We start from the raw sequence: 57671 nt of genomic DNA on the forward strand, positions 1-57671 counted from the left end.
GCATCCACCTCGGAACTCCGTTCATCCACCTTTGAACCGGATGCATCCACCTCGGAACTCCGTTCATCCACCTTTGAACCGGATGCATCCACCTCGGAACTCCGTTCATCCACCTTTGAACCGGATGCATCCACCTCTGATACTCAAAATCCCCACTCCTTACTCCCCGCGTCTTCTTCATTTCCTAGTGCAGACGCGATGAATCGCGTCTCTACAAAGTCCTTAATTACTCAACTACGCGAAAACGAACAATGTAACCTGCGGACGGTGTTAATTTTTGATCAATTTGAGGAATTTTTCTTTGTTTACACCGAACCTGCACAACGGAAGCAATTCTTTGAGTTTCTGGGAAAGTGTCTGAATGTTCTATCGGTAAAAGTTATCTTATCGCTGCGGGTAGATTACATCCATTACTTGCTGGAGTGCAATGATTTGCCCAGCCTGAAGATTATTGGCAATGACATTCTCAGTAATAATGTGCTTTACAAGTTGGGGAATTTCTCACCTGCTGATGCGAAGTCAATTATTCAGCGTTTAACTGAAAATACTAGTTTTCACTTAGAGGATGTTTTAGTTGAACAACTGGTGCAAGATTTAGCCGGAGAATTGGGTGAAGTTCGTCCCATTGAGTTGCAGGTTGTGGGGGCGCAACTGCAAACGGAGAATATTACAACTCTGGCAGAATATCGGCAACGTGGTACTAAAGACGAATTGGTTAAGCGTTATTTGAATGAAGTTGTTAATGATTGCGGTGAAGAAAATCACCAAGCAGCAGACATATTACTGTATTTGCTGACGGATGACAAAGGAACTCGCCCGTTAAAAACTCGCGCTGAGTTGGAACGCGATTTGATCCCGTACTTGTCGGAGATCCCCCCAACCCCCCTTAAAAAGGGGGGCTTAGTTTCTTTAACCCCCTTTTTAAGGGGGTCGCCGCAGGCGGGGGGATCAGAAGCTAGGGCGGAACAAGCTTCTGAAATCAGTAAATTAGATTTAGTGTTAGAAATTGTTGTCCAATCTGGCTTAGTAGTTTTGCTACCAGAGAACCCGGCTGACCGTTATCAACTGGTACATGACTACATCGCCGCCTTTATTCGCCAGCAACAGGAACCGAAGTTAAAGCAGGTAATGGCGGAACTGGAAAAAGAACGAAAAGAAAGAAAACTGAGTGAAGCAAAACTGAATAGCTTTCTCAAACGCGCCCTTTTTGGTTCTAAAACCGCAGGTTTAGGATTTGCTGTTTTAGCAGCCGCAACATTCCAGTGGGCAGTAGAGGCAAATGTTAATCAAATTAGCGCCATCAATAATTCTTCAGAAGCCTTTGCTGTCTCTGAAAAATATCCAGATGCTTTAATAGCAGCCTTAAAAGCAGTTAGCAAACTCAAGCATACACTTTGGGCACAGCACAGAAGCGATACCCGAATGCAAACTGTAGCAACTTTACAGCAAGCGGTTTATTTAAAGCCCAACGAGAAGAAAGAAAATCGTGCGATCGAGGTGAATACTTTAGAAGGTCATAGCAAAGAGGTCAATAGCGTCGCCTACAGCCCCAATGGACAACAGTTAGCTTCTGCAAGTGATGACAAGACAATAATTTTATGGGATTTGGATTTCGATAATTTATTGCTCAGTGGTTGCAAGTTGCTAAATAATTACTTCATTGGCCATCCAGAAGTATTAGAAGAGTTGCAATCATGCCAAACTCCATCCCGTAAGGCGCAAGGGGCGACAACGTTAGTCATCCAAGGTGAGAAGTTAGCGCGAAATCATGATATTAAGGGCGCTGTGGAAAAGTTTGGCAAAGCACAGCAGTGGGATAATAAATTAAAGTTTGATTCCCAGGCAAAAGCGAAAGAGTTGGCGCAAGGCAAGGTTGAATCGCAATAGAACTCACGTTAACCTTGGTTGATCAAGTCTGGAAAAGATGACAGGTATAAGTTTGAAGAGAGTAGACTTCTTGCATAAATCAGAAATAAGAACCCCACCCCGCCAAAGCTACGCTTTGTCTCCCCTCCCCGCAAGCGAGGAGGGGACTTTTGCAAGAGGTCTAGTCAACTTGATGAAAATTTGAACAAATATCGTATTTTAGTTCGGGTTCCCTAAAATTAAGTACCCAGAAACCTATTAAAACGAGATAATAATAAACTCACACCACCCTTAGCTGTTGTCCCATCAACCATTACAGAAGTTGTTCTGACTTGGTTTAGGTAATTCACTTCACAGTCACAGGGTCGAATTTTGCAAGTAGTTCTGAACCAAATCATGAAAACATCTACTGAATTGCTAACTCGTCTGGACTATTACTACCAGCAAATCAAGACAATTATTCTGACTCGGCAAAATCCGATTACTGGTTTACTACCTGCGAGTACAGCGATTACAGCCCACGGCGATTATACTGATGCCTGGGTGCGAGACAACGTTTACAGCATTTTGGCAGTTTGGGGTTTAGGACTTGCATACCGCAAGATTGACGACGATGAGGGACGCACTTATGAACTAGAACACAGTGTCATCAAACTGATGCGCGGGTTGTTGTTTGCAATGATGCGACAGGCTCATAAAGTAGAGACATTTAAACATACTCAGTCGCTACTAGATGGACTGCACGCCAAATATAATACCGCGACGGGCGACATTGTTGTGGGTGATGACGAATGGGGACATTTGCAACTTGATGCCACATCTATATTTTTACTGATGTTGGGGCAAATGACGGCTGGCGGATTGCAAATAATTTATACGATTGATGAAGTGAATTTCGTCCAAAACTTAGTTTACTATATTGGACGAGCTTACCGTACCCCAGATTACGGCATTTGGGAACGCGGTAATAAAATTAATCGTGGTAGTGCTGAGTTAAACGCCAGTTCCGTAGGTATGGCAAAAGCTGCTTTAGAAGCTATCAACGGACTGGATTTGTTTGGTGTGCGTGGTAGTCAAGCATCGGTGATTCATGTGCTACCAGATGAAATCGCCCGCGCTCGGATTACTTTAGAATCCTTATTACCGAGGGAATCTGGTTCCAAAGAAATTGATGCAGCGCTGTTGAGTATTATTAGTTATCCTGCCTTTGCAGTGGAAGATTTGCAGTTACGCGATCGCACTTTAAACGATATTATCAACAAACTCGCAGGTAAATACGGCTGCAAACGCTTTCTGCGTGATGGACACCAAACCGTTTTAGAAGATCATCAGCGCTTACACTACGAACCGTGGGAACTCAAGCAATTTGAGCATATTGAATGCGAATGGCCGTTATTTTTCACTTATTTAGTTCTAGATGGATTATTTCGCGGCGAACAAGAACAAGTTAAAAAATACCAAGAGCTTTTAGAAGCATTACTTATAGAACAAAATGGTTTGCGTTTATTGCCAGAACTTTATTATGTTCCAGCCGAAAACATAGAAGCAGAAAAGTTAGCACCCCAAACGCAACCACGTTTGCCCAATGAAAATATTCCTTTGGTGTGGGCGCAAAGTTTATATTTTCTTAGTGAAATGTTGAGTGAAGGGTTAGTCGCGGTTGGTGATATCGACCCTTTGGGGAGACATTTGTGTGTGGGAAAACAGCGCGAGGCATTGGTACAAATCGCTTTATTAGCAGAAGATGAAGATTTACAGACGAAACTAGAAGTTCACGGAATTGAAGCACAAACGCCTACCCAAGTAGAACCGATTCAGGTGAGAAAAGCTGGAGAATTTTCCGCTATTTATACCCAAATTGGACGTAACGATAAACTTGGTTTAACTGGGCGTCCAGTGCGGCGGCTGCGGAGTTTAACAACATCTAGAATCTTTCGGATTCGCGGCGAAACAATTGTATTTTTGCCTGCATTTTCAGATTCTCAACAGTTTTACTTAACCCTTGATTACCATTTTCTCCTGGATCAAATTAGAAGCGAACTAGCTTACATTCAAAAATATTGGAACGATTTAGGGCGTCCTACTTTGACTTTAATGTTGACGCATACCATGTTAGAAATCGGTTCGGAAGCATTATTAGAACTAATGCAAGAACTGAAAGATGGTGTTTGTAACGGTGTGCGGGTGAAATTAGGGCGGCTAAATCAGCTAATGCTGACAGCTGGAATCCAAAGAATTGATTTTCTGCCAAATGCAGAATTTTTGCGATCGCCAGTGAAAAATGCTGGGCTACGTTGCTATTACCTAGCTTATCATCCTGAGAAAAACTGGCGCTTAAGAAATACTCAAGAATTTCAGATGGAGTATGAAACCAACTTGGAATTATTACTTTCTTGTTTACGTGCATCAGAGAATATCTACGAGCAAATTGAGTTATTGCAAACTTTAACTCGCTTGCAGGGAATGGAATTTGATACGGGGTATGGTGGCCCAGGATATCCTGTCACCGTAGCTGATTTACTAGATGAAGTTTATACCAAAGCTGGAGATTTAGGCATTTGGGCAGTAGTGCGTCGGGCTGCGGGGTTACGGCAAATGGTTGATATCAGCCTATCAGATGCAGTGACGAGTATTTTGGTGCGAGGTAAGCAAATTGCTGTAGGTAAAGCTTACAGTGAGGCATCCTTGATTACCGTCCCCATGCCCCACGATGAAATTGCCGATAAAATTAATCATTTTTGTCGTGAGGATATCCGCGATCGCGTCCTTACCCAAGAGATTTTAATCTATCTTGGTATCTTAATTCACTCGGAACCGGAATTATTCCAGGGACTACTAACGCTGAGAGTCGGGTATCTCATCCTATTGATAACTAGCGAACTAGCGCAGGAATTGGATGTTACTCAAGATGAAGCATACGATCGCTTAATGCAACTTTCGCCCTTTGAAGTGAAAATGCGCTTGCGTCAGGTATTAACTCGATATACTGGCATGAGTAACCTGTTGCGCCAGCAAGAATCACTGCATGTCAAGCAAAAAGAAAGTGATATTGCTTGGGTGGTGTTACCAGTAATAGGAGAAGGAATAGAAGTCCCGCCAGACGGTTGGCCGCGGTTTCGTCAAGCCGAGGGTGCGACGGGGCGCGTACCAAAAGAATTTTTTAAGCAAGTTTGGCTATTAATGCAACATTGCAAGGGTCTAGTAATTGGCGATAAACTAGAGCGCCGCAATCGTTTAGATAGTGAGATAATGTTGTCGGAAATGACAGCTGGCGAAAGAAATTTTGCTCTGTTAGTTGAGCATTTGCTGAATAAAATCGAAGCACCAGAATATCGCCAAGTTAATATTGAAGCATTAAGAGAATTAGCTGCGATCGCTGCCAATAATCCTAAGTTGCAAATTGAAGAATATATTGTGTTGGATGTGTTGATTGGACATGCGGTGCGATTAGCATGGTTAGAACACCATCCCGATAGAGGCGATCGCTATGATGAGGATAAGGGGAGTGCGTGGCGATCGTTTTACAACACTTCTCCTAGAGATTGCGCTAGTTATATTTTGAAGGCTTTCCGGTTCTTGACGGAATTTGTGAAAGATTTTTAACGCAGAGGGGCGCAAAGGGAAACGCAGAGGAACGCAGAGGATGAGAGAGAATGAGTTGAGTGGGGTGATTATTGGTTGTGCGATGAGGGTGCATACTGCTTTGGGGCCTGGTTTGTTGGAGTCGGCTTATGAGGTGTGCTTGGATTACGAGTTGAAGGAAGCCAGATTCAATGTTGGTAAGCAAATTCCATTGCCTTTGGTTTACCAAGATGTGCAATTGGAATGTGTTTATCGATTAGATTTGATAGTCGAAAACCAAGTAATTGTAGAGATTAAATCTGTAGAATTCTTCCACCCGATTCACTCCGTTCAACTCTTAACCTATCTCAAACTCGCAAACTGCAAACTAGGTCTTCTTCTCAACTTTAACGTTCTCCACCTCAAAGAAGGTATCAAACGCGTAGCCAACAACCTCTAACTCCCCCTCCGCGTTCCTTTGCGTTTCCCTCCGCGTTCCTACCCTACGGGAAGGCGAAGCGCCTATGCGTTTAAAATCTACTTAACAGAAACAGCATCAACATCAATAGTGCTTGCAGTGGAAGTAGAAGGCTCAGTAGTATCAGCTGCTTCAGTACCCACATCACCACTCACATCACCCTTACGAGCTTTCCAGCCCTCAATTACTAGCCCAGACACCTCACTAACTAGCAGGGTCAAAAGGAAAACATCATCAATCTGTCCCACAACGGGTATAAAATCTGGGAGAACATCAATTGGGCTGACCAAATAGACCAATGTTCCTAAAATTACCCACCAACGGTACTTGGGGTTACGAAGGACATTGCGATACCAAGTGTAAAGTGATTGGATTGAAAATTTCATATTTTGAACCTCCAGTTATCTTTAATTTTGACAAATAATCCTAAAAACTTCCGGTGGGAATAACCGCCCTAGTTAGTCTGGAAGACGCTACTCGTAATCTGTCACTAAATACCTACTCTGTGATTCTGCACAAGAGTCTAGTAATTGCCTGACAACAAATAATGTTGATTATGTATTTTAGAAGGGAATCCTAGTTATATAAGTCTAAAGTTTCGCCTCTTTAGTGTAAATTTATTTGCTTTTCAAAAGGCGAAGCACTAACGCAGGATGAAACCTACCGATGAAGAAGCATGACTTTGGCATATCTAAAATCCCCCTACAGATGGTTCTGATTATTCCCTTTGTATTACAAATAATTTGGAGCGGTGGGTTTAGTAGGTTATTTGTCATTTAAAAATGGACAGAAAGCCGTCAACGACTTGGCAGAACAGTTGATGGATCGAACTAGCAATATAGTAGATCAACATTTAAATTCTTATTTATCTATTGCCCATAAAATGAATCAAATTAATGCTGATGTCATTCAGATGGGGTTATTAGATGTGCGCGTTAGGCATCGCAAAACTGTGGGAAAGTATTTCTTAAAACAAATGCAGGCTTATGACCTAACCTACATCGGCATCAGGCTGACCACAGGTGAAGGCATAGGAGGCGCCCGCTACGATGGCAAAACTGTGACGATTGATGATTGGAGTGCCAAGCCTCCGAAAAATTCCTACAACTACGCCACAGATGACCAAGGCGATCGCACTCACGTTAATCTTATTTCTGATTGGAACAACTTCAACCAAACTTGGTACACCGAACCTGTAAAAGCTGGTAAACCCATCTGGTCAAGGATTTTCACGTATAAGTTCTAGCAAATGCGATCGATGCTTTAGACGAAATAAACGCCAATCGCACCTATCAGGAGATCGAAGCAAATCCCAGCCAGATTAGCATCCGCACCTCAATGAGCAATTCGCAGTCGGTGGAAATTGCGTTGGCGAAGCTCGCCGTTCGCGAAGCGTCTCGTTGGCGCAGCCTCTCGTAGAGAAGAGAAGGCATCGCGGATAATGCCGGGGGAATGCCAGAAGAGGTGAAAAACCGCATCTTCAATCTTTTCTTCACCACCAAACCTGTAGGCAAAGGAACAGGTATGGGCATGGCAATCAGCTATCAAATTATCACCGAAAAACATGGTGGTAAATTGGAATGTTTTTCTACTCTTGGTGAAGGAAGTGAGTTTGTCATTCAATTGCCTACCCAGCAGCAAGTTTCTACAGCAGTCTAAGTCAAATACGCCATGCTTACACTGTCTTTTTAGATTTTCGAGAAATTTATATTTTAGAAGTCCCTCATTTTGGATTAATCTCTAAAATTAAAATGCTTCAGCATATTTGCTCTAGTCATGGAGGGAGGAAACTTAAACAGTGGATATTTTAGATTTATTTTATAAGGGCGGACCAGCGATGTGGCCTTTGCTGGTTCTCTCGATTCTGTCTTTGAGTGTGATTTTCGAGCGTTTGTGGTTCTGGTTGCGAATGTTGACTCAGGAAAAGCAAATAGTTGTTCGCATCCTCAATGCTGCCCAAGATAATTGGGAAGTAGCTGCGGACATTGCTAGCAGGGCAAGCCATCAGCCTGTGGGGCGTTTTCTCTACGCCCCTCTACGCTTTGCTAAAACTGATGCAGAAACCTTTCGACTAGCACTGGAGGCTACAGCAGAAGATGAATTGGCTGGAATGCGGCGGGGCGAAAAACTTTTAGAAGCCGTGATTGCCCTAGCGCCACTCCTGGGATTGTTGGGCACGGTTTTGGGTTTAATCCGCGCTTTGCGATCAATTCGGATTGGCGATTTAGGAACTGAATCTACGGCTGGGGTGACTACTGGTATTGGTGAATCACTGATTGCTACGGCAACTGGGTTAATAGTTGCCATCATTAGTTTGGCATTTTACCGCCTATTTCAAAGTTTTGTAGTTAACCAAGTCAAAGTTTTTCGGAAGGCAGGGAATGAGATGGAATTGCTCTACCGCCAGTCTCCGCCTGATTTTAGTAATAGAACATCAGCAATTGTGCCAGAAAATTTCACTCCACCCCGCAAGCCAGGAAAGACTAAGTTTTCTGAAACTCCTGAACCCCCGAATACACCTAATTAATAGTTAAGAATTCAACCCTCAAACCAGGTGTTAGAGTGAGACAATGAAAGTTAATCTACATACTCCAATTGAAGAAGTCCAAGTTCAAATCATCCCTTTAATTGATGTTGTTTTTTGTATCCTGACGTTTTTTTTGTTAGCAGCTTTGCAATTTACGCGGCAACAGGCAATAAATGTTGATTTGCCCAAAGCCAGCCCCAGTTCAGTATCTGGGATAACCTCACAAAGTGGAAGTCTGATTGTAACTATCGATGCCGTTGGCAATACTTACATAGAAAAACAGCCTGTAAAACGGGAGGATTTGCGAGAGAGGTTAAAACAGTATCTCCAACAAAATCCCAGTGCCATTGTGGTACTGAATGCTTCCCGGACAGCAACTTACAATGATGTGATTGAGACATTAGATTTGCTCCGGCAAGTCGGGGGCGATCGCGTTTCTTTGGGAATTATTCCTGGGTCATCTCAACCACCCACAGACTTACTTAACCAGCCTGCTATTCCGTCATTTCCAATCAATCCTGGTGCATCAACACTTCCAGGTATTAATCCCGAAGGGAATCTTACCCCTAATTTTCCCTTAGCACCTAATTCCGTACCCTTCCCCACGGTAACTGGTCAACCTCCAACTGGGCAAGGCATCAGTCCTGGTATTTCTAACCCACCAGCATCCCAAGCCCCTGTAGCACCCAAACAAACCCAACCTACTCTTAAAAAATGAGATCGGGAGCAGGGGAGAATTAAAATCTCCCCACTTCCCTTCAAGCTCTTTCCCAAACCTAAAGATATCTAAAATAAAATTCGGTTAGAGAAAAATTTCCTGCTAATTTATAGATAATTGGTTGAGCTTTAAAGATTTTTCCAGCGATAAACTAAAGTAATTTATCACCAATTGCCATTCACGTTTCAGGGGTTGTGGCATGAATATTGTGACGCTTTTAATTGTTTGGGTAGTAACAGCTATCAGCCTGCTGATAATTAGCAAATTACCTCTGGGAGTTGAAATTGACACTCCAGGTAAAGCTTTCCTTTCGGCTGCAGTGCTTGGTATTGTGACAGCAATAGTCAGACCGATTTTAAGCCTCGTTTTTGCAGTACCAAATTTACTCACATTGGACTTACTATCCAGTATTTTCACATTTATGATTGCCGTGGTTTGTTTTAGTATTGCTGCTTGGTTAGTAGACGGCTTTTACTTACGTTACGGGATTTGGAGTGCTGTTATCGGAGCATTTACGCTGACTATAATTAACAGCTTAATCTACAGATTATTAGGCGTATAAAGTTAGGAGTAGAGACGCGATTAATCGCGTCTGTACAAGAGTTAGGAGTTATTAGACATAGGAGTGAAAAAGAATGTAGAGACGTAGCACTGCTACGTCTCTACAAGGGTTCTGGGTAACGCATATTTAATTTCTGGAGATGTCTATTAACAATTCCTCACTCAGAACTCCTAACTCATCACTTTCATCTCCTAACTATTCGTTGGAACTTGGGGGAGCAACTGGGGTAGTTGATTGTTGTTTACGTTGCTCGCGTTTTTTGCGATCGGCTGAGAGCATATCTGCCATCACTACCAGCGCTTGCGCCATCTTATCTAGGTTAGAACGGTATAGCTCTAAATCCTTGTTGAGTTTGTCTTCAGAGAGGTGCAAGCCAGCAGCGATCGCTTTCAGCGCCTCAGTGAGTTGTTTTTCATCTTTAACTAATTCGGGATCTGACAGTTCCAATAACGAAAATACACCAATTGCAAACAAACGGTTGTATTTAAAGTTAGGATTGTTGGCGATCGCTTGCAGGTATCCTTGCAAGTCAGCATCTCGATCTAAGTGAGTAGTTTGACCTAGCCACGCAATTAAATCTTTAACTGGCAAACCTTTAGCTACAGTTTGCAATCTTTCGGCATCCTGTCGATAGCGTTGCGGATCGTTTTCTATAGCCCGACATAGGGCATTAAAAATTGATTCTTGATCTCGTTCTGGTTGATAGCCTTCCATGAAGCGGTCAAAGGTAGTGACGACACCCAAGGCATAAATCGGATTGTAGCTAAAATCGATATTTACTGATAGCAGATGCATTTCCACCATCAATTCTTCTACTACCCGACGATAAATAGTGTTGATCGGACGGGTGTGAAGATTGTAGAAAGTTCGCTTTGTATCAGAGACAGTACGGACGTTATTCACAAAGAAAAACAGAATGTTAAGGGCGACGTATCTTTATTTTCACGCTTAAAGGCTAGTTTGCCAAGTTGAGCTTTTAGCTGGCGACGGTTTCATTTACAATATAAGACAAATCAGAAGTACTTTATCAGCTGCTAGCCAGAGAGGATAAGACCTTTTCCCCTAAAAAACTAGCCAAAAATTCTCATCCTTAATGATTCGTTTATTGCACTTATGAACTTCTCGCCACAGTTAATTGCTTTAGGTGAGTACCTAGCTGGTGAATTTGATAATCGAGAACAAGCGATCGCAGAACCAGCTTGGTATGTCCACCTCCGCCTGTGGCAAAGACCAGTTAATCTGTTTACAGAAGATAGCATTACCCTGTTTGCTGAACAGGCTAACGTTATTAATCTAGATCAACCTTATCGCCAGCGAATTATCCGGTTGCGTCAGGGGAGCAACTCTGACGCAACTGTGGAAGTACAATACTATATGCCTCAAGATCCAGGTGCATTAAGAGGCGCAGGCCATAACCCTGCCCTACTCAACACACTGACACCCGAACAATTAGATTTACTACCAGGTTGCATCCTAACAGTTACCCAGGAAACACAAGCGTGCGATCGCTATAAGTTTACCGCTACCCCACTACCAGAAACTCGTTGCAGCTTTACTTATCTTGGTAATAGCGTCTATGTTTCCTTGGGATTTGAAGCAACTACGGCAGAATTTCACAGCTACGACAAAGGAATTGATCCAGCAACTTCAAAAGCAACCTGGGGAGCGATTATGGGGCCTTATCGCTACACCAAGCGAAACCAGTATTCAATAAGATAAACTGATGACTCATGAGTTTTGAATTAACTCCTCACTCCTGTACAGACGCGATTAATCGCGTCTCCCTTAACTCCTGTACAGACGCGATTAATCACGTCTTTCTTAGCTGGCGATGCTACGAGGTACACCTTCTAAAGCTTCCTCTTCCGTTTCAAAGATTTCAAAAACAGTATCCATCATCGTCACTTCAAACACGAGTTTGGCTTCTGGATGTACATTAGAGATGCGAAAACTGCCCTTGACTTTATCAGCATCACGCATTCCAGCTACCAAAGACGTAAGACCCGAACTATCAATAAAATTGACCAGAGCCAGATTTACAACTACATGGCGGCTGAGTTTTGAAATACACTCCTGTAACTTCAGGCGAAATTGCCAAGCGGTGGTAATGTCTAGACGACCTGCTGGCGTCAAGACAATAACCGTGTTTCCGTCTTGGGTTGTGTAACTTTTTTGGTCTATATGAATCACTAAAGCCCTCCCCGTGGCATTCCTTTTCAGATTAACTAGTGACAGAATTTTCTAATGCTGTCACTTGAGATTAACAAGCTATAGCTAAATTTGTCACCTTTTTCTGTTAAGTGCTTACCTTTAGTAGTTGAACTAACCAAAATAGTGCTGAGTAGCAATTTTTAATGGGGAGTGGGGAGTGGGGACAAGGGGGACAAGGGGGAATTATTGAACAAGTCTCTCCATTGTCTCCCCCCTCTTCCTTGTCTCCTTTGTCTCTTCTTCATGCCCCATGCCCGATTTTCAAGTCACTATTGAGGTGGTGTCCAATTTATCCAATCTTGGGGCTTGAGGAAGGTTTCATATAACTCGGCTTCGGGGGAATTGGGTTCTGGCTGATAGCCGTATTCCCAGCGCACTAAGGGAGGTAGGGACATGAGAATTGATTCAGTGCGTCCGTTGGTTTGTAGACCAAAAATGGTGCCTCGGTCATAAACCAAGTTAAATTCTACATACCGTCCCCGGCGGTAGAGTTGAAAATTCCGTTGGCGATCGCCATATTCTATCCCATGTCGCCGTTCTACAATTGGTACGTAGGCTGGTAAAAATGACCGACCACAGTCTTGCACAAAGGCAAACAAATCTTCCCAATTGCGGGTTGCTGGTGTTCCCACCTGGTTGCTATAAATAGCCGCTTCCCCATTGGGATTTGGCCCGCGATATAAACCACCCTCACCATCTTGGTAATCAAAAAACAGGCCACCTACACCCCGCGTCTCGTCACGATGCTTTAGGTAGAAATATTCATCACACCACCGCTTAAACACTGGGTAATACTCTGGATGGTGTTGGTCACAAGCCTGCTTTAATGTTTTGTGTAAATGTGCCGCATCTTCAGCAAAGGGGTAATAAGGTGTCAAGTCAATACCGCCACCAAACCACCACACTGGACCCGCTTCAAAGTAGCGATAATTTAGATGAACTGTCGGCACGTAAGGATTTTGAGGATGTAATACCATTGAAGTACCCGTGGCATAAAAGCCATGCCCTGCTGCTTCCGGGCGTTGGGTTAAAATTGAGGGCGGCAAATGCTCTCCCCAAACTTCGGAAAAACCTACACCTGCTTGTTCAAATATTGCACCATCACGGAGAATACGCGATCGCCCTCCACCCCCTTCTGGGCGTTCCCAACTGTCTTCAATAAACTTGCTCACACCATCCAGGTTTTCCAGCCTTTGACTAATTTCATCTTGCAACTGTTGCATAAACTGGCGGACTCTAGTCTGAGCGTCAATTCCTGGCAAAGACTTGGATGATGCTGCTACAGTTGGTGTTTGCGAGTTGGTCAACATAGATTCCCGAACCTAAATTACAATTTCCAGAAAGCCACAAATTTCTTATCTTCAAATCTGGGTGAAACACGCGCCAACAATCAAGCTCTATTTGCCCAACCCGCTTTTTTATTACTGGTTAAGCATTTATACGATTGATGGGCATCACTAGAGTTATTTTCCCTCAAATGCGTATACGCTTATATATTGACTGAGCTTTTTTTTAATTTTTAATGGGAATATTTTAGCTTGACCAGCAAGAAGCCTCTCACCTACCCGAAGGGAGGTGATGAGATGAACTGCGAGTGAGTTGACGACAGTTTTACGACCAATGCCGTTAGGCGTTCGCGGTAGCGTCTCGTAGAGAGGGAGGAAAACATGGAGGAAACGAGCAAAATATTTTGATAGAATAGATTTGGTTAACTTCACCCTATTGGTGTCTGATAAGCCTCTGTCCAGTAGCATTCCGATTATTGGCAAGCGACTCCGTTGCACAGCATAGAAGTAAGTAGGCACATCTTGATTAATACAAATCACCTCCGGGTTTGTCCTATAGTGCGAATAAGCACGCCAGTTGCTACAAGCCGGGGAACCCGCCCAACGCACTGGCTCCAGCATCTCATCCAGGACAGTAAAATTTGTAGGGTACAAGGTAAGAAATTTACAGTCTGCGGTAGGGCATTCCGTGGACTTAAAACAAAGCTCATCGCCTACGCACAGCAATAGCTGGATTGGATGAGAAGCCTACACTGTATGCTTGCATCAGTGTAGGAGTATGTCACTATAAACACTAGACTTTAGTGGTAACCTTGAAATATCAACGGTTTGACTGTCCGGCTCAAAACTTCTTTGCCATATTCCTATATTGGCTGTTGGCATCTTTGCCGAATCGAGGCTTGTTATGTTTAGGGCATTTTTGAGAAAGTTTTAATTTAGGGGTTGAGCATAGTTGCATACCATACCAGAGTTACCAGAAAGAGTCTAGCGAGGAGGATTAGGAAAATGCAAGGTTGGTTATCCAAATTCATCCACCGCAAACGTCGTCGGTTTTGCGCTTCTCTGGTGCGGACTTATCGAGAGATTAGTTCTGCTTCTGTAGATGAACTGTGGCAAAAAGTCGCTGACTTAACAGATGTTTCCTGGCATCCACTACTTAAGAGTACTAATGTGCCCTACGGATTAGTACCCAAACCAGGATTAATTTTTCAGGCTGTAACACGCTTTTCGCCGATTCCCATCCAGATTTTTGTGGAACGCGTCAATCCTAGAGAGATGCTGAGTATCCGAGTACTGGCGATTCCTGGAATCGAGGAACGGGTGACTTATCAAGTAGAGTCAACCGTTTGTGGTACTTGTCTGTCTTATTCTGTAACCCTACGGGGTTGGTTATCGCCCCTGATTTGGTCTTTATCCCGTCCTTATGCCGACCGCGTAGCACGGTCTTTAGTCGAGGCAGTAGAAAAAACGGCATTGCCAACGGTATCTGGTAAGAAAAAATCTATTAATGATAGTTGTTTTGATTTTTAGAATCCCTAAATAAAGTTAAGATTCTATTAGGTGATAATGCAATTTACTAAGTTTTGTTACGGCAGTAACAGTGAAAACACTAACCTGACCTTACTTAAGAAAGCATCCAGTTAATAGCTAAGATGTTCGCCACGAGTGTATTTCTTTATTTTCAATTTTGAATTTTGAATTTTTATGTACGATGTCCTTGATTCTCAATCTGTCTTAGAAGTATTGCGACCAGTGGAAGACCCAGAACTCCGCAAAAGTCTGGTAGAACTGAATATGATTCGCAACGTCAAAATTGACGCTGGCAAGGTTAGTTTGACTTTGGTATTGACCACTCCTGCCTGTCCTTTACGTGAATTTATCGTTGAAGACTGTAAGAAAGCTGTCAAAAAACTCCCAGGCGTTACAGATGTCAGCATAGAAGTGACGGCAGAAACACCGCAACAAAAAAGTTTACCTGATGCCTCCGGCGGGCTAAGCCAACGCACTGGCATTTCTGGCGTGAAAAATATCATTGCTGTTTCCAGTGGCAAAGGTGGCGTTGGTAAAAGTACAGTGGCGGTGAATGTAGCAGTGGCTCTAGCTCAAACTGGGGCGAAAGTCGGCCTGCTAGATGCTGATATTTATGGACCCAATGACCCGACCATGCTGGGTCTAGCTGATGCTCAAATTACTGTGCGTTCCACTGAAAAAGGTGACATCTTGGAACCTGCTTTTAATCACGGTGTCAAATTAGTTTCAATGGGCTTTTTGATTGACCGAGATCAACCAGTAATTTGGCGGGGGCCTATGCTCAATGGTGTAATTCGCCAGTTTCTCTATCAAGTTGAATGGGGAGAACTGGACTATTTGATTGTAGATATGCCACCAGGAACTGGAGATGCTCAGTTAACTTTAACCCAAGCAGTCTCGATGGCAGGGGCAGTAATTGTCACTACGCCGCAAACTGTAGCCTTGTTAGATTCTCGTAAGGGATTACGGATGTTCCAGCAGATGAATGTCCCAGTATTGGGAATCGTGGAAAATATGAGCTATTTTATACCCCCCGATCAACCAGATAAGCAGTATGACATCTTTGGTTCCGGTGGTGGCTCCAAAACAGCCACCGAATTAGGAGTGCCACTTTTGGGGTGCGTGCCGCTAGAGATTTCTACGCGAGTTGGTGGTGACAGTGGTGTGCCGATAGTTGTTGGTGAACCAGATTCGGCTTCGGCAAAAGCATTAACAGCGATCGCTCTCACCATTGCTGGTAAAGTATCAGTTGCTGCCCTGACATAAATTAATTTTCAAATCTCAAAGCTAAGTCTAAACTGGCACAATGTTGTTAAAACGATCTCTCCCCAAAATTGGCTGGAAGTCTTGGGTTAAGCCCTGGCAATCTGTAGATTGGCTACTATTTTGTTTGCCGATAGCTATCAGCATCTTTGGCGGCATGATGATCCTCAGTACGGAACTGAAGCAGCCAGTAACTGACTGGTGGTGGCACTGGATGGTAGCGGCTATCGGCGTAGTCATAGCCCTATTTTTATCTCGCACCCGTTACGAAATCTTGATGCGGTGGCACTGGGTAACATACGCACTGACGAACTTCAGCTTAATCGCTGTGATGATTGCTGGTACTAGCGCTAAAGGGGCGCAACGATGGATTAGTATCGCTGGCTTTAATGTGCAACCCTCAGAATTTGCCAAAGTCGGGATGATCATCACCTTAGCAGCTTTGCTACACAGGCGTAGTGCTTCTAGCATCGAAGGTGTTTTCCGTGTTCTGGCAATTACTGCTATACCTTGGGGATTAGTATTTTTGCAGCCAGATTTAGCAACATCACTGGTATTTGGTGCGATCGTTTTAGGAATGCTTTATTGGGCAAATGCTAACCCAGGCTGGTTAATTCTAATGATTTCTCCGGTGGTTGCCGCCATTTTGTTTAGTATATCTTGGCCTTTAGCAGAGCCGATAGTTTTATTTAAAGGATTATCTTTTGGGCCCTTAGCTTTTGGTCCATTAGGGCTAATTTGGTCAGTTGGGATGGCGATTGTGGGCTGGCGAACTCTCCCCTGGCATCGATTTGGTTTCGGCGCTATTAGTGCCTGGAGTCTGAATATCTTGGGTGGAGAATTAGGAATCTTCGCCTGGAACCATATTTTGAAAGACTATCAAAAAAATCGGTTAACTGTATTCATGGACCCCGATCACGATCCCCTCGGTGCTGGGTATCACTTAATCCAATCTCGTATTGCTATTGGTGCTGGTGAAATTTGGGGATGGGGTCTGTTCAAGGGGCCAATGACGCAACTTAATTTCGTACCGGAACAGCATACAGACTTTATTTTCTCCGCAGTGGGCGAAGAATTCGGTTTTTTTGGTTGTTTGGTAGTGCTGTTTGTCTTCTGCTTGATTTGCTTACGTCTACTGCATATTGCCCAAACAGCCAAAGATAACTTTGGTTCATTGTTGGCTATTGGCGTTTTTTCCATGATCATGTTTCAGGTGATTGTGAACGTTGGCATGACTGTTGGTTTAGCGCCTGTGGCGGGAATTCCCCTACCTTGGATGAGTTATGGGCGTTCTGCGATGCTGACTAACTTCATTTCCTTGGGAATAGTAGAATCAGTAGCAAATTTTCGACAAAGACAGAACTATTATTGATTCGTCATTGGTCATTATACAATCCTCAGTTCGTGACGCTCTGCGAACATCACCCGCTCATAATCCCTACCCTACCTTGTCTGCGACACGCGGCGCTAACGGTTGAGAGTGGCGACTTCCGCGATACCATTAAAAGTAAACAAGCGAGGCTAAAAACATGATCATGCCTGGAGCAACTGTTCGCGTCAAGAATGCCGCAGATACCTATTATCGCTACGAAGGACTCGTGCAACGGGTCAGTGATGGCAAAGTAGCCGTATTATTTGAAGGTGGTAATTGGGATAAATTAGTTACCTTCCGCCTGAGCGAATTGTCAGTCGTAGAAACCATAGCTGGACGTAAAAAAGCCAAATAATATTAGTTAGGAGTGAGAAGTTAGGAGTTAGGAGTTATGATTCCTCAACTCATCACTCATAACTCTTAACTCCTAACTCAGCCCTGTTATGCGCCTCCCCCTACCACAGTTTGCCATTAGCGATCGCCATCCCAACCACATTGCGGAGGTGATTGAGACTACTACTACTGAATTTTTAGCCCAGTGTTTGGAACCAAAAGATTTGAGCTTTCCCTCGATGCCACCCTTTGGTAGTTGGGTTTGTTCTGTAGATGAAGAATCTGGCAACCAAATTTTTGCTGTAGTCTATTATGCCACAACTATGCCCATAGATTCCGTACACCGAGCGAGAGCCTTGGGGTTGTCTTTGCAAGATTTACGCGAGGAACAACCGCAAATATTTGCGATGCTCAGAACGGAATTCCGGGCTGCGATCGTGGGATTTGAGCAGTCTTCCCAGAATCGAGGTTATAACCAAAGAATATATCAATATCTACCACCCCGCCCCCCGCAAATTCATCAAGCTGTTTATCGCTGCGAACCAGAAGCGATCATTAAATTTACTGAAGAACTAGATTTTTTGCGGACACTGCTTTGTATTAACAATGCGCCAATAGAGTCTTTGACCGCAGCTGTGATTCGAGATGTATACCAGTTACGCAAAGCTGACCGAGAATGGCTAATTAAAGCTGGACGTAACTTGAGTGTGCTACTTAAAGACGACTACGATCGCTTGCGGTTCATTTTGAGTCAAATCCATCCGTAGGCAGTTAATTCTGAGATAATTGCCTAGTTAGTGTAAATTAAGATTTCTGATTTTTCCTCAGGTGGCTTCTCCATTTATCGATCAAGAGATCGGCCCCAACGGTAATCGCAGTTTTACCATAGCCCCTTCAATTCCTACCTATGGAACTCATATCACAAGTTCTTGTTCTGGAACCAACTTCCCAAGTTCTTGGCAAAGAACCAATTGTTCCCTTTGCTATTTTGCTGGTGGTGATCTTAGTTATACCGATCATATTTGAGCGGCTAAGATTACCAGCATTAGTGGGTTTGGTTTTCTCAGGGCTAGTACTTGGTCCCTCAGGCTGGAATCTATTTCAGTCTGACTCGCCGATGATTAAGCTGCTATCAGACATTGGGTTAATTTACTTGCTGTTTGTCGCCGGGCTAGAAGTTGATCTACAACAGTTGCGCCAAAGAAAAAGTCGTGCCTTTGGGTTTGCTAGCTTGACTTTCAGTGTACCCCTGGCGATCGCAACCTTAGTAGGGCTGATTTTAAACTGTGGCTGGAATACATCAATCTTAATTGGCTCTTTATTCGCTTCCTATACCCTTTTGGCATATCCGATAATCAGCCGTTTGGGAGTCATAAACAACGAAGCTGTTAGCGTCACCATTGGCGCGACGATTTTTACAGATATTGGTGCAGTGCTGATCTTAGACGTTTGTCTAGCCGTCGATCATGCTGGAGCATTCAGCTTTGCGAAACTACTCACCTTGTCGGGTTGGTTAATTATTTACTCTGTTGCCGTTGTCACAGGCTTTGATTGGGCAGGCAAAGAATTTTTCAAACGGTCTGGAGACGACGAAGGAAACAAGTTTTTGTTTGTGTTGCTTTCTGTGTTTCTGGCGGCTGTGGGCGCTCAATTGATGGGGGTAGAAAAAATTGTTGGTGCTTTTTTAGCAGGTTTGGCGGTGAATGAAGCTGTGGGTGCAGGCCCAGTCAAAGAAAAGGTAGTATTTATTGGCAGTGTGCTATTCATTCCCATTTTCTTTGTTTACCTTGGCTTAATGATCAATCTACCCGCCTTTGTGAACAACTTGGCGACGCTGAAGTTAACGCTGTTGATGATCGTCGGTTTGATTGTCAGTAAATTGATCGCAGCTTTGTTGACAAAATTAGTTTACCGCTATAACTGGCAAGAAATGCTCACGATGTGGTCGCTATCACTTCCCCAAGTTGCGACAACCTTAGCAGCAACGTTAGTGGGATATCGGGCTGGGTTGCTGCGACTAGAAGTATTACACAGTGTGATTATCTTAATGCTTGTGACATCAACCTTGGGGCCGTTGATCACCAGTCGAATCGCTGTTGGTTTGAATTCCTCAGCAGCCGAAGATCCAACACCACCGCTATCTGACCAAAACGCACCAGAAACAGACTGTGCTTTTACTATCGTTGTACCTGTGTATAATCCTCAGACGGAACAGTATTTGATTGAGATGGCGGCGTTATTAGCGCGTCAGTCTAAAGGCAAAATTATACCCCTGGCGATCGCAACTGCTGCCGCTCACATGGATGCACCACAGTTAGAAGCGTCTCTACAACGAAGTGAGTGGTTATTAACAAAAGCCACGGCACACAGTCAAATATTCGGGGTGGCCGCAGAACCAATGCTGCGAATTGATGATGCCTTTGCTCAAGGAATTAGCAGAGCTGCTCGTGAACAAAAGGCTAATTTAATTGTTATGGGTTGGGGTAAACGGACTGGGTTACGAGCGCGTTTATTTGGGAATGTGATTGATGGTGTGCTTTGGGCATCCCATTGTCCAGTAGCAGTGACACGTCTAGTAGAATCACCGAAAAAAATTCAGCGCATCTTAGTACCAGTAGAAAATTTAACAGCACCGACATTACAGCCGATACAATTTGCCCAGATGTTGGCAGAGGCAAATCAAAGCCACATTACTGTACTGAATGTGTGCGATCGCCGCACTAGTTCCAGTAAAATTGCTTGGAGGCGATCGCATCTCTCCCTATTAGTATCTAAATTAGCTTTGGGCAATACCCCAGAAATTCAAATTATCGCTCATGAAAATGTTGCCCAAGCAATTTTGCAGGCAGCACGATTATATGATTTAGTCGTTTTACCTTTTATACGTAATCGTACCAGTCCTGGAGGGTTAGCCATTAGCGATGTCACAACCCAGTTAGCCAGACAACTCACCTGCTCCATTATCATGCTTGGAGAACCGCAACGCACTCAAACCACAAATGTAGTTATGTCGAACACGGTTAGCAGCATTATATCTGCTGTATGATTGAGTGGACTTGGATTGCGTTGGCGTAGCCCGCACTTCGGCAAGTGGCTCAGGGCATTAAAACCTCACCCTCGCTTTACCCAAGGGTAAATCTTTCCCTCTCCGTGAGTTCGGAGAGGGACAGGTTTTGCGTAGCAGAACCAGGGTGAGGTTTTTCAAGATTTTTGGGTAATTCGATGACTTGTATGTACAATAAATCGCACATCGCGTGTACTAACCATAAAAAGGCTCTATTTTATTGAAGATTTGATGAACTTGATCTGGAAGACTGACAACTTTGAGACTAAATTTGGTATTTTTCTAATTGAATTCTTAAGCAAAAAGGATAAAAATATCACAAAATTATATCCGTAGAAGAATAAGTAAGTTCAACAGCACTTTTTGATTGAGCCTTGTTCTTTTTTTTCGTTTTGTATTTTTGTCTCCAAGCTGGGTAATCTAAAAGTAAGTGCAATAGCTACTGAAAATATTTGTAAGTAACTGGGAAACTATGAGAATTTTGGTGACGGGCGGTGCTGGGTTTATTGGTTCCCATCTTATCGACCGACTAATGAGCGATGGGCATGAATTAATATGCTTGGATAATTTTTACACTGGTCATAAACGCAACGTCCTTAAATGGTTGGGTCATCCGTACTTTGAACTGATCCGCCACGATATTACCGAACCAATTCGGTTAGAAGTGGATCAAATTTATCATTTAGCTTGTCCGGCTTCTCCGGTACATTACCAGTACAACCCAGTTAAAACCGTTAAAACTAACGTGATGGGAACGCTGAATATGTTAGGACTGGCTAAACGTGTGAAAGCGAGGTTTTTCTTGGCTTCAACTAGTGAAGTATACGGAGATCCAGAAGTTCATCCGCAACCTGAAGAGTATAGGGGTAGCGTCAATCCCATTGGGATACGTTCATGCTACGACGAAGGTAAAAGAATTGCTGAAACTCTAGCATTTGATTACTACAGGCAGAATAAAGTTGATATTCGAGTTGCTCGGATCTTTAACACTTACGGGCCGAGAATGTTAGAAAACGATGGTCGGGTGGTGAGCAACTTTATAGTTCAAGCCTTGCGCGGTAATCCTTTAACTGTATACGGTGATGGTTCGCAAACTCGGAGTTTCTGCTACGTTTCCGATTTAGTGGAAGGATTCATCCGCCTCATGAATGGGGACTACATTGGCCCAGTAAACCTGGGTAATCCTAGTGAATACACGATTTTACAATTGGCACAAGCTGTGCAAAACATGATCAACCCGGATGCCCAGATTAAGTTTGAGCCACTACCTTCGGACGATCCTCGACGTCGCCAGCCTGATATTACAAAGGCAAAAACTTGGTTAAATTGGGAACCAACCATTCCTCTGCAAGAGGGGTTAAAACTGACAATAGAAGATTTTAGCGATCGCATGCAAAGCGATGTCAATAATTTAACCGCCTAAGGTGCGCCTAGCGTCGCTTTGAATTTTCATGCAGGCTCACCCGATGGGTAGCTAGTATGCTTAGTGGCTGAGTTTACTGCCAATGTGTAAGTGTTAAATTGAGAATTTCTTTTTGAAGACTAACCCAAAAAAAGCGAGGAGCTAAAAAATGCGTGTTTGCGTGATTGGTACTGGTTACGTTGGTTTAGTTACAGGTGCTTGCTTGGCTCATATTGGACATGATGTAATTTGCGTAGACACCAACGAAGAAAAAGTTAAGTTAATGAAGTCTGGCCAGTCCCCAATTTTTGAGCCGGGACTCTCAGAAATTATGCACTCTGCCATTGAAACAGAGAAAATTCATTTTACTACTGATATCGCTGCCGGAGTCGCTCACGGGGAAATTCTATTTATTGCAGTGGGAACACCACCTTTACCCACGGGTGAAAGTGATACTCGTTACGTCGAAGCTGTAGCCCGTGGGATTGGGGAAAATCTCAACGGTGGTTATAAAGTCATCGTGAATAAATCTACAGTACCCATTGGCTCAGGTGACTGGGTACGGATGCTTGTTCTAGATGGTATCGCTGAACAGCAGAAAACATTGGTACCCGCAGGTGGGGTATCGAGTGATGAGAGATTACTTCAGGTTGCAGCCGAGTTTGATGTAGTCAGCAATCCAGAGTTTTTGCGCGAAGGTTCGGCAGTTCACGACACCTTCAACCCCGATCGCATTGTACTAGGAGGCAATAGTCAAAGGGCAGTAGCCTTAATGCAACAACTATATGCCCCAATTGTGCAACGCAAGTTCGCTGAGGATCAATCTTTACCCCCTGTGCCAATTCTGGCAACAGACTTGAGTTCGGCGGAGATGATCAAATACGCCGCTAATGCCTTTTTAGCCACTAAGATAAGTTTTATTAACGAGGTTGCTAATATTTGCGATCGCGTTGGTGCTGATGTCACCCAAGTAGCCAAAGGTATCGGTCTAGATTCCCGCATTGGTAACAAGTTTTTACAAGCTGGTATTGGTTGGGGCGGTTCCTGCTTTCCCAAAGATGTCTCAGCTCTGATTCACACTGCTGATGACTATGGTTATGAAGCCCAGCTAATGAAAGCTGCTGTCAGTGTCAACGAGCGCCAGAGGTTGATTGCTTTGGAGAAACTCCAAAAAGTTCTGAAAATTCTCAAAGGCAAAACAGTCGGACTACTCGGACTAACCTTTAAGCCAGATACCGACGACTTACGCGACGCCCCAGCACTCATTCTAATTGAGCAACTAAACCGACTGGGAGCCAAAGTCAAAGCCTACGACCCGATTATTTCCCAAACAGGTATGCGTCATGGGCTTTCTGGTGTGTTAGTAGAAACCGATGCTGAAAGACTTGCTGATGGCTGCGATGCTTTAGTACTCGTCACCGAATGGCAACAGTTCAGCACTCTCGACTATGTGAAGATGGCAAAATTGATGGCTCACCCCGTTATCATCGATGGTCGTAACTTCCTCGACCCCGAAGCAATGATCCGGGCTGGATTCCAATATGTAGGCGTGGGAAGATAGATACGCGATTAATCGCGTCTGTACAGGAGTTAGGAATAATTAATAAAAATTAATTACAACCCATAATCAATAACTCCTAACTCGCTTCAAAACCTAAACATTTAAAGTACCGCCTAGATGATTCTAGGCGGTATTTAATTTGTTTAAAGCTTCACTTTACTTGGCGTTTTTACGTAAAAGCATCATATCAAGCGCTATGTGGAATACGCTCAATTTCAGCATATCCACTGAAAATAATTTTTTGACCCTGAGTTTCTAATCGGTTGAGCCTCATTTTCACTCCATCGAGGTCAAAGCGATCCAAATCGACCATATTATCTAAAATTTCTACCAGCGCCACGCTCAAGGTTTGCGAAATTTCCCGTTGCGCTTCTGGCACTTGGTCAAGTTCAATTTTCGGATCTTTGAAAGAAACTCGCCGCCGTCTTTCTATGCCTATAGTTAGAATCATGCTCAGGGGTACAAGTTCGCCATTGTTTAAATCTGCTTTTGCTACAAGATGTAAGCGATTTTCAGGTAATAGCTGTACCTGAACTTCCGTAAAGGAGACTGGTTCTCCGCCAGATAATTCTGTCAGGGATGGTACGGTGAGGTTAAGCAGGCGTTTTTTCACCAGTTCCGCACTAAAGGCTTGGTTGATGCCTGCTTCTGATAAGATTACTTGAGCGATCGCTTGAGTGGGTTGCTTGAGATTGAGTTTGCCACTTAAAACTGAGCCAAAGTCAATAGCCACCGCATCGGTTTCAAAAGACATCTCCTCTACCGCGAAATCTTTCCGAATCACCAAGCCACGACCGCTCATTTTGAAACTATCAATGCTGCCTTGCAACAGTTTGCTGGAGGGGTAGCAGCGCACAAAGACTTCTACTGACTCGCTTTGGGTAAACAGATGGCGAATCGTTTGGCTGGCGACTGTGTTGAGCATTCGCTCTCCCCAATCTGTGCCTTTAGGATCTTGTAAACCAGTAAGTCCGCCGAACATGTGGTTTTGGGTCTCTAGAAGTTCTTTGTACTTTTGTAACAAATTGTCAAGAATACAGCAAGCGATCCCCATATTAATTGTGCTGATGGGTAGGTATAGGATCGCTGATGGTTAAAACTTCAATGTATTAAATGTTACTTTTGAGCTTAAGAGTGGGAATAATTGAATTAAGTTATCGATAAGATTCTCACCAGTACTAAGTATGATACAGCTAAATATTCTAGAACTTGCCAAGCAGGGCGATACAAACGCGATTAACACTCTGGTAAGTCAGTGGTTAAATTTACCCATAATTACGCCAAAAACTAGTTTCAAGCAAAATTGTCTACAGATAATGCTGGAATCAATTGAAGTTCCAGCACAACAGTTAGTAGTCCCGGTTATTTGTGATGGATTAATTAGTTTAGGCATCCAATCTTTTAAGAGTGTCAAAATATACGGTAGAGTAACAGGTGAAGATTTTCCCGACTGGCAACAAGAAATTGAATTACAAGCATTAGTAAATTCAGATGTATTAACACCTAAAACACAGATTGATGTGGAATCTTCAATTGCCATTACTAAAAAGAAAAAAGATAATAAATTAACTGTAAAAAAATCATCTTTTTGGGATTCATTGTTTGAAGCAGTAGCAGAAACAGCCGAAGTAGTTGGAGGTGCTGCCGTTCATGCAGGGCAAGCTGTTGCAGGAGCGGCTGTAGATATTGGCGGTGCGATTGGTGGCGCAGCTTTTCAAGGAACACAAATAGCAGGGCAGGCACTAACAATTGTTGGCAATAATCCCCAATTGCAAGTAGCAATAAAATCTCTAAATAAAGATTGGTTAAACCCTTTAATTGAACAGGTTGATTTAGTTAAAGTCGAGGCTTCTGTCAGAAAGTTACAGAAAGAACATCCAAATGAACAGCCAGCAGAAATTGCTCATTATATTATGCTGGAAAAAGCCGTTTTAGCAGGAACAACAGGGTTTGCTAGTAGTGTTGTACCAGGACAAGCAGCTGCAATGTTTGTAGTGGATTGGGCTGCTACATCTGCATTATCAGTGGAGTTAGTCTATCAAATTGCTGCTGCCTATGGAATGGATTTAAACGATTCCGATCGCAGAGCAGAAGCAGTAGCAATTTTTGGTTTAGGGGTAGGAGGAAAAACAGCAATCAAAGCAGGTTTGGGTTTACTCCGAAATCTGCCAGTAGCGGGAGCCGTCATTGGTGCTAGTTCAAATGCAGTAATGATATACGCACTAGGTTATGCTGCTTGTCAGTTTTATCAAGCAAAGCAGAATCCATTAACTTTAGAAGCAACATTAGTAGATGCTCAACTAGAGAGTGTAAAATTTATCGAAGCTGCTATCTCCCAAGAAAAGATTATGGATCAGATTTTAGTTTACATTGTCTTAGCGGGTAATCCAAATAAATCTTGGAAAGATATTTTGCTAGAATTACAAATTGCTAACCTTAGTCCTGAGTCAATCGAGGCGATCGCAGCTAATATAAAATCACTACCATCTTTAAAAACTTTACTTGAGCAAATTAATAGTGATTTCGCCGTACCTCTACTGGCGCAATGTCAAAAAATTGCTGATCTAGACGGAGTAATTACGCCACAAGAAGCTAAGGTGTTAGAAACGATTAACACAAAGTTAAACCGTGATTTAGCTGCAATCAAATAATCTGAATATGGCGGTTAATATTTCTTAATCAAAGGCGATCGCCACCTCTACAAAAAAGTGCGATCGCCTCTCTGCTAATCATGAAGCTATCTGGTAAATTGTAGTTCAATATCTCAGTTCAGGAATTGGTTTGCCCTCTACTTTGGCAGCATCGAACCATGCTACCTTTGCTTGCAAGACTTCACGAAGCGCTTCTTCTTCAGTTGAACCAAATGCTGAACAATATTTCAGATCAGGAATATCAGCAATATAGCCCTCATCTTCTTCGCTATAGAAAATATTAATATGATAGTGTTTCATCCTTCATCCTCCAAAGTCGCCATCTTTATTAGCAACCAAGTATCGCCACCAAAATACGCAGCAAGTCCTCTATGTCAGCAGGAACACGATATAAATTGAGGTCTTGAGTTATTTGTTTACTTTCTCGATTCAATAAACCAAATTGCCAAATATCCCCTGTAGAAACAGCCCCCTGTAAATTTGCCTCTTGAGAATCAGTCCACGCATCAATAGCAATAAGTTCTACAGCAAGTTGGGTAAAGCCCCTTGCCAAATCAGCATTTTTAGCTTCCACAACTAAGAGTTTATGGGCTGCATGGAGATAATAGTCAAGCGAACCTTTTAACTGTTCTGTAACTATCAGAGGATATTCTATTCTAAGTTGGGCGCGGGTGTAATGAACAACATCCAATAAAATTGGGGCAATTAGTAACTCTCTGCGGGCTGCTTCACTAGTCAAACTAATATATGGCAAACTCTCCTCAATTCTAGATTTGAGATTTGCAAGTCTGTCTAATTCAATGTTGGATTTTTGTTGATTGAGAGAGGAACGTTTTAAAGAATAGCCAAATTCAGCCAGTATATCTTCTGGCTCGAATGCCATCTCAAAATAGCTTCTGAAAGTGTATGAGTTATTTGGTTGGAGGATAGGAATTTTGCTCATAGCTGCACGATTAAACCTGCATCTGCATCAGATTTTCAAAAGGATGCTGATTTTTCCATCGGTAAGCATTAAAATCTCTAAAATCTATCGACAAAATTCTTCCATGTCCCAAGTGTTCTGCTAAAACCACTAGCGAAGCATCGGCAAGATCCATTGGTAAGTTCGCATATTTTTCCATCAGTTCACAAATACGTTTACCATGATGGGGTTGCAAATCAAAAACCGTAAAGACCCCTAAAAATAAGTTATTGATAAAACTTACTTGGGCGCGATCGCCCATTGTTGTTAAGAGTAGATAGCAAGTTTCGGTAACGACAGGCCAAGTCGTAATTAGAGGTTCGTTGAGATTGGCAAGTACCATTATTGCTTGAGTGTGGTACGAGTCATTGCGATTTGCCAATGCTAACCAAAAGCCAGTATCAACGATAATCATACTTAGCTTTTAAGCCATCTCTCAAAATTGATTTGTAATTTACAGACAGCTTGGGATCTGCCTCGCCGCAACCAATAAAGCCTGTTTCGGTGAGCATCGAGAAAGGATTCTTTTGCTGCTGAAGTTGTTGGTAGTACAATTCCAGGGCAGACTTAATCACATCTGTTACAGCCTGATTAGTCTGCTGTTGAATATAAGCTAGTTTGTCAGCATACTCTTCATCTAATCGCGCATTAATTCGCATCGTTAGGTTCGCTTGTCATACGATTTGTATGACAAACCTAACATACCTCCTACCTCGTCAACAACTTCCGCCGCAAATTATCCAACGCTGCATTCGCACTCACATGACGAATTAAAGCTCGACCTCGCGCTGCACCAAACTGATACTCAAAGCTTGCCACTTCATCCTTTGGCCCAGCTAAACCAACGTAAACTAAACCCACCGGCTTAGTATCTGTCCCTCCAGTTGGGCCAGCAATTCCAGTGATACTCAATCCCCAAGTTGTTGCAAGGCGCGTTTTCACCCCAACAGCCATTTGCTCTGCAACGATCGCGCTTACCGCCCCAAATTTATCTAAATCTTCTGGGTTAACCCCCAGCAGCCCAACCTTCACCGAATTATCATAAGAAATTACTCCACCCCAAAAGTAATCAGAACTTCCAGAAATCTCGGTCAACATTTGCCCTAAACTGCCACCAGTGCAAGATTCTGCCACCGAAAGCGTTTCTTTTGATGCTCGCAATAACTGACCGACCACGGAAGCAAGGGTATTATCATTGACACCATAAAAATCTAGTCCGGCGATTTCTTTAATTTGTTTCTCAATGGGTGCAATTAGGGCTTCTGCTGCTGCTTCTGAAGTTGCTTTAGCAGAAACTCGCAATCTTACTTCCCCCTTACCTGCATAAGGGGCTACTGTGGGATTTGGCAACTTCAAATAGGAAGTAACTTTTTCCGCCAAAGCCGACTCACCAATACCCCAAAACTTTAAACTCCGGCTGTAAATAATTTCTTTACCCCAACCTTGACTTTTGAGAAATGGCACGGCTGTTTCTTCCCACATCAGGTGCATTTCACTAGGAACACCAGGAAAGGTAAAAATCGTGATTTCAGGGCGGGGTTGCCAAATAATACCGGGTGCTGTTCCACTGGGATTGGGTAGGATTTCTGCACCTTGGGGAATCAAAGCTTGCTTGCGATTACTTGGTGACATAACCCGACCACGTTGGGCGAATTTCTGGGTTATGTCTTCGATGATGTCAGAGCGTTCTACTAACGGGACTTTAAAAAAATCAGCGATCGCTTCGCAGGTAAGGTCATCTGGTGTCGGGCCGAGTCCACCAGTGAAAATGAGAATTTGCGCTCTGGAAATAGCAATTTCTATAACTTGCTTCAACCGTTCTGGATTATCCCCAACCACTGTTTGATAGTAATGGGGGATACCTAACTGCGCTAATTGTTTCGCCAAAAATTGAGCATTGCCGTTGAGGATATCTCCTAGCAGCAGTTCAGTACCAACACAAATAATTTCTGCACTCATTGGATTGGGTAAAGGGAGTGGGCGGTGGGGAGTAGGGAGTAGGGAGTGGGGAGTGGGGGGAGCAAGGGGGGAAATAACCAATGCCCAATGCCCCATGCCCCATGCCCAATTATGCTAAGGCTGGTACTGGAATTTCCAGGTGAGGATATAAGGGGAAGCGATCGCACAATGCTGCTACCCGTTGCCGACAATTTTGGGTAACTATGTCGGAATCTGGAGAAAGCAGGCGATCGCTAATAATATTTGCAATCTCGGTAAATTCTCCTACTCCTAAGCCGCGCGTGGTCATTGCCGGTGAACCTAACCTCAGTCCACTGGTAACAAATGGCGATTGTGGATCAAAGGGAACTGTATTTTTGTTAGCAGTAATATTCACAGTACTAACTAGCTGATCCGCCTGCTTACCAGTTAGACCGATAGAGCGTAAATCCACCAACATTAAGTGGTTATCAGTGCCATCAGAGACAATCTTTAAACCCCGGTTTTGCAGTTGTTCTGCCAAAGCACGAGCATTTTCAATCACTTGGGCAGAATAGGTCTTAAACTCAGGCTTCAGGGCTTCTCCAAAAGCTACTGCCTTACCCGCAATGACGTGTTCCAATGGCCCGCCTTGGTTGCCAGGAAAAACAGCTTTATCTAGCTTTTTACCTAGTTCTGCGTCGCTGGTCAAGATTAAACCACCTCTAGGACCGCGTAAAGTCTTATGTGTAGTTGTTGTTACTACATGACAATGAGGAATGGGATCAGGATGAAGACCACTAGCAACTAAACCAGCAATATGGGCAATATCGGCAAGTAAGTAAGCGCCGACTTCATCAGCAATGCTACGGAACTTTTCAAAGTCAATTATCCGAGAATAAGCGGAATAACCACAAATCAGCAGCTTAGGACGCTCCCTCAGCGCCAGCTCCCGAATTTGGTCATAGTCAAGTTGTTCTGTTTGTTGACTGACACCGTAATGGCTAACTTGAAACCACTTACCTGAAACATTTACAGGTGAACCGTGGGTGAGATGTCCCCCATGAGACAAATCCATCCCCATAATTTTATCCCCTGGTTGCAGGAGCGAGAGGAATACTGCAAAATTGGCTTGTGCGCCAGAATGGGGTTGCACATTCGCATGAGCAGCACCAAATATCTGTTTAGCGCGGTCGATCGCTATTTGCTCGATTTTGTCGATAAACTCACAACCGCCATAGTAGCGTTTACCAGGTAATCCCTCGGCATATTTATTTGTCAGTACCGAACCTTGAGCCGCCAGGACAGCAGCAGAGGTAAAGTTTTCACTAGCAATCAACTCCAAGTGATCTCGCTGACGCTGTAGTTCGTCGTTGATTAACTCTGCGATCGCCGGATCAGTGGAGGCAAGAAAGTCTGAATTAGTCCTAGTCACTTCAATTATCCTTATGGAAATTTGTACAACGGCTGATTTTGGTTGGATACAGTACCTAACAGTCCACTTTCAAGAGTCCAATGATTTTTGACTGCTCTACAGAGGCGATTAATCGTCTCCGTACTATTGAAGTTTATTTGTACCAACTTATTTATTATAAGGACGTTGCTTTTTGAAACTGCGCTAAATTGAGCGTAATTGCGTAGGCGTAGCCCGTCGGAGACATCGCTCCTCTGTGGGACAAAAAGCGCGAAAAAGCTAATTTCTGTGCGTAATCCAACGCTTGCGGAACATGACTAAGAAGTTCTACGCTGGAAAACTTAAGCAGTCAGTATTTTTGACGAATGAAAAATTGTTTGAAACTTACCTTTGACGGCGGAAAAACAGCATTAGCGATTCGAGTTGCTCAACAAGCCGAATTACCAGATGCTCTTGAGGGAATAGGGCTTGGCGGTTCGCGTTCTATTTTAGTAGTGGTGGGGGGTGCAAGTAACATCAGTGAAGCCGATTTTCTCCGCATCCAACGGTTGTTTACGGAAGTTTTAGCCCCCATCGCCGAAAGTTTGGGGGCTTATGTTGTGGATGGAGGTACGGATGCGGGAGTCATCCAATTGATGGGTAAGGCTCGTACCCAGATAGGTGCTAAGTTTGCTTTGATTGGTGTAACACCTGAAAACAAAGTGGCTTTACCTAATCAAGAAGAACCTGTTGCTGATTTGACACCCTTAGAGCCAAACCATACTCATTTTGTACTGGTTCCTGGGAATAATTGGGGCGACGAGTCTTCTTGGATATCTAGCGTTGCAACTGTGCTGGCTAATAACGCACCTTCTGTAACTATACTTTTGAACGGTGGTGAGATTACCTTTGAGGATGCCTTTTCTAGCGTTAATATTGGAAGGTCAGTTGTTGTGATTGCTGGTAGTGGTAGAACCGCAGATATACTTGCAAATGCCTTGCGGGGACAGGCTACTGATGAGCGAGCTAAAAAGTTAGCTAAATCTGGTAAATTACAATATATCGACTTAATCGATATCGAGAATGGAGTAGAAAACTTAGGCAAAATAATTAAGGATTTACTTGATAATCAGGAGTGAATAATGGCAAAAAAAGATAGTTATCATGAATTTTTAAAGGAAGATTTTAATAAGTTGTTTGAAGGTATGAAGTTAGGCGATGTCCAAAGACATTTTTTGCGATCGCGCTGGTTAGACCAAGTACTCTGGATGGAAGCCAAGGCGAATTTCTCGCGCGATCGCCATTATCTTTTGCGGATCACAACTATTGTTGGTGGTGTAATTCTGCCAGCATTGGTAAGTCTAAACATTAACTCTACTATAAAAGTTAACAATATTGAAACTAATACTAGACTCAGGGATGTGATTATTTGGTCAACTTTTGGTTTGAGTCAAATAGTTGCCATTAGTGCTGCAATTGAAGAGTTTTTTCACTATGGAGAACGTTGGCGACACTATCGCCGTACAGTCGAATCTTTGAAAAGCCAAGGGTGGCAATTCTCACAGTTAACAGGGCCTTATCGTAAGTATACAAGCCACGAGGAGGCGTTTAATCTTTTCGCAGGTCAGGTTGAAGATATTATTCAACGAGATGTGGAAATATATGCTACTCAAGTTGTACAAGAAAAGAAAGAAGAACCACAGAGTCAGGAAAACCAAATAGTGATCCCAAATACAAAGATAACCAATTTGGAAGAGAATAAATAGGAAAACTAAAATCTGGAAAACAATATATAGCATAAGTTTGGAGTAAAATTTTCTCTATTTACCTCCATTTTCAAGAGGGTTAGGAACGTGGAATGCTGGCGGGGAAAAAACGGACGAAGTGCAAAAAGTCGTTATTTGTAAGTCGCCCCACCATTTACCTCAAAACCGGAGAGAAAATCGAGGTTCTTATCGAAGAACTGGAAGATTATCTCGAACAAAACGAAGACAATATTCAGGTGCAGAAAGTTAAAAGTTGTCGCTGTCAGATTCGGGTAAAAGCAACCTAACCATAAAAAGTTAGGCTTCTTTCTTCCGTTGCTCCAAATGTTCGCGGAGTGCTATTTCCACAGAGGGATCATTTAACCCTTTTGGTGGTGGATATACCTTGGCATTTGGGTCTTGAAATCTTTGTAGGTAAATCGAAACAGCTTCGTCATCCTCCCTATGCTCAAGAATATATTGGCGAAACTCCGGGCGGGTCATTGTTGCGAAATCGGGGTTGTTCATACAAATATCCAGTATCCGTTTGGGTAAATTACGATTTCTATTTCTTGCCCTGCCAGGACAACCACATTGCGTATGCGCCTGTCAAGAGTCGCTAAATTTACCGATACATACATTTTAGTCAAATCAAAATAGACTTTTAGCTGTTCTCTCGTTGGCATATCCTAAAAGCACCCCTCACCGATTCTTTAATCAAATTACCGCGATTGGTACTTTACTCTGGATTAGAATAAGTTGCAATTCTAAGCTCGACTTTATCCAAAATTAATAACTTGGATCTCTTGTATCGGCAAAACCCTAGCTTTTTGGCAAAAACTTTTTCCATATCACTGATTTTAGGTGAAAACTAAAAAGTAAAACTACGGTCATACAAAGCTTTCAGCGTCAGCTAAAGCGTTGCCAAAAAATGGATAAAGTCGAGCTAAGAGGATGTCTGAAAACTTTTTTTGTATACACCTAACCCTTGGATATCCCCCTAAATCCCCCTTAAAAAGGGGGACTTTAAGACTCTTATTCCCCCCATTTTAAGGGGGGTTAGGGGGGATCAACAAATATTTGATATTTCTCAGATATTCTCTAAGTATTGTTGGGGTTTAGCAGTATAGTTATACTGTGGCAAAAAATCATTGAAGAAAATCTCCATCGTTTTTTTTAAACCCTCAGCAACTTTCTTACCTATTTGGTAGGTTTGATCAATGATGCTAGTAAAAACTTGAAATAATATATGAAAAATCTATCTTAAAAGGTAGATACACCGATGCTAACTCAAAAAGCTGACCCTTAAATATTTGACAAATTCTTGGATTTGGTTATTGGGAAAGGTATTAATTTTCAACACCATTTCAACTATGTAGAGCGCACCAAGCAAAAAAGTTATTAATACCAAACAATATCTGATTAGTAAGATATTATTTACAGGTGTGAAAATTGTATCTCTTGGATTCTGTTGTGACCTCTTTTCCTTGCCAAGTAAAAAAACTGTATAAAAGCGCTTTTTAATGAATGGGATAGAAAGCCTGATATCCACAGCATGACGCTTGCTAACCCGCTCTTTAAATACCTTTTGTAATTCTGTCAATTGGGCATCGGTAAAGGTAGCTGCTACTTCCGGAGGAATGCAGGCGAAAAACTGTTGTAGAAAAGTGTCATTTTTGGACGAATATTTAGTCAAACGCTTTTTAGACATATTGTTTTTATTTTATTGTCAGTGTGAATAAGCTTTAAAACATTGGACTGTGTTGATCATCCCAACACTTTTGATTACGCCAAGTTCTGTTAGTGTGTTCGCATTCAGATTTATCAAAAATCCAAGGAATAGATGTAGGAGATGTAGGGGAAGGCGAAGTCGAGATAGAAGTAAGCGAAGTAAGTGAAGACCATAAAAAAGGGAAAATAGTTAAGCTACAACTCAATAAAATGGTTAAAAATCCTGTTAAAAATATGATATTGCCTGTATTGAAAAGAGGATATTTGCCTTTTTCATATAGCAAGCGCTGTTGGGAACGACGTTCCGAACCTGCTAATAAAACTAGATAAAATCGTAGTCCGGGAATAGGGACTGAAACTCTTATATCTAAAAAATGACTCGCCCCAACTTGAGAGCCGAAACCCCTTTGTATGGCTTTTATTTGCTCATCAGTGAAAGAGTTTGCTATTTTCGGACTAATCTTAGAAAAAAGCCGTTCAAAAATAGGATCAATATGTTCTATACTTTTCATAATTATAGTTGACTATATGCGAACATTCTAAAAATAACCCAATTTTTTAGCTTCGTCTTTGATATTTCCACTGAAAAGCGATCAATTTATAAGTTTATATAAATGATTGGTTGACGGTTTAATTACTTAATTTTAGACGTTAATTGACTTGAGATATTTTGAATTGTTCCCTAGAGTTGAGTATAAAAAAAGTTTTGATAAATTTTAGGCGATCGCAATTAGTAATATCTGGCAATCCGCTTGGATGAAGTTTTAACCCAAACGGTATTGCTCAATAGAGTTCCTGACAAAAATCCGAATAAAAGCAAAAGGTCTAATCTCAGCCAACACGTAAGGGTGCAAAGATGTGCTTTGCACCTTTATCTAAAATTACGATCCAACCTTGGGTACAGTATCTCCAGGACCTGCGGTGACAATTACCAGATTTTCCGGCTTAATTAAATCCTCAATAGCCTGTTGCATCTGAGCCATAGTCACTGCTTGAATCTTCTGGGGAAAGTCTCGGATTTCTGATCGTGAAAGTCCCAAGACAGCATTATCCAAAATGATGCTTGATACATCACTGGGATTAGCTAAATCCACGGGGTAGCTATTGGTAATTGAGCGTTTTGCCGCGTTGAATTCAGCCTCAGTTACACCTTGTTCGCGTAACTGTTTGAGTAAAGCCAGAGTACTGGCGATCGCTTTTTGGGTATCAAGAGGAGCAGTCTGCATCTGAATCAAGAAGGGTCCTGGATTGATTCCGGCGGCAAAAGCACTATAGATCCCGTAGGTTAGACCTTGGCGATCGCGCACTTCCGTACCCAAGCGGCTCGATAAGGTATCACCACCCAAAATTTGATTCAGCACCAGGGCTGCATAAAAACGCGGGTCTTTCCGAGCGATGCCGTTGTAGCCGATGTAGGTAACAGCCTCTGTTTTACCAGGAATTACTTTGTTTAAACGTGTCAAAGTTTGTGGTAATGGCACGGATGCTATTTTCAGTACAGGTGGCTTACCTGTGGCTTGCCATTTGCCAAACGCCTCATTTAGCAAAGCTTTTACCTGAACTGGCTCAAAGTCTCCAACTAAGGCGATCGTTGTGCTATCTGGTCGGTAGTGTGTTTGGTAAAAGCCAAGCAAATCATCACGAGTAATGCTCTTTAAGCTCTCAAACGTGGGAAAGCTATGGAATGGATGATTTTCTGGGTAAATTGCTTGCTGAAATAGTTGTCGTCCCAGCCCTCTGGGGTCATCTTGCTGGACTTTGAGACTTGTCAACGCCCTCTGGCGACTCAGTTGTAACTGGTCGGCTGGAAAAGTGGCGTTTTCTAACACATCTGCCAGAGTTTGAATTAATATCGGCAGGTTTGCGGAAAGTCCTTGACCACTAATGCTAACTCCTTCGCGGCTAGCACCGAAGTTTAAGTCGGCTCCTCGGTCTTCTAAGGTTTTTGCCAAGTCCAAAGCATTTTTAGTCCGCGTCCCATTCATTAAGTTGTTCGCAGTCAGATTCGCTAATCCAGCTTTTTGATTGCCGTCAAATTCACTACCGGCATTAAGTTGTCCATTCAGGTTAATGGTGGGGAGATTGCGATCGCGCAAGAGCAGAACCCGCAAACCATTATTTAAGGTAAACTCTTCTGGTAGTGATTGTTTGCCCGAATCTGTAGCTGATGTCGCAGGTGGGAGATATTTGGCCAGTTCTGCTGGATCTACAGGTTTACCGGGGCTAAAATTTTCCACCGTGCGACTAGAACCAGCGTTAGAAGTTCCTGGTTTACCATCTGGTTGAGTTGGCTCAAAGAAGCCGATGGTTTGTTTAGCTGGATTTAAGTAAGTTTTTGCTACTTCCTGGACTTGATCTGGGGTGACTTTTGCGATCGCTGCCAGATACCTTTCAATAAAACGATAATCGCCGGCCACAGTTTGGTTATATCCCAGTTGGCTAGCCTGACTAGTGATGTCTTGATTACCCAAAATATACGAGGCTTGCAGTTGCGTCTTCGCTCGGTTTAATTCTTCTGTAGTAACTGGCTGCTGTTGCAATTTTGCTAAAGATTCCTGGAGCACCTGGGCAATTTTCCCCAACTCTTGACCCGGAGCCGCCGTAGCATTAATTTCATACCAACCCGGTTCGATGAGTTCGGCTGCACCGCCACTCACTGAACTAGCGAGTCCAGATTCCACCAAAGCTTGGTAAAGTCTAGAGCTACGTCCACCTGTGAGAATCGCATCCATCACATCAATTGTCGGCACATCAGGATGGTTGATATCTGTTAACGGATACACCGCTTGCAGCAGTGCCGCACTTCCAGGTTGCTTCAAAACGATCGCCGCTTTTTTAGCAACAGAGGTAGGAGCAGTTACCTGGGCGGAATTTTTAGCTACAGCCGTCTTGGCTCGTTTTGGCAACTTACCGTAAGTTTCTTTCACAACTTTGAGTACAGGTTCCGTGGCAAAATCCCCTGTAATTACCAGTGTGGCATTTTCTGGGCTGTAGTAGGTTTGGTAATAATTCCGCACCTGCTCCACCGTGAATTTCTGTACATCTGCTTTTGTGCCTCCTACAGGTAAGCCATAGGCTCTGCTAGGGAAAGCATCTCGCATCACTGCCCGACTCAGACGATACCCTGGTGAATTTTCGTACCCCTGTAACTCGGAGATCACCACCCGCTTTTCACTTCTGAGTTGCTCAGACCCAATTAAAGAGTTTTCCATGCGATCGGCTTCCAGTGTCAACAATGCTTCGAGTTTGTCTCGTTGCACTGTGCCAAAGTAAGCTGTTTCGTCATAACTAGTAAAGGCATTGAACTGGCTACCCAAAGCACTAAACAACCTGCCAAACTGCACTGGACGGTCAGTTGTACCTTTGAACATCAAATGTTCTAGCTGGTGAGAAATGCCATTCTCTCCCTTAACCTCGTTACGTGAACCAACTTTATACCAAACTTGTACGCTCACTACCGGAGCGGTATGGACTTCTTTGGTTAGCACTGTTAAGCCGTTGTCCAATACCGTTTTTTGTACCCCTTGGGTGAATGAGAGAGCAGATACAGGTGCGACTGCTGTCGGTGTTGCAGCATTGGTGAAATTGCCCGAAAAAGGCACAATACTTAGCAGAAGGCTGAGTAAAAACCCGATAAGCATATATGAGCGTAGCTTCATAAGCAATGAGAAACTCAAAATCCCTAATTCTAAAACAGAACCTAGTACCGTTTTGAAAAAGTCAAAAGACTTAACATTTCAGCTTTTTCACCATTTTCAATGGTAGCTTTATTTCTGCGGTTGAGTATTAGGGACTAATATTTTTTTTACTCAGCATTTTTCAATACAGATGTGACTTGAGGCACTATCACAAATTATTGCAAATATATTAACAATGGTTGCAATGTGTTGCAGATCACAAGCTTTTCGGAATATCTACCTCTACAATTTAGTTTGATTCCTATTGTTAATCCCATCATAGCCAAGCATCTCTGCCAAACTAGTAATGACTTTTTGAGATATGCAAACAAGAAACTTAATTGGATCATTCACACTAGGTATATTGTTAACAACAATACCTGTATTATCAGCTAATGCCTTAGAAGTAGTACCGAACTTGTACCAGTTTCAAGGGAAGAATGTCAGCATTACTTACTCAACGACAAGCTTTATTGGCAAGCCCCTTTTAACCTATAAAGATCAGCAACAGACATTAAACTTTACAGGTAATGAGCAGATCCGTAGTGTAGAAACAGAAATTGGTACACTAGTGACTGTGACTATCCGTAAGACAGTAGATACTGGTAACACTTTGTTTACCTTGGTATTACCCCGTGTAAATCTTGGAAACAGCAACTCAGCCCCAGTTGAAACTAAGGGAATCACAACAACAAACCGCTTTTCTGTGATTCCTCAATTCAACCAGGGGCAAAGACAAACTTATACAATAATCCCTTTAACTGGTACAGCTCAATCTGTCGCATTTTAACTACACAAGAAGGATAAGGATTTAAACTTCTTGCTTAGATGCAGGAAAGCGGTAAAAGTAAAGGTAAATAACTGTTTACCTTCACCCTTACCGCTTAACCTTATTCCTTTTTAATTTGGCATCTGAGTCATAATATCCTTTGATCAAAAGCCCAAAAGTAGATTAGCGATTGATTACAAGAGATTTACCAACTTGTCAGTTTAATGAGCGATCGTATTTATAGAGTGATAATTATTGATGCCACTGGGTAGACGAGTTATGGTTCGCCATTTTGCGCGAGGAATGGTATTCAGTGTCTAGCCCCTGAATATACAGCAGTTATAATAAAAACCTTTGAAAGGTGACTTATCAGCTTATTATCGTTATCGCTGAGGTGAGTATCGGATTATTTTTCAAAGTCTCTCTCCTTGTAGGAGAGAGATTTAGAGAGAGGTTTTCTAGATAGGGTGAAAAGTCAGATTTAAAAATAAGTAATTTAAGTGATGTCTACGGCGGTAAACTACGCTATCTCCCATTTTATCTACAATTACCGTTTAATTTGCTTAGGAAAGTTAGGAACTAACAAAGATTGACCTAATTCACCTTGTTCATTATAGAATTTAATTTGACCTTGTTCATTACATAACCATACTTCCACAGCTTGAGCTTCTAAATATAAATTTCTTTTAAATTCCATTTCTTCCAAAGTATTACCACTGGATTTAACTTCTATACAAATTTCTGGTGCAATAGACGCTGATACTTCATCTTCAATTTGAGAAAATCGTTCCTCTGAACACCAGACAACATCAGCAACTTTCACACCGTCTGATGTGTTGATAGCACATTCTGGCATTACTTCTCCTGTATTCAAGCAAGATTCTAATAAACGTTGGATTCTTCCTTGATAAAAAGAATGTTTAATTTTTACTGGACTCATTACGATTTGACCCCATTTATTTAATTCGATTTTGAAGGGTAAATCTTGTAATTGTTTATGTTCACAAACTTCTTCCCATCTCATAGTTAATATTTCCCTAGAGTGATTGATTTAATTTTAACTCATCTATAGTAACCCGATTTGATTTTTGAAATCCACTGGATTTAGATCCCCGACTTCTTGAATAAGTCGGGGATCTAAGCTGCAACTTTTGCTTAAGCAGGTGTCATTCCACCCTACAAATAAATCAACTTCCTAAACTTCAACATCTAAAGTACGCACCAAAAAAGCCCATTTATCTGCCGCTTCTTCGATAATTTTAGCTGTGGGTTTACCCGCACCATGACCGGCTTTTGTCTCAATTCTAATTAGCGTTGGCGCATTACCTGCGTGAGCCTCTTGCAAAGCTGCGGCAAATTTGAAACTATGAGCAGGGACAACGCGATCGTCATGATCGGCTGTGGTAATTAAGGTTGCTGGGTAAGCTGTATCTGGTTTGATATTGTGTAGTGGCGAATAGGCATATAGCGCTGGAAACTCTTCTGGATTATCTGCTGAACCATATTCGGAAGTCCAAGCCCAACCGATGGTAAATTTGTGGAACCGCAACATATCCATCACGCCGACTGCTGGTAAAGCTGCACCAAACAAATCGGGACGTTGCGTTATGCAAGCACCCAGTAATAAACCGCCGTTACTACCACCTGCGATCGCTAGCTTATCTGTCTTAGTATACTTATTAGCAATCAACCACTCAGCAGCCCCAATAAAGTCATCAAAGACATTCTGCTTTTTATCCTTCATTCCTGCTTGATGCCATTCTTCGCCGTATTCTCCACCGCCGCGTATATTGGGCATAGCATAGATACCACCCATCTCCATCCATACCAAAAGACTCACAGAGAAACCAGGTGTCATTGAGGCATTAAAACCGCCATAGGCATAGAGATAAGTAGGGTTATTCCCATCCAATTTAATGCCCTTTTTGTGGGTAATAAACATGGGTACTTTAGTACCATCTTTGCTATGATAAAAGACTTGTTTAGTCTCGTAATCAGCAGGATTAAAATCTACCTGTGGCTGGCGAAAAACGGTACTTTTACCAGTTATCATATCGTAGCGATAGATAGTTCCTGGTGTGGTGAAACTGGTGTAAATATAAAAAGTTTCGGTATCATTACGCTTCCCACCAAAACCCCCGGCTGAACCGAGTCCAGGTAATTCTACCTCGCGTACAAACGTACCTTTGAGGTCAAAAATTTTAATTTGGCTGTGAGCATCTTTGAGGTAATCAGCAACAAATTGGTTATTGAGTATGCCGACACTTTCCAAAGTTTCTGCTGATTGGGGAATGATTTCTCGCCAATTTTCTGACGCAGGGTTTTTGGTGTCAATCGCAATAACTCGTCCGCGTGGTGCATTGAAATCTGTGCGGAAATAAAAGACGCTATCATCATTATCGATAAAGCTGTAATCTGCCTCAAACTGGTTAATCAGTTCTATGACTTCAGCATTAGGGTTAGTCAAATCTTTGGAGAAAACTAAATTCTTGGAGTCACTACCCAGCCAAACAGAAATTATGAGATAGCGTCCATCTTCAGTAACGCCACCACTAAAACCCCATTCCTTTTGGTCAGGACGATGATAAATTAGTACATCTTCTGATTGGGATTTACCTAGTTGATGATAGTAGAGCTTTTGATAATAGTTAACATCTTCTAATTGAGTTTTTTCATTCGGTTCATCGTAGCGACTGTAGAAAAAACCTTGATGATCATGTGTCCACGATGCACCAGAGAATTTAATCCACTTCAAGTGGTCTTGAAGGTCTTCACCAGTTTCAACATCGCGTACTTTCCACTCTTGCCAATCAGAACCAGAGGCGGATAGACCGTATGCTAAAAGTTTACCATCTTCGCTAATAGACAATCCTGAAAGAGCAACAGTGCCATCTTCTGAAAGTTTATTGGGGTCGAGTAAAACTTTGGGTTGGTCGTCGAGGGTTTTCAGAGTGTAGAAGACACTTTGATTTTGTAGCCCGTCATTTTTGAAATAAAAGTAGCGTTCGGTGGAACCGTCTCGCAGAGATTCGCCTTCTTTAAAAGGGATACCATATTTTTCATAATCCCAAAGTTTGGTGAGGCGCTGTTTAATTTTTTCCCTGGTAGGAATTTCACTCAAGTAGCCAAAAGTAACTTGATTTTGTGCCTCAATCCAAGTCCTTGTTTCTTCAGAGTCAGGATCTTCTAACCAACGGTAAGGATCTGCGACTAAAGTACCGTGGTAGTCATCGACTTGATTACTTTTGTGGCTAGATGGGTAGGTGAGGGGTTTTTTAGAGGAGGGCATAGTCTCAGGTCAAAAGTGCTTCTTTACATACTACAAAGATAGACCCAAGACGTGGATCTGTAACGTGAGCAAAAGAGGTACGGGTGCTGTTAAAGCTGGCAAGTAAAACTCTAACTATTACGTATACTGCCATCAGGCATGATGGTATTGCTATAGATACACTGCTCCATGTATGCACCTTCCAAGTCGGCTCCAGTCAAGTCAGATCCAGTTAGATTTGTCCCAATCATGTCAGCAGCACCCAAGTAAGCATTAACTAACTTGGCATTCGTCAAATCAGTTGCAGATAGGTAAGAGAATCCCAAATTAGCTCCACTCAAATCAGCATTTCTGAGATTAGCCTTAACTAAACAAGCTTGCCCCAAATGAGCATTGCGGAGATTGGTACTTTCTAAATTAGCCTCTTCTAAATATGCTTCACCTAAGCCAGAATTACTCAAGTCAGCCCCACTCAAATTAACTCCAGACAAGTCCTTTCCATCCAAACTGATGCCAGAAAAATTTCTTTCTCCAGCAGCATATCTATTAAATAAGTCTTCAGTTTTTCTCGACATTAACCAACTTGGGGCTATATTAAACAATTTATACTTTTCGTCTGCCTAAAGTGACAAAACAGGGTTAGTCCAATAGAAACCTAACCCCCAGCCCCTTCCCTACAAGGGAAGGGGAGTAAGATTCAAGGTCTTTCAGAGTGAGAAGATTAACAGCAAGATTTAGTAGACTACTTGCCACCAACCGAAGGCTGGGCCGATAAAACGAATAGTTGCCCATCCTACAACCATCAGTCCAATGCCTATCCAGGCACCACGAGTAGTCCAAGTGACAAATTTTTCGGATTGAGTTTTTGTGATGGGAAGCCAAGGCAAGATTCGAGTCTCTTTACCGTATGTTTCCCCTAGTGTGGTTTTACGACGCTTTGCTTCACCCATAATCAGCAACTCAAATTCTATTTAGGTTCTAAATTTATCTTGCCAGAAATCATGTCTACAGAGAGGCGATGAATCACATCACTTTCATAAGCTGATAATAGTCCTTCCTTTTAAACGATCGCGCTTTAGTTGACAAAATTTAAATTGGGCATTGGGCATTGACAACTAACCTGAAGCTGAATTTTCTTCATCAGTGTTAGAAAACAGACTGGGATCGAGATAGTTAATGCGTGCCAGAGGACTTAAAGCTGCGAGAATTTGAGCGCCGTAGCTCCGGTTAACTACGCGACTATCAAGCAAAGCCACAATGCCTTGACTTTCTCTGACTGGAGCGATCGCTCGTTGTAATTCATTTAAAGCTGCTGGCAACAAATATAAACGAAACCAATCTTGATGCGATCGCTTATAACGAGCTACCCTACCAGCTACTAGGGGATTTTCCAAAGATGGTAGGGGCAAAGTCGCAATAATTAACAAATGAGGTGCCGGCAAGACTCGTTGATGTTCTCGCCAAAATTCCCAACCGCTAATCAAAATACCATTTTCATCTAAACAAGTTTTTTCTACTTGCACCCGCGAACCAAACTCTGAGGCCAGAATTGTCGCAACTTGAGACTTGAGTGGGACATCACCCACCAAGACAACCGTTAATCCTGGGGCTGTAGCACTTAGACAAACCAGTGTGCGGACTTTGTGAATAAATGCCGCTTTAAATTCTGGGGTGTTGGGTAGGGGCAACTTATACGGTACATACAGTTGAATTGCTTCTGCTTGACTTTCCGAAGAGAACTTCAAGCAAGTTAAATCGTCCAAACCCAGGCGCTGTCGGAAAAGGTGAGCCTCAGTTTCCGGTTCTATAGCGCTAGCAATTAAAACTACTGGTTGTCGCTGCCAAATGGGCGAGAGTATTTCGCCTAATTCCATTGGGGCGTAGTGCAAAGAAAATAAACCTTGTCGATGGGCAATAGTCGCCCAGAAGAGAGGATGGGGGGAAAGATTTTCATCAAGGGTTTGAAATTGTTGCCAGAATTGTTTCCAAGGTTCTGGCAGTGCTTGTACTGACTCTAAAGCTAAATACAGACGGTTTAAAATTTCTATTTCTGGCTGGGAAATTAGATAGCACTGATATGGATTGGCAGGATGCTGAAAAAGTTCGTGTGTCAGTTGTATCCGTGCTTCACGAATTGCTTCTGCTTGGTTTGGGCAAGCCAGCATCAGTTGATCCCAATCATCGGGTTGAATATCTTGGGTAAGTTGATCACGCACCCAATCTTCGAGATCATCTACCCCATCAATAATTGTGGGGATGCCTTGAGGAAAGCGATCGCCACCAGCAAATTGTCCTCTTAACCAAGCTTCTGGGGAAGTCAACAGTAGCCCTTGGAACTCAGTACTAGGCCAAGCGTCACCCGTCCTAATCGGTTTGTTGGTTGGTAGCCACTGCTGGAGACGGGGAATTTCTACCCGCAGCAGAAGTTGCTGCACGGCTTCTTGAGCAACAATAATTACAGGGCCATGCCACATTAGGGCTGATGCTACGAAACTAGTACGATATCGCCCTTGATAGCCACAAACCGCCCCTACTTGAATTAAGGCGCTACGTCCCAGGCGCAAGGCGCGTGCTACCAACCGGGCCATCGTCAAATGATGGGGCCAGGAAGGGAACCCCGCTTGCGATCGCAAAAAGTTATGTAGTGACAAATGAACTTCTGCCTCAATCACACGCTTTTAATCCCATACAAAGTTACTTTTACTTCCAATTGCCCCATTTCTATTATGTTGTCCTTTCTCATTAGTCCAAAACTAATGACCAATTACCAATTACCCTAAATTATGCCAACTTACACAGGAATTTCCAGCGAAGCCTTCAGGCATCCACTAGATCGCCAAGCCGAGCAAGCTTTACGAAATTTACCAGGATTTGATTTAATCGCTCGTAAATTTGTGGAATTTATTTACGAACGTCCTCAATTAGTCTATCTAATGGGTAACACCATCCAAGTCGGGCCGCGTCAATATTCCACTATTTACCAGATGTTTCGGGAATGCGTCCGAGATTTGGACATTTACCCAGAACCTACACTGTTTGTCTCGCAAAATCCCCAAGCAAATAGCTATGCGCTGGGGCAAGAGAATCCTTACATAGTCATAAATACAGGGATACTAGACTTACTAGACGAAGCCGAGATTCGGGCGGTGCTAGCCCATGAACTGGGGCATATTAAATGTGGTCATACTATTTTAATTCAAATGGCGATGTGGGCGATGAGTGCTGCTTCTGCCTTGGGAGAATTGACCTTCGGTATCGGTAATTTTGTCTCTCAGGGCTTGATTTACGCCTTTTTTGAGTGGCGGCGGAAAGCTGAGTTATCGTCCGATCGCGCCGCCCTACTAGTGATGGATGACTTGAATCCCGTGATGTCTTTGATGATGAAAGTCTCTGGCGGTAGTAACAAATATGCCAATGAATGTAGTTTACAAGAATTTATCAAGCAGTCAGAAAATTATCAGGCATTGGATGAAGATGGACTGAATCAGGTGTATAAATTCTTGATGTACAGTGGCGCTCAGGGTATGATGTTGAGCCATCCCTTCCCTGTAGAACGCTTGCATTACTTACGGCAATGGGCAGTATCCGAAGAATATCAGCAAATTCGCCGCGGAAATTATCAGCGATCGCCCGCATCAGGAGCAGTAAATGTTGCAGCCGAATCTTCCACAAATGAAACAGAAACTTTACGCCGTCAAATTGAAGAATTACAACGAGAAATTGACAGAATAAGAAGGTCTGATCCTAATTCGTAATTCGTAATTCGTAATGACGCTCTCTCCGTACTCCTGGCGGAGGACAAGCTACGCGCAGCGTGTCGTTCGCGGTAGCGTTGCGTAGCAAAGACAGACGCTAAAAGCCTAGCTTGCAACTCTTACAGAGTACGTGGACTCGCTACCGCTACGCTAACGTAATTCGTAATTAAGGAAGAATTACCGGGGAGGATCTCAGTGAAAGCAAATATACCAGATGAGAAACAAGATTTTTGCTCCCTCTCCTTAATAAGGAGAGGGTTGGGGTGAGGTTTTACAAGACTTTTTACGAAAGTCAGATGCTCCCGAATTACCGGAGGTGGGCACTCGTACAGGTAACAAAATCGAGGTTATTAATAGCATTAAACAGTGCCCACCTTACTTAATTTTACTGCAATATGTAAATTATTATACCTATTTTACAGACTCTGGGGAGTGGGATAAATCCCAGATTTAAAATTAGGACTTGAAAATTGCTTAACTATATCTGAGCATTAAATTTAGATATAGGCATTTATCAATATGGGAATTCACTTGACAAAACGGCTTTTTGTGTTACTTAATATTCTTTTCTTTGTTCTCTTCATGCCGGGAATTGCCTTAGCTGTACCCGTTCGACTCCATACTACTTCTGGTGTCATTTTCGCCCAAACTACCAAAACTGCAAGCTACTCCACCTCGTCGGAGATTAACCTGACTCCTCTACAAAGCCAACAACTCCAGGCTGTACGTCAGAGAAGAAACAGGGAAATTGAGGCAGTCTTGAACACATCCCAACGTGACCAACTAGCTCACAATCTCCGGGCTGGTAAGAACATGAATCAAGCTCTAGAACAACTGAATTTGCAACCAGATCAGCAACAATTGGTAAAAGCGATCGGGCAATTTACTAACTTGAAAATGAAAGCTGTTTCCTCTAGGCATTCGCTAAAAGTAGTACAGAAATAAAGGTTTTACTTGCAGAGTCAAATATTGAATCTTTGTTAGAGAAAATATCAATAATATTTTCTCTAACAGCCCTTTGGATAAAATGCGATCGCTTGATCGCACTTTTTCTTGTAGGTATCTCATAGTTCAATTATATAAAGTATCATTCATTCTTACCCGGAAAACTCAGTACAAATTTGAATTTGATACTGCATCAAGTGGCTGATTTATCGCGTAATTACTATTGACAAAACTTATTTTACCTTAACTTGTCATGAATTGTGTACCAGTAAAATTTTCTGAATAACATAATATAACTAATGTATAAGTTCTGTGATGGATCTAGGGAATTTAGCTGAATCAGTGCTAATCATCCAGTATAGTTTTGCATGGGTTTTAAAGCAGCTACAAGGCTCTTACTTTCAACCTTGTTCGACATACCGTAATTCAGCACATCACAGACTCAAAAAATGAAATATCGGGGTTTTCACATTTCTCTAGCGAAAAATTTTCGCCTTCTTTCTAGCAGTCATCTCAGAGATACTTTGCGCGTGGGAGCCGGACTAACGGCGTTGCTTGTTGTTTCTAGTGGCTCAATACTACTAGCGGGTGAGGTTAATGCTGGTGCGACTCACCCACAAGGTATCGGCTCAACTCTCACAGCGCAGGCTCCGGCAACAGCCGCAGTGATTTACGTTAATCCGGCAAATGGTGCAGATAGTCCTGGTGCTGGTACAACGTCATCTGCACCCTACAAAAGCATCAGTTTCGCTCTCAGTCAAGCCCAACCAGGTGCAGTTATTCAATTAGCACCTGGGAACTATAACCAGGAAAGTGGCGAAAGCTTCCCCCTCTTACTTAAACCAGGGGTAACACTGCGGGGTGATGAAGCTACTAAAGGTGAGGGGATATTGATTACAGGTGGAGGTTTTTACACTAGTCGCACCTTTGCCAGACAGGATATTACCATCCTTGCCGACCAAGATACTACGATTACCGGTGTCACCGTCACCAACCCAAATGCGCGGGGTACGGGTGTGTGGGTAGAGTCAACTAATCCCACTATCAAAAACAGTACTTTTACTAACAGTCTCAGAGAGGGTGTTTTTGTTACGGGTACAGGCAATCCCAAAGTTGAAAGTAACGTTTTTGTGCAAAACAAAGGCAATGGGATTTCAATTGCTAAAGCTGCCCAAGGAGAAATTCGGAATAACTTATTTCAGGATACTGGTTTTGGTCTAGCGATCGGTGGCACTTCCACACCTCTAATTGTGGAAAACCAAATCGTCGAAAACCAAGACGGTCTTTTTATCTCGGAGTCAGCGAAGCCTGTATTGCGTAAGAATGTTATTCAGAACAATAAACGGGATGGAGTAGTAGCAACTGTTAATGCTTTACCCGACCTTGGCACCAACGAAAATCCTGGTGGTAATCTCATCCGCAAGAACACTCGTTATGATGTGAACAACGCCACTAAAACCGGTAAAATTGTCGCTGTTGGCAACGATATCGATCAGAAAAAGATTTTTGGCTCAGTAGATTTTGTTGCCGCAGCTGTTAACGTACCGCCTGGAGGGACTGGTGCCTTTAAAGATGTGCCAACAAATTACTGGGCAAAAAACTACATCCAAGCTTTAGCCTCGCAAAATATTATTGCTGGCTTTCCTGATGGCAGTTTTAAACCCAATGAACCTGTAACCCGCGCTCAATTCGCCGCTATTGTCACTAAAGCCCTAACACCATCAGCCAAACGCCCAGTCATTAAGTTTAAGGATGTAGCAAGCAATTTCTGGGCTTACGCGGCTATTCAATCTGCTTACCAGGGTCAATTTGTTTCTGGTTATCCCGATGGAAGTTTTAAGCCACAGCAGCAAATTCAAAGAGTGCAGGCTTTAGTAGCTTTAGCTAATGGTTTGGGCTTAACTACGAGTAATCAGAATGTCCTTTCCTTTTACACCGATGCTGCCCAGATTCCTAATTATGCGATCGCGCCTGTTGCTGCGGCAACTGCACGGCAACTAGTAATTAACTATCCCACAGCCAAGCAACTCAATCCTAATCGTCAGGCGACTAGAGCCGAAGTTGCTGCCTTTGTTTACCAGGCACTTGTCAATGCTGGACGTGCCCAACCAATTCCTTCATCCTATTTGGTAACAGTTCCGTAAATGCCTAGTTAGCAAATTGAAAGCGCCAGATTGATAATTAGTTAGTCTGGCGCTTCCAAATACATTGCTCAGATTGTCAAATCAGTAACTTGCGATAAAATTATCCTTAATGGCTATCTGAAGGTGAACGATGACTGAGCAACCTGAAAAATATTTTGAATGGTGTCTAGTTGCAAATGTTATTTCGGAGCAACCGTTTGGTGAAAACCATGAAATCCAGTATGGAACAAAGCATTTCAGTCCAAACACAAAGGTTTACTGTTCTGCTCCAACTTGGGGTGATGGTTACGAGAAAATTGTTGTTGCAGGTCGTCATCGTGGCTCATCCAGATTAGTCCAAATGGTTATCCATAAGAAGCGACTAACTAATTGGCGCGCACAATATGTCTATTTACCAAACTGAAAAGGATTGTTTTATATGATGCGGCCTTGGCAGTCAAAAGAACAAGTCCAAGGATTTGCTATGTCTATATACCGGGGGCAAGAAGCAAGGAATGCGAGGAAGAAAGGCTTTGAAAAATTCCATCCAAATGAAGTTTTGATTCATGCTCTTATACTCGGTAGAGTTGCTGATGTGCAACAAGCAATTGAGCGAGGAGCAGATGTTAACTACTTAAATCATGATGGACTTACACCTCTAACACTTGCTCTAAGTCGAGGACAGTATTCAACCTTAACTCAGTTTCTCTTAGAGAAAGGTGCTGATGTTAAAACCATTAGCTATCAGTTGCTTGAAAATGTCACCCAAAATCCATCGCTGTATCCTGAACCTGTATTCAGGTTAGTTCAGCAAGCAATTGATGAACTATTTCCACACTCTCAAAAGTTTGATTAACGTTTTTTAAATTGCCCTAGTCTGGGCGTTGTGGCGATAATGTTAACACAGGGTTATCTATGCCCAGTTTCAATTTCAACTGGTGGCATTTGAATCTGGCATCAAGGTAAAAAAATTAACAGCTAAAATTTCTCCCTTCAGGAATTAGGATTTTTACCCGATTGAGGGCGTTGTTGCCGACGCTGTTCCCAGCGCCAGAGCAAGACCATTAAAACAACGATCGCTACTTGGAGAGCTAAACTAGGCAAAGCACTCTCAACATTCCGTCCGGCAAGCACTTGGAAGAAAAAGACGAATGCACCGAGTGAGCCAGAAGCACCGAAAGCGATATAGATAAATTGTCGTAACCCGCGATAAGGAGCGGCTATTTCTGCTTTGAGGCTGGCATATTGTTCAGGGTTAAGACGATTTTTGGGATTTTGATCTACCATGATTAAATCATGTTATACTCTTAGATTGTGTACGCCGATGTGGCTCAGTTGGTAGAGCAGCTGATTCGTAATCAGCAGGCCGTGGGTTCGAGTCCCATCATCGGCTTTGATGAAAGTATTACTTAATAGTCAAGTTTGACATAAATCAAGCATTTAGCTAAATGGGTGTAAAAACTATAATGAACGCATGACGCAACTAATAAACGCAAGATAGTTACAAATAATTGCTAACCAGCAAGGAGAATCTAAATAATGCAGTCTGATAGCATTTCAGAACAAAGGCTACTTGAAAAGATTCAAAAGCTACCTCTGGAAAAAGTTTTGCTAGTTGAAGATTTTATTGATTCTTTGGATCAATAAAATACAGACTATAGCCTTACCTTTGCGGCAGCAAAACTTTCTGAACCAGTTCTGCTTAAAATCTGGGATAATCCTGATGATGCAGAATATGACACACTATGAATTTGATGATGTTAGCTATTTTTGGTTGATATGCGATCGCACCTTCGATTCAAAGCCTCGCAATATCACTCAAACTCAGTTTCGCAGAAATCTTTTAACAAATCAATACAGTTAGTTTAATTTTCAACTGTTGTATGAGACAATTGTGCATCCACAACCCGACTTGCTGACCTTTTTTGGTGACGCTTCAGCACTCCTATCGCACCAAAAGCACCAAGGGCTAAAATCCCCAAGTTGATCGAAGGTTCAGGGACAGACTTAGCATCAATCGCCGCCAGTGCAGCATCTGCTATCACCTGATGAGCAGCAGTCGTTGGGTGGAAACCGTCCCAGACGAGAAACTTGTTGTTACCTGGGTTACATATATCTGGTCTAGATAAACAAGACTCGGTTACATTCGTAAAACCCAATGCACTTGCCTGATTAAATAAAGAATAAGTATCAACAGAAAAAATGTTGAGATTTGGGTTTTGACTCAAAGCGCTCACAGTTTTTGCTAAACCTAAGTTAAACTCACCAGTTGATTTGCTAAGGGTTGTAGGGTTGCGATCGTTGATTTTAGCTGCTGGTAGCTGTCCCAAATCTGGCAAGTTAAACACCAAAATATTTTTCGCGCCGACTCCTACCAGACTATTCAACGCCAGCGATATATTATTGATTGGCGTGGTAGAGTCTTTGGGGTTGAGAAAAAAGAAATCATTCGCACCTCCCCACAATGTATAAAGTGCATTTGGATCAGCAGTTTGATTATTTGCTTTCAGAGTTCCAGCAAAACCAAGGACTTGTTTGAGTACTCCCGGTAAATTTGGATTGGGAACGACAGCATTACCTAAACCAGAACTAGCACCACCGAAAGCGAAGTTTATCCCTTGGGTAGGAATTTGTGTGGGAGGAATAGTAGTGAATAAAGTCGGCTTTAATCCTAGCTGATCTCCGAGATAATCCACCCAGAGCCGCCCATCGGAAAAACGTCCTTCAAAGTTAGGTGGGCTTGCAGGGTATGTTTTCCCGGTAGCATTATATATATTGCCTGTATCGGAAAGACTATCGCCAAATACATAAAGCTGATCAAAACTCGCAGCCGAGGCTTTGGTCGGCAACATCAAAGAAAATAGAAAAAATCCGGCTGCGATCGCTTGTTTTTTCATATTCGTTTTACCTGTGGTATTCCTTAGTCTGTTTAAAAGTAATCAAAGGGCGATAGTAATACCATTTCTTTTTGAAGATGCGCCTAAAAAACTTAGGCAAAACTACGACTGTAGGGGCAATTCATGTAGCTTTAGCTGACCGCAGGGTATTGCCCCTACATGAATAAAGCACAGCCTCACATAGAATTGGTATAAGTTACTCAAAATTAAGTACGTCTATTGAGTTAATTTACGTTGTTTTACTTAACTATCCCTCAAAAGTTTATCAAACTCAGATAAAAACGCTGTAATTACTTAGATTTACATTTTCTTGAAAAAAAATTGCTGTATTATAAAGAGACAGTAAAAATTATATGCTCAAAGGTGCTAATTAGTCACTTTTATGCTATAGAGAGACTAACTGCGCTTTAACTTTAAAGCTTCAGCAGCCGATACACCCTCCCCCTGAGTGCCGAAATAGGACAAAGCTGTAGCAGCCTCAGCACGAGTTACTGGTTTTTTGGGTTGAAACAGAGTCGTATAACCAAACACCCGCCGAATATTCGATTGTTCGCTATTCTGGTAATCAGCTAACACGGCTCTTAAAGCCTTGGGATCAATTCGCGCTGCATCTTGGAAACCCCAGGTTTGTTTAACCGCATCTAAGTTAGCAGAGGGTAAAGCTTGGCGAGTATCTAGGGGTAATTTCCACAGCAATAACTGTTCCCGCGTTAGGGGTGCATCAGGACGAAACAAAACTGCTGTAGAATCTCCAGACAAAGGACTGGGAATTAACCCAGCTTCGGCTAATCCTTGAATTGCTGGAAAATCAGGGTCTTTTGCCGACACATCACTAAAAATTGGTTGAGTACTTTCTGATGCCAAGCGAATTTGTTTAGCTGCATTGCTGGCATACATAGCATTGTTAGCAGCAATTAGCCAACGGGCGTATTCTCGATGTGTAACAATTTTACTGGGTTCAAACTGGTTAGTTGTGGTAGCAGAGTTGCTCTTAGTTGCCTTTGGTTCTAGAGACAGAACACCTAATGCCGCCAAATCTTGGATGTGTTGCCGCGATTCTTGCGGTATCTTGTTCAGATCGTTGAATTCCTGAGATTCGGCTGTGGCTGTAGGAGTTGTTTGGTTATTAGCCGTGCTTGGTGGCTGGGAAGCCAAATTTGCAGGTGGTACCGGGCCAATGAACTGTGGATTACTTGGTTGAGAAACCGCGTTAGTCGTTTCGTTAGAATTTGTAGTTGGCGTAGGTTGTGCCGTTGCGGTACTATTCGGTACGTACTCAATCAATAATTCAGTGGCTGTTTGGGGCTGATTAGGTGTGGCTTTAGTAACTGATTTAGGCTGAATGGAAACCTTCAACAGCAAATCGTTACGACGTGCATCAAAGGCACCTCCGGCATCATCTGTTGGCTGTTGCAAAATCTGCCAGTTATTTGTTTGAAACTGGCTGCGATAAAAGCTAGCAATAAAGTTGCTGGGATCAGAACTCAACCAACGAGTTGAGACTCTGTTTTCTGAGCCACTAGCAGGTGTAACTTCCTGTAGTTTGGCATTGGAATATAGTGGGATATCTTTGGGAAAATCAGCTGGTAACTGAATTGTTGATTCGTTTTGCTGTGCTTGCGGTTGGTTAACTTGAGATTCTCCAAAGACAGCTGGATTGTTTTGCAGCTTAGGATCTGCCGCCAAAGATTGCTCAAGGTTTTTGGCAACTGGACTGTTAGCACAAGCTGTTAAGGAAGTGAGTAGAACAGCCCAAATTAGAAATACAGATGGACGTTTACAGGGAAGCACAGGGAATCACAAATTGAGTTTCAATTCCTACCCTAGCGCAGACTGTTGATTAAATGGGAATGGGGATTGCTCTCCTCCAGTCCCCCTGCTTCCCCTGCCTTCCCTAGTCCTCTTCCTATTGGTGAAGATGATGATATCTTAAAAAATTAGTAAACGGTAGCAAAAAGCTACCGTGTTGTCTTTGTTTTACAGCCATTAGGTTTTGTTCCTATGCTTATTTATAGATTTCCCTAAAATTCTGGCAAACTAACATTTTCGGAAAAAAAACACAAATAAATCTGGAATGCTTGCTAGATATGAGTTTTATGATTTTGGTACTCTAACTATATAGTGGGGTAGTTTACCGACTCAGTACTGAGTGCTGAGTCCTGAGTGCTGAGTAAATTAAGAAGTACTCACTACTTTTGAACTTGGGTTTTTGCCCCACCCGCAAGTGGCGTGGTCTTTTTACTCAGCACTCAGCACTTTTTACTCAGCACTCTTCATTCTCCTTCCAGATGCACTAGCACTCAGGCGATGCCTACGCCAAGCAACTCATACTATTTTAGATTTTAGACTTCGGCGTGAGCGCTCAATCAAACACTTTTAGATTTTGGATTCTGAAACATCCATTGGATAAGCGTTTCAGGTTTCCATCTGTCGCAATCATTTTTCAAATTGGTATCAAGTGATAGACTAGGATTAAAGCCCCCCTTAGCCTCATCCAAGGAGGGGAATAGATCAAGTTCGCTAACGCTGGCTGACAATCGATTCTGGAAATTATTCATCTGACGATGGTAAGCTGAGTAAGGCAATAGCTGGAAAATGCCAGTTTTATAGCAATTCCAGGAACTTAGCGTAAGTTCGTTATTCTTGGCGACTGGGGTTATATACAAAGCAATCAAGTGTCGCAGCAGTTTCCCTAGTATCTGTTAGCTATGGCTGTTTTCCCAATCGTACCAATGATTGGGTAGAGGCAAAAAAGACACTTCATCGAATGCACTGGTGGTTAAGAAAACCCTCTAGTTAACAGTTTCCCGATAGATTAGATCCAATTTGCGTTTGCTTGGGCGTAGGCTTTGCCCGCCGTAGGCATCGCTTGTTCAAAGCGAGAACTCGAATTGACATGGTGCTGCACTAGCCGATGTGACATAGTATTAAACCTTTCACCTGCTAACTCTGGCGAAAATTTTGATTCAGGGCAAGGGTGTTTCTTGGAGATAAAGTTAGCCAAAAAGGGGCAAAAGGTAGCAAAAAGATATGTCTGATGTCAAAAACGCAGTTGTGATCAGAGTATCAAAATCTAAACTAGATATTAAATTGAAGAAAAAACAACGACCATCGACAACCGTCAGTCCATTTTACTTTCTGTAAAGCGTCACCGGGTTGTTACGAGTGCTGAAACACGATTACATGCAAGTTTCCCACGATCAGCCTATTTATTCTGAGGCTCCACTCCAGCTGTTACTGTTTGTCGATGGACGCCCCAAGTCCCGACAATATGTGCAGCGAATACGTGCTTATTTAAAAGAATTGCAGGCTGAGTATAGTTTTGAACTTCAAATTATCGATATTGGACAACAACCTTACTTAGCAGAACACTTTAAATTGATCGCAACGCCAGCTTTAATCAAAATTCATCCTGAACCACGACAGATTTTAGCTGGGAGTAATATCATAGCGCAATTGAAAAACTGGTGGCCTCGCTGGCAAGCTGCTGTAGACGCTTACTTAAAATTACAGTCAGACTTACAAGAACGTCTAGATGATAATGCTAGGGCGACGTCACCAAAATCCACAATCCGTTCAGTTGCTGTTTCTGCCGAACTAATTCGACTCTCAGACGAAATTTTTCGCTTGAAACAGGAAAAAGATCACCTCCAAGAGCAGCTACATTTTAAAGATCGGGTGATTGCGATGTTGGCACACGATCTCCGCAATCCGTTAACTGCTGCCGCGATCGCCATAGAAACTCTCCAATCTAACTACAATTTAGAGACAGGGGAATTCCAACGCCTCAAACCATCTATGACGGCACATTTATTAAAACAAGCCCGGAATCAAACTAAGATTATTGATCGGATGATTGCCGATCTTTTGCAGGTAGGTTGTGGCAAAGATATAGAGTTTCCAATTATACCACAAAAAGTCCAGCTAGGTCAACTGTGCTTAGATGTACTGGAAGAATTAGGCGATCGCTACACCGCCAAATCGCAAGAAGTAGAAACAGATATTCCCAATGATTTACCTAATGTATATGCTGACCCAGAACGAATCCGCCAAGTGTTAGTAAATCTGTTGGATAATGCCATCAAATACACCCCAGAAGGTGGGAAGATTAGCGTTGCCGGATTGCACCGCACTACCCAAAAAGTTCAGTTTACTATTGGCGATACTGGGCCTGGTATTCCTGTAGAGAATTGCGATCGCATCTTTGAAAACCACTTCCGCCTGCAACGGGATGAAGGTACAGAAGGTTACGGCATTGGTCTTTGTTTATGCCAACGGATCATCCTGGCACATTATGGTCAAATTTGGGTAGACTCTGCCCCCAATAACGGAGCATGGTTTCACTTTACACTGCCAGTTTATCCTTCTTAAGCATTGGGCATTCACAAATGACTAATGACTAATGACTAATGACTAATGACTAATGACAATTACGAACTTGAGATAAAGCGATCGCGCCCCCCGTTCTTTGCTTGGTACAGTGCCTTATCTGCCAGCACAATCAAATCTGAAGGTGAGGATTCCCAAGTCGGGACAATAGTCGCAATGCCCATACTGAGGGTGAGATACTGACTCACCGGAGAACCGTCATGAACAATTTGCAAATCTTTGATTCCCGCTTGTATCGCTGCGGCAACGTGAACTGCGCCAAATGCAGGGGTGTATGGCATAATCACAGCAAATTCTTCGCCACCATAACGCGCTACTAAATCCTGATGTTTTTGGGCTTTAAGGCTTAAGACAGCACCCACCTTTTGTAAAGAGATATCTCCAGCAGGATGTCCATATTTATCATTATAAAATTTAAAAAAGTCGATATCACACAAAATCATTGACAAGGGAGATTCCTTTTGTATGAGATCAATCCACTGATTATTGAGATAATCGTCAAAGCGGCGACGATTTGCCAACTCAGTTAAACCATCTACATTGGCTAGATACTCCAAAGATTGGTTTACTGCCTCTAAGTGTTTGTAAAGTTGCGCTTCCTGTACCAGTCGGCTCAACCGATGGCGCAATACAGCGAAGTTAACTGGCTTAGTGACGTAATCAGTCGCCCCTACTTCAAAAGCACGGTTTACGGATTCCTCATCGTCCAAGCATGTGATCATCAATATGGGAGTGCGTTCCCACATCTGGGAGATCAGAGTATTATTAAGGCGCGAGTCAGTATCAAAGGTTGCAACGGCTGATCTTCTATGATTCCTAGCAATCTCGCGCAACTGGTGACAGCAGGTAAAGCCATCCATCACAGGCATTACAGCATCTAGCAAAACTATATCCGGTTTGATAGCCTGGTAAGCATCTAAACATTGCTTACCATCATTGACCGCGACCACTCGATATTTTTCTTCTTCCATAATTTTACGCAACAATACTCGGGTGGTCTTGTCATCATCAGCCACTAGAATCAGTGGTTTTGGGGGAGAAGCAGAGGATGAGCTTATGCCTGACATGAGTTAGCTTCCACTTGGGGGACTATCTTGAAAAAGGCTGTGCAACTCAATCGTATGGGGGCGATCGCTCTTTTCGTCAATGCTCGGATTTGCGGTAAAGATGTGTATGGCTTGGCAATCAACTGTTTTTTGACAATAGACTGCTCAATGTTAGTGAGCCAAGCAAGCGGTAGATAACTAAGTTGCATAAACAATCTATAATTGGAACACGAAGGCAATTGTTACCTTTTTGTTCGCTTATGGTGATCTGAGGAAACGTTACTTTTATATTTCCCCATTATTAAAGTGAAATTGCGATTTTTTTGAAAATTGCAAATACAGACCTGAATTATTGAGTTTTGGAGTTAGTTTGGAAACCTAGTGACAGAGGGCAAAGTAATTGCCAAACTGCGCTCAGAAGACAGCTAACACTAATATCACTTGGCTGAAATTTATTATTTTGAGCAACTAAATCCGATAATTACTTCACAAATAGCAGATAAAACCGCCATCTTTTTGACTAGACAAACCACCAGAAGCTATTACAAAATAAATTAAAACCTATTTACCTTCACTAAATCTTGAAAATGCCAGACTCATTAATGTATCAGCAAGATCACTTTGTTGTTCTAGAAACAAATCAATCAGAACAATTTATGACACCATCAGA

At 42.6% G+C, this 57671-nt stretch carries 57 protein-coding genes and 1 tRNA gene (1 of these 58 running past the window's edge); 31 read left to right on the forward strand and 27 right to left on the reverse strand.

Annotated features, from left to right (window positions below):
* The 3 genes from V7K15_RS15555 to V7K15_RS15565 all read left to right on the forward strand — a co-directional run.
* A partial coding sequence (locus V7K15_RS15555) for a WD40 repeat domain-containing protein (protein WP_334906393.1) occupies positions 1-1887 on the forward strand: 1887 nt, incomplete at its 5' end.
* Positions 1888-2262: 375 nt separating this feature from the next.
* The gene (locus tag V7K15_RS15560; RefSeq protein ID WP_334906395.1) at positions 2263-5469 is read left to right on the forward strand and encodes a glycoside hydrolase family 15 protein; all 3207 of its coding nucleotides are present in this window, start codon (positions 2263-2265) and stop codon (positions 5467-5469) included.
* Between the two features lie 40 nt (positions 5470-5509).
* Entirely contained in the window at positions 5510-5887 is a 378-nt protein-coding gene (locus V7K15_RS15565) for a GxxExxY protein (protein WP_334906397.1), read from the forward strand.
* A gap of 77 nt (positions 5888-5964) precedes the next feature.
* Here the strand turns inward: V7K15_RS15565 and V7K15_RS15570 are convergent, their stop codons facing one another.
* Complete coding sequence (locus tag V7K15_RS15570; protein WP_334906399.1) at positions 5965-6291, reverse strand: YkvA family protein; 327 nt, start codon at positions 6289-6291, stop codon at positions 5965-5967.
* A gap of 383 nt (positions 6292-6674) precedes the next feature.
* Between V7K15_RS15570 and V7K15_RS15575 the strand changes: the two genes are divergently transcribed.
* The 5 genes from V7K15_RS15575 (at position 6675) to V7K15_RS15595 (ending at position 9712) form a co-directional block, all read left to right on the forward strand.
* Positions 6675-7151, forward strand: a complete 477-nt coding sequence (locus V7K15_RS15575; protein WP_334906401.1) for a hypothetical protein — start codon at positions 6675-6677, stop codon at positions 7149-7151.
* 185 nt (positions 7152-7336) lie between these two features.
* The gene (locus V7K15_RS15580) at positions 7337-7564 is read left to right on the forward strand and encodes a sensor histidine kinase (RefSeq protein WP_442949680.1); all 228 of its coding nucleotides are present in this window, start codon (positions 7337-7339) and stop codon (positions 7562-7564) included.
* Positions 7565-7703: 139 nt separating this feature from the next.
* Entirely contained in the window at positions 7704-8432 is a 729-nt protein-coding gene (locus V7K15_RS15585; RefSeq protein WP_334906406.1) for a MotA/TolQ/ExbB proton channel family protein, read from the forward strand.
* A 43-nt stretch (positions 8433-8475) separates the two neighbouring features.
* Positions 8476-9150, forward strand: coding sequence for an ExbD/TolR family protein (locus V7K15_RS15590; RefSeq protein ID WP_334906408.1), 675 nt, complete (start codon positions 8476-8478; stop codon positions 9148-9150).
* A 199-nt stretch (positions 9151-9349) separates the two neighbouring features.
* On the forward strand, positions 9350-9712 hold the full coding sequence (locus tag V7K15_RS15595) for a phage holin family protein (protein ID WP_334906410.1): 363 nt from the start codon (positions 9350-9352) through the stop codon (positions 9710-9712).
* A gap of 195 nt (positions 9713-9907) precedes the next feature.
* On the opposite strand, the gene psb29 is transcribed toward V7K15_RS15595, so the two are convergent.
* On the reverse strand, positions 9908-10615 hold the full coding sequence (gene psb29, locus V7K15_RS15600) for a photosystem II biogenesis protein Psp29 (RefSeq protein WP_334906412.1): 708 nt from the start codon (positions 10613-10615) through the stop codon (positions 9908-9910).
* A 210-nt stretch (positions 10616-10825) separates the two neighbouring features.
* On the opposite strand from psb29, the gene V7K15_RS15605 reads away from it, so the two are divergent.
* Positions 10826-11431, forward strand: a complete 606-nt coding sequence (locus V7K15_RS15605; protein WP_334906414.1) for a chromophore lyase CpcT/CpeT — start codon at positions 10826-10828, stop codon at positions 11429-11431.
* A gap of 102 nt (positions 11432-11533) precedes the next feature.
* Here V7K15_RS15605 and V7K15_RS15610 read toward each other — a convergent pair whose 3' ends face one another.
* The 3 genes from V7K15_RS15610 to V7K15_RS15620 form a co-directional block, all read right to left on the reverse strand.
* Positions 11534-11902, reverse strand: a complete 369-nt coding sequence (locus V7K15_RS15610; protein WP_292830645.1) for an STAS domain-containing protein — start codon at positions 11900-11902, stop codon at positions 11534-11536.
* 290 nt (positions 11903-12192) lie between these two features.
* Complete coding sequence (hemF, locus tag V7K15_RS15615) at positions 12193-13233, reverse strand: oxygen-dependent coproporphyrinogen oxidase (protein ID WP_334906416.1); 1041 nt, start codon at positions 13231-13233, stop codon at positions 12193-12195.
* Positions 13234-13386: 153 nt separating this feature from the next.
* Positions 13387-13863: a hypothetical protein gene (locus tag V7K15_RS15620; RefSeq protein WP_334906418.1), complete on the reverse strand. Its 477-nt coding sequence runs from the start codon at positions 13861-13863 to the stop codon at positions 13387-13389.
* A 351-nt stretch (positions 13864-14214) separates the two neighbouring features.
* Between V7K15_RS15620 and V7K15_RS15625 the strand changes: the two genes are divergently transcribed.
* The 8 genes from V7K15_RS15625 to V7K15_RS15660 all read left to right on the forward strand — a co-directional run bounded on the left by V7K15_RS15625 (position 14215) and on the right by V7K15_RS15660 (position 23734).
* Positions 14215-14739: an SRPBCC family protein gene (locus V7K15_RS15625; RefSeq protein WP_334906420.1), complete on the forward strand. Its 525-nt coding sequence runs from the start codon at positions 14215-14217 to the stop codon at positions 14737-14739.
* A 174-nt stretch (positions 14740-14913) separates the two neighbouring features.
* Positions 14914-16005, forward strand: coding sequence for an Mrp/NBP35 family ATP-binding protein (locus V7K15_RS15630; RefSeq protein WP_334906422.1), 1092 nt, complete (start codon positions 14914-14916; stop codon positions 16003-16005).
* Positions 16006-16045: 40 nt separating this feature from the next.
* Positions 16046-17374 (forward strand): rod shape-determining protein RodA, encoded by a 1329-nt coding sequence (gene rodA / locus V7K15_RS15635; protein WP_334906424.1) that lies wholly within the window; start codon positions 16046-16048, stop codon positions 17372-17374.
* Between the two features lie 157 nt (positions 17375-17531).
* Positions 17532-17729, forward strand: coding sequence for an NAD(P)H dehydrogenase subunit NdhS (locus V7K15_RS15640; RefSeq protein ID WP_334906426.1), 198 nt, complete (start codon positions 17532-17534; stop codon positions 17727-17729).
* An 88-nt stretch (positions 17730-17817) separates the two neighbouring features.
* Positions 17818-18474 carry an HAS-barrel domain-containing protein gene (locus V7K15_RS15645; RefSeq protein ID WP_334906428.1) on the forward strand — a complete coding sequence of 219 codons (657 nt, stop codon included), beginning with the start codon at positions 17818-17820 and terminating at the stop codon, positions 18472-18474.
* Positions 18475-18614: 140 nt separating this feature from the next.
* Positions 18615-20753: a cation:proton antiporter domain-containing protein gene (locus V7K15_RS15650; protein WP_334906430.1), complete on the forward strand. Its 2139-nt coding sequence runs from the start codon at positions 18615-18617 to the stop codon at positions 20751-20753.
* Positions 20754-21243: 490 nt separating this feature from the next.
* Positions 21244-22194, forward strand: a complete 951-nt coding sequence (locus V7K15_RS15655) for a UDP-glucuronic acid decarboxylase family protein (protein WP_334906432.1) — start codon at positions 21244-21246, stop codon at positions 22192-22194.
* Between the two features lie 148 nt (positions 22195-22342).
* Entirely contained in the window at positions 22343-23734 is a 1392-nt protein-coding gene (locus V7K15_RS15660) for a UDP-glucose dehydrogenase family protein (RefSeq protein ID WP_334906434.1), read from the forward strand.
* Positions 23735-23921: 187 nt separating this feature from the next.
* Here V7K15_RS15660 and V7K15_RS15665 read toward each other — a convergent pair whose 3' ends face one another.
* On the reverse strand, positions 23922-24716 hold the full coding sequence (locus V7K15_RS15665; RefSeq protein WP_334906567.1) for an LmeA family phospholipid-binding protein: 795 nt from the start codon (positions 24714-24716) through the stop codon (positions 23922-23924).
* A gap of 202 nt (positions 24717-24918) precedes the next feature.
* Between V7K15_RS15665 and V7K15_RS15670 the strand changes: the two genes are divergently transcribed.
* Entirely contained in the window at positions 24919-26385 is a 1467-nt protein-coding gene (locus V7K15_RS15670) for a hypothetical protein (protein ID WP_334906436.1), read from the forward strand.
* A gap of 105 nt (positions 26386-26490) precedes the next feature.
* On the opposite strand, the gene V7K15_RS15675 is transcribed toward V7K15_RS15670, so the two are convergent.
* The 6 genes from V7K15_RS15675 to glyA form a co-directional block, all read right to left on the reverse strand.
* A complete protein-coding gene (locus tag V7K15_RS15675) occupies positions 26491-26685 on the reverse strand; it encodes a type II toxin-antitoxin system HicB family antitoxin (protein WP_334906437.1) in 195 nt (64 codons plus the stop codon).
* Between the two features lie 28 nt (positions 26686-26713).
* Positions 26714-27328 carry a hypothetical protein gene (locus tag V7K15_RS15680; protein WP_334906438.1) on the reverse strand — a complete coding sequence of 205 codons (615 nt, stop codon included), beginning with the start codon at positions 27326-27328 and terminating at the stop codon, positions 26714-26716.
* Between the two features lie 10 nt (positions 27329-27338).
* Positions 27339-27761, reverse strand: a complete 423-nt coding sequence (locus tag V7K15_RS15685; RefSeq protein ID WP_334906439.1) for a type II toxin-antitoxin system VapC family toxin — start codon at positions 27759-27761, stop codon at positions 27339-27341.
* Positions 27748-28005 (reverse strand): CopG family transcriptional regulator, encoded by a 258-nt coding sequence (locus V7K15_RS15690; protein ID WP_334906440.1) that lies wholly within the window; start codon positions 28003-28005, stop codon positions 27748-27750. The genes V7K15_RS15685 and V7K15_RS15690 overlap by 14 nt, the downstream gene beginning before the upstream one ends.
* A gap of 49 nt (positions 28006-28054) precedes the next feature.
* Positions 28055-29305: a competence/damage-inducible protein A gene (locus V7K15_RS15695; protein ID WP_334906441.1), complete on the reverse strand. Its 1251-nt coding sequence runs from the start codon at positions 29303-29305 to the stop codon at positions 28055-28057.
* Positions 29306-29414: 109 nt separating this feature from the next.
* A complete protein-coding gene (gene glyA / locus V7K15_RS15700; RefSeq protein ID WP_334906442.1) occupies positions 29415-30698 on the reverse strand; it encodes a serine hydroxymethyltransferase in 1284 nt (427 codons plus the stop codon).
* Positions 30699-31054: 356 nt separating this feature from the next.
* Here glyA and V7K15_RS15705 point away from each other — a divergent pair, with 356 nt between their 5' ends.
* The 3 genes from V7K15_RS15705 to V7K15_RS15715 all read left to right on the forward strand — a co-directional run bounded on the left by V7K15_RS15705 (position 31055) and on the right by V7K15_RS15715 (position 32709).
* Positions 31055-31795 carry a hypothetical protein gene (locus V7K15_RS15705; protein ID WP_334906444.1) on the forward strand — a complete coding sequence of 247 codons (741 nt, stop codon included), beginning with the start codon at positions 31055-31057 and terminating at the stop codon, positions 31793-31795.
* A 3-nt stretch (positions 31796-31798) separates the two neighbouring features.
* On the forward strand, positions 31799-32422 hold the full coding sequence (locus V7K15_RS15710) for a DUF4231 domain-containing protein (RefSeq protein WP_334906446.1): 624 nt from the start codon (positions 31799-31801) through the stop codon (positions 32420-32422).
* Positions 32423-32514: 92 nt separating this feature from the next.
* A complete protein-coding gene (locus V7K15_RS15715) occupies positions 32515-32709 on the forward strand; it encodes a hypothetical protein (RefSeq protein ID WP_334906448.1) in 195 nt (64 codons plus the stop codon).
* Between the two features lie 10 nt (positions 32710-32719).
* Here V7K15_RS15715 and V7K15_RS15720 read toward each other — a convergent pair whose 3' ends face one another.
* The 5 genes from V7K15_RS15720 to V7K15_RS15735 form a co-directional block, all read right to left on the reverse strand.
* Positions 32720-32929, reverse strand: a complete 210-nt coding sequence (locus V7K15_RS15720) for a DUF6887 family protein (protein ID WP_334906451.1) — start codon at positions 32927-32929, stop codon at positions 32720-32722.
* Positions 32926-33087, reverse strand: coding sequence for a DUF6888 family protein (locus V7K15_RS29995; protein ID WP_442949679.1), 162 nt, complete (start codon positions 33085-33087; stop codon positions 32926-32928). Before V7K15_RS29995 ends, V7K15_RS15720 begins: the two co-directional genes overlap by 4 nt.
* A gap of 599 nt (positions 33088-33686) precedes the next feature.
* Positions 33687-34112, reverse strand: coding sequence for a hypothetical protein (locus V7K15_RS15725; protein WP_334906453.1), 426 nt, complete (start codon positions 34110-34112; stop codon positions 33687-33689).
* A 34-nt stretch (positions 34113-34146) separates the two neighbouring features.
* Positions 34147-34644 carry a hypothetical protein gene (locus V7K15_RS15730; RefSeq protein WP_334906454.1) on the reverse strand — a complete coding sequence of 166 codons (498 nt, stop codon included), beginning with the start codon at positions 34642-34644 and terminating at the stop codon, positions 34147-34149.
* Positions 34645-35013: 369 nt separating this feature from the next.
* Positions 35014-37773, reverse strand: coding sequence for a M16 family metallopeptidase (locus V7K15_RS15735; protein WP_334906456.1), 2760 nt, complete (start codon positions 37771-37773; stop codon positions 35014-35016).
* Between the two features lie 358 nt (positions 37774-38131).
* Here V7K15_RS15735 and V7K15_RS15740 point away from each other — a divergent pair, with 358 nt between their 5' ends.
* Positions 38132-38599 (forward strand): hypothetical protein, encoded by a 468-nt coding sequence (locus tag V7K15_RS15740; RefSeq protein ID WP_334906458.1) that lies wholly within the window; start codon positions 38132-38134, stop codon positions 38597-38599.
* Positions 38600-39125: 526 nt separating this feature from the next.
* On the opposite strand, the gene V7K15_RS15745 is transcribed toward V7K15_RS15740, so the two are convergent.
* The 5 genes from V7K15_RS15745 to V7K15_RS15765 all read right to left on the reverse strand — a co-directional run bounded on the left by V7K15_RS15745 (position 39126) and on the right by V7K15_RS15765 (position 44518).
* Positions 39126-39602 carry a Uma2 family endonuclease gene (locus tag V7K15_RS15745; protein WP_334906460.1) on the reverse strand — a complete coding sequence of 159 codons (477 nt, stop codon included), beginning with the start codon at positions 39600-39602 and terminating at the stop codon, positions 39126-39128.
* A 171-nt stretch (positions 39603-39773) separates the two neighbouring features.
* Positions 39774-41867, reverse strand: coding sequence for a prolyl oligopeptidase family serine peptidase (locus V7K15_RS15750; protein WP_334906461.1), 2094 nt, complete (start codon positions 41865-41867; stop codon positions 39774-39776).
* A gap of 110 nt (positions 41868-41977) precedes the next feature.
* Positions 41978-42421 carry a pentapeptide repeat-containing protein gene (locus V7K15_RS15755; protein ID WP_334906462.1) on the reverse strand — a complete coding sequence of 148 codons (444 nt, stop codon included), beginning with the start codon at positions 42419-42421 and terminating at the stop codon, positions 41978-41980.
* Positions 42422-42580: 159 nt separating this feature from the next.
* Positions 42581-42796 carry a DUF2839 domain-containing protein gene (locus tag V7K15_RS15760; RefSeq protein ID WP_334906463.1) on the reverse strand — a complete coding sequence of 72 codons (216 nt, stop codon included), beginning with the start codon at positions 42794-42796 and terminating at the stop codon, positions 42581-42583.
* Between the two features lie 165 nt (positions 42797-42961).
* On the reverse strand, positions 42962-44518 hold the full coding sequence (locus V7K15_RS15765) for an ATP-dependent DNA helicase (protein WP_334906464.1): 1557 nt from the start codon (positions 44516-44518) through the stop codon (positions 42962-42964).
* Positions 44519-44629: 111 nt separating this feature from the next.
* Here V7K15_RS15765 and V7K15_RS15770 point away from each other — a divergent pair, with 111 nt between their 5' ends.
* The 5 genes from V7K15_RS15770 (at position 44630) to V7K15_RS15790 (ending at position 49525) form a co-directional block, all read left to right on the forward strand.
* Positions 44630-45601, forward strand: coding sequence for a M48 family metallopeptidase (locus V7K15_RS15770; protein ID WP_334906466.1), 972 nt, complete (start codon positions 44630-44632; stop codon positions 45599-45601).
* A gap of 519 nt (positions 45602-46120) precedes the next feature.
* On the forward strand, positions 46121-46546 hold the full coding sequence (locus V7K15_RS15775) for a hypothetical protein (RefSeq protein WP_334906468.1): 426 nt from the start codon (positions 46121-46123) through the stop codon (positions 46544-46546).
* 449 nt (positions 46547-46995) lie between these two features.
* Positions 46996-48690, forward strand: coding sequence for a DUF1565 domain-containing protein (locus tag V7K15_RS15780; RefSeq protein WP_334906470.1), 1695 nt, complete (start codon positions 46996-46998; stop codon positions 48688-48690).
* A 130-nt stretch (positions 48691-48820) separates the two neighbouring features.
* Positions 48821-49093 carry a hypothetical protein gene (locus tag V7K15_RS15785; RefSeq protein ID WP_334906472.1) on the forward strand — a complete coding sequence of 91 codons (273 nt, stop codon included), beginning with the start codon at positions 48821-48823 and terminating at the stop codon, positions 49091-49093.
* Between the two features lie 15 nt (positions 49094-49108).
* Positions 49109-49525, forward strand: coding sequence for an ankyrin repeat domain-containing protein (locus V7K15_RS15790; RefSeq protein ID WP_334906474.1), 417 nt, complete (start codon positions 49109-49111; stop codon positions 49523-49525).
* A 137-nt stretch (positions 49526-49662) separates the two neighbouring features.
* On the opposite strand, the gene V7K15_RS15795 is transcribed toward V7K15_RS15790, so the two are convergent.
* Positions 49663-49956, reverse strand: a complete 294-nt coding sequence (locus V7K15_RS15795; RefSeq protein WP_334906476.1) for a DUF3493 domain-containing protein — start codon at positions 49954-49956, stop codon at positions 49663-49665.
* 33 nt (positions 49957-49989) lie between these two features.
* Here V7K15_RS15795 and V7K15_RS15800 point away from each other — a divergent pair.
* Together V7K15_RS15800 and V7K15_RS15805 are read left to right on the forward strand one after the other, a co-directional pair.
* Positions 49990-50062: transfer RNA gene (locus V7K15_RS15800), tRNA-Thr, on the forward strand.
* Between the two features lie 342 nt (positions 50063-50404).
* A complete protein-coding gene (locus V7K15_RS15805; protein WP_334906478.1) occupies positions 50405-50533 on the forward strand; it encodes a hypothetical protein in 129 nt (42 codons plus the stop codon).
* Between the two features lies 1 nt (position 50534).
* Here V7K15_RS15805 and V7K15_RS15810 read toward each other — a convergent pair whose 3' ends face one another.
* Together V7K15_RS15810 and V7K15_RS15815 are read right to left on the reverse strand one after the other, a co-directional pair.
* Complete coding sequence (locus tag V7K15_RS15810) at positions 50535-51566, reverse strand: SGNH/GDSL hydrolase family protein (protein ID WP_334906480.1); 1032 nt, start codon at positions 51564-51566, stop codon at positions 50535-50537.
* Positions 51567-51962: 396 nt separating this feature from the next.
* A complete protein-coding gene (locus V7K15_RS15815; RefSeq protein WP_334906482.1) occupies positions 51963-53357 on the reverse strand; it encodes an S-layer homology domain-containing protein in 1395 nt (464 codons plus the stop codon).
* A 1374-nt stretch (positions 53358-54731) separates the two neighbouring features.
* Here V7K15_RS15815 and V7K15_RS15820 point away from each other — a divergent pair.
* Entirely contained in the window at positions 54732-55937 is a 1206-nt protein-coding gene (locus V7K15_RS15820) for a histidine kinase (RefSeq protein ID WP_334906484.1), read from the forward strand.
* Between the two features lie 59 nt (positions 55938-55996).
* Here V7K15_RS15820 and V7K15_RS15825 read toward each other — a convergent pair whose 3' ends face one another.
* Both V7K15_RS15825 and V7K15_RS15830 read right to left on the reverse strand, forming a co-directional pair.
* The gene (locus V7K15_RS15825; RefSeq protein WP_334906486.1) at positions 55997-57022 is read right to left on the reverse strand and encodes a GGDEF domain-containing response regulator; all 1026 of its coding nucleotides are present in this window, start codon (positions 57020-57022) and stop codon (positions 55997-55999) included.
* Positions 57010-57210 carry a hypothetical protein gene (locus V7K15_RS15830; RefSeq protein ID WP_334906488.1) on the reverse strand — a complete coding sequence of 67 codons (201 nt, stop codon included), beginning with the start codon at positions 57208-57210 and terminating at the stop codon, positions 57010-57012. Before V7K15_RS15830 ends, V7K15_RS15825 begins: the two co-directional genes overlap by 13 nt.
* A 378-nt stretch (positions 57211-57588) precedes the next feature.
* Here V7K15_RS15830 and V7K15_RS15835 point away from each other — a divergent pair, with 378 nt between their 5' ends.
* Positions 57589-57671: the beginning of a chlororespiratory reduction protein 7 gene (locus V7K15_RS15835; RefSeq protein ID WP_334906490.1), read on the forward strand. 178 nt of this gene lie beyond the right edge of the window; only the first 83 of its 261 coding nucleotides appear in the window; the start codon lies at positions 57589-57591; the stop codon falls past the right edge of the window.

This window comes from Nostoc sp. (genome assembly GCF_036919815.1).
Taxonomy (GTDB): domain Bacteria; phylum Cyanobacteriota; class Cyanobacteriia; order Cyanobacteriales; family Nostocaceae; genus Nostoc.

Bases quoted from the DNA above. Each gene is read 5' to 3' on its own strand.
- V7K15_RS15560 (WP_334906395.1), top strand. From the start codon at position 2,263: ATGAAAACATCTACTGAATTGCTAACTCGTCTGGACTATTACTACCAG.
- V7K15_RS15565 (WP_334906397.1), top strand. From the start codon at position 5,510: ATGAGAGAGAATGAGTTGAGTGGGGTGATTATTGGTTGTGCGATGAGG.
- V7K15_RS15570 (WP_334906399.1), bottom strand. From the start codon at position 6,291: ATGAAATTTTCAATCCAATCACTTTACACTTGGTATCGCAATGTCCTT.
- V7K15_RS15590 (WP_334906408.1), top strand. From the start codon at position 8,476: ATGAAAGTTAATCTACATACTCCAATTGAAGAAGTCCAAGTTCAAATC.
- V7K15_RS15595 (WP_334906410.1), top strand. From the start codon at position 9,350: ATGAATATTGTGACGCTTTTAATTGTTTGGGTAGTAACAGCTATCAGC.
- V7K15_RS15605 (WP_334906414.1), top strand. From the start codon at position 10,826: ATGAACTTCTCGCCACAGTTAATTGCTTTAGGTGAGTACCTAGCTGGT.
- hemF (WP_334906416.1), bottom strand. From the start codon at position 13,233: ATGTTGACCAACTCGCAAACACCAACTGTAGCAGCATCATCCAAGTCT.
- V7K15_RS15625 (WP_334906420.1), top strand. From the start codon at position 14,215: ATGCAAGGTTGGTTATCCAAATTCATCCACCGCAAACGTCGTCGGTTT.
- V7K15_RS15630 (WP_334906422.1), top strand. From the start codon at position 14,914: ATGTACGATGTCCTTGATTCTCAATCTGTCTTAGAAGTATTGCGACCA.
- rodA (WP_334906424.1), top strand. From the start codon at position 16,046: ATGTTGTTAAAACGATCTCTCCCCAAAATTGGCTGGAAGTCTTGGGTT.
- V7K15_RS15640 (WP_334906426.1), top strand. From the start codon at position 17,532: ATGATCATGCCTGGAGCAACTGTTCGCGTCAAGAATGCCGCAGATACC.
- V7K15_RS15645 (WP_334906428.1), top strand. From the start codon at position 17,818: ATGCGCCTCCCCCTACCACAGTTTGCCATTAGCGATCGCCATCCCAAC.
- V7K15_RS15650 (WP_334906430.1), top strand. From the start codon at position 18,615: ATGGAACTCATATCACAAGTTCTTGTTCTGGAACCAACTTCCCAAGTT.
- V7K15_RS15655 (WP_334906432.1), top strand. From the start codon at position 21,244: ATGAGAATTTTGGTGACGGGCGGTGCTGGGTTTATTGGTTCCCATCTT.
- V7K15_RS15660 (WP_334906434.1), top strand. From the start codon at position 22,343: ATGCGTGTTTGCGTGATTGGTACTGGTTACGTTGGTTTAGTTACAGGT.
- V7K15_RS15665 (WP_334906567.1), bottom strand. From the start codon at position 24,716: ATGTTCGGCGGACTTACTGGTTTACAAGATCCTAAAGGCACAGATTGG.
- V7K15_RS15670 (WP_334906436.1), top strand. From the start codon at position 24,919: ATGATACAGCTAAATATTCTAGAACTTGCCAAGCAGGGCGATACAAAC.
- V7K15_RS15675 (WP_334906437.1), bottom strand. From the start codon at position 26,685: ATGAAACACTATCATATTAATATTTTCTATAGCGAAGAAGATGAGGGC.
- V7K15_RS15680 (WP_334906438.1), bottom strand. From the start codon at position 27,328: ATGAGCAAAATTCCTATCCTCCAACCAAATAACTCATACACTTTCAGA.
- V7K15_RS15685 (WP_334906439.1), bottom strand. From the start codon at position 27,761: ATGATTATCGTTGATACTGGCTTTTGGTTAGCATTGGCAAATCGCAAT.
- V7K15_RS15690 (WP_334906440.1), bottom strand. From the start codon at position 28,005: ATGCGAATTAATGCGCGATTAGATGAAGAGTATGCTGACAAACTAGCT.
- V7K15_RS15695 (WP_334906441.1), bottom strand. From the start codon at position 29,305: ATGAGTGCAGAAATTATTTGTGTTGGTACTGAACTGCTGCTAGGAGAT.
- V7K15_RS15710 (WP_334906446.1), top strand. From the start codon at position 31,799: ATGGCAAAAAAAGATAGTTATCATGAATTTTTAAAGGAAGATTTTAAT.
- V7K15_RS15715 (WP_334906448.1), top strand. From the start codon at position 32,515: ATGCTGGCGGGGAAAAAACGGACGAAGTGCAAAAAGTCGTTATTTGTA.
- V7K15_RS15720 (WP_334906451.1), bottom strand. From the start codon at position 32,929: ATGAACAACCCCGATTTCGCAACAATGACCCGCCCGGAGTTTCGCCAA.
- V7K15_RS29995 (WP_442949679.1), bottom strand. From the start codon at position 33,087: ATGCCAACGAGAGAACAGCTAAAAGTCTATTTTGATTTGACTAAAATG.
- V7K15_RS15725 (WP_334906453.1), bottom strand. From the start codon at position 34,112: ATGTCTAAAAAGCGTTTGACTAAATATTCGTCCAAAAATGACACTTTT.
- V7K15_RS15730 (WP_334906454.1), bottom strand. From the start codon at position 34,644: ATGAAAAGTATAGAACATATTGATCCTATTTTTGAACGGCTTTTTTCT.
- V7K15_RS15735 (WP_334906456.1), bottom strand. From the start codon at position 37,773: ATGCTTATCGGGTTTTTACTCAGCCTTCTGCTAAGTATTGTGCCTTTT.
- V7K15_RS15740 (WP_334906458.1), top strand. From the start codon at position 38,132: ATGCAAACAAGAAACTTAATTGGATCATTCACACTAGGTATATTGTTA.
- V7K15_RS15745 (WP_334906460.1), bottom strand. From the start codon at position 39,602: ATGAGATGGGAAGAAGTTTGTGAACATAAACAATTACAAGATTTACCC.
- V7K15_RS15750 (WP_334906461.1), bottom strand. From the start codon at position 41,867: ATGCCCTCCTCTAAAAAACCCCTCACCTACCCATCTAGCCACAAAAGT.
- V7K15_RS15755 (WP_334906462.1), bottom strand. From the start codon at position 42,421: ATGTCGAGAAAAACTGAAGACTTATTTAATAGATATGCTGCTGGAGAA.
- V7K15_RS15760 (WP_334906463.1), bottom strand. From the start codon at position 42,796: ATGGGTGAAGCAAAGCGTCGTAAAACCACACTAGGGGAAACATACGGT.
- V7K15_RS15770 (WP_334906466.1), top strand. From the start codon at position 44,630: ATGCCAACTTACACAGGAATTTCCAGCGAAGCCTTCAGGCATCCACTA.
- V7K15_RS15775 (WP_334906468.1), top strand. From the start codon at position 46,121: ATGGGAATTCACTTGACAAAACGGCTTTTTGTGTTACTTAATATTCTT.
- V7K15_RS15780 (WP_334906470.1), top strand. From the start codon at position 46,996: ATGAAATATCGGGGTTTTCACATTTCTCTAGCGAAAAATTTTCGCCTT.
- V7K15_RS15785 (WP_334906472.1), top strand. From the start codon at position 48,821: ATGACTGAGCAACCTGAAAAATATTTTGAATGGTGTCTAGTTGCAAAT.
- V7K15_RS15790 (WP_334906474.1), top strand. From the start codon at position 49,109: ATGATGCGGCCTTGGCAGTCAAAAGAACAAGTCCAAGGATTTGCTATG.
- V7K15_RS15795 (WP_334906476.1), bottom strand. From the start codon at position 49,956: ATGGTAGATCAAAATCCCAAAAATCGTCTTAACCCTGAACAATATGCC.
- V7K15_RS15805 (WP_334906478.1), top strand. From the start codon at position 50,405: ATGACACACTATGAATTTGATGATGTTAGCTATTTTTGGTTGATATGC.
- V7K15_RS15810 (WP_334906480.1), bottom strand. From the start codon at position 51,566: ATGAAAAAACAAGCGATCGCAGCCGGATTTTTTCTATTTTCTTTGATG.
- V7K15_RS15825 (WP_334906486.1), bottom strand. From the start codon at position 57,022: ATGTCAGGCATAAGCTCATCCTCTGCTTCTCCCCCAAAACCACTGATT.
- V7K15_RS15830 (WP_334906488.1), bottom strand. From the start codon at position 57,210: ATGCAACTTAGTTATCTACCGCTTGCTTGGCTCACTAACATTGAGCAG.